Here is a 56,973-nt window from a genome sequence, read left to right on the forward strand (position 1 = left end):
CGGGTCGTGGACCCGGCGCCGACCGGTGCGTGCTCGGCGAGTCCGAGGCAGAGCCGGAAGTCCCGGCACATCAGGGACTGTCGTGACGACCAAGGACTCTGGGTGCCGCGCCTTGGCCGGACCAGCCTGGAGTGACCGGATCAGGCCGAGGAGGTCGGGACATGGACATGCGTTCGGGCAGTGCCGTTCGGAGGTTCGCGCGTCAGCTCTTCGCCTGGCGCAACCCGCTCGCCCGTCCCGGGGACCGGTTGGAGAGCGCGGTGGCCGTCGTCTCGGTGACGATGGCGTTGCTGGGGCTGCCCGTCGCGGCGGCGATCGGCTCGGAGGTCCACGCGCGGCAGGCCGTGGTGTCCTCGGAGGAGTTGCGCACCCGCTATGAGGTCGACGCCGTGCTGCTGGCGGACACGCCCAGCTCCGCGGGCGGCAGCGCGCACACCGCGGCGGTGACGAAGTACGACGTTCCCGCGACGTGGACGCTGCCCGATGGCAGGACACGACAGGGCGAGGTCAAGACCACCAGCGACGTGCTCGCCGGGAGCAAGGTCCGGATCTGGGTCGACGACCGGGGTTCCGTGGTGGACGCGCCGCTGACGGCCGAGGGCGCGGTGTTCACCGCGATGGTGGTCGCGATCGGTTCGTGGGTCGCGCTGGGCTGCGCGATGGCGGTGCTCTACGTGGTGGTCCGGTCGACGCACACCCGGCTGCGTCGGCAGCAGTGGGAACTGGAGTGGGCGGCGGTCGAGCCCGGCTGGCGGAAGCTCGCGTGAGGACGCACCCGCCGGCGTCGCGCCACCGGTCCGACCAACGTCGAACAGGTGGGCGCGCTCGCGGGACACCGTTTCGACCGGTGAACAGGCCGTTCTCACCTCCGGCTGATCGCCACCGGCACGACGACGACGGTGATGTGGACCTCGAGGTCGGCGGTGCCGTCCGGTCCGTGCAGGTGAACCTCGCGCGGCGGGCGGGCGCGCCTGCCGGTGGCCGTGAGCGCGGCCCCGCCCTTTGCGCGCCTCGTGTGCCTGCCCCAAGCGGCCGGGGGATATGCGTGAAGCGTGCGGGCGGTTGGGTCCACCCGGCATCAGGATCGTGCCGACATCAGGTCCACCACGCGGGTGCGGCTGCGCCCACGGACGGCGGTGAAGGCGTGGTTTCGGCGAGTGCCACTTGGTACGTCGTGGTTCGAGGGTCACCTCGTCGGGTGAGCGCGGCGCAGCGCCCAACCTCGTCACCGGGTGGGATCTTCGACCTGCGCCCACGCGGGACGGGACGACTGGAGGTGCGGTCGTGAAGGCACAATCGGGGGACTGGGTGGTTGTCGAGGGTGTCACGCTCGGCGTGCCCACTCGGCGCGGCCAGGTGGTGGAGGTGAGCCACCCCGACGGCTCGCCGCCCTACCTCGTGCACTGGCTGGACACCGGCAAGCAGACGCTCGTGTTCCCCGGCCCGGACGCCCACGTGGTGACGGCCCAGGACGAAGCACGGCGCGTCGCGGCGGCGGTCGGTGAGGCGATGCGGTGAGCTGATGAACTGGATGGGCGTTCACTGCTCGGAGTGGCGCCCGTGCTCGGGATGACGGTGGGGCTTCGGCCACGTGGTGGCGCACAGCGGACGGCGGGGGCGCGACCGTACCGAGGACACGGACGCGGCGGTCGGTGTTCGCTGGTCGGACACATCCGTCCCCGGCGTACCCGCTGGGGCGAACGCGGGCGGCACGGAGCGGGTCGGACGATCGGTCCGGCCGATGTGAAACGGGTCGATCGGGTTGATCACCGTCGGCTGTCTTGGGCGGTGGCGATGCTGGCTCGGCAGCAGCGCACGATCTGGCGGGTGGCGGGGCTGTCGGGCGTTCGCAGGCAGCGTTGGCAGTGGACGGTGACCGTGCCGGTGAGTTCGTCGACGCTGACGGAGGCGGGGCACTCGCAGTCCCGGCACCAGCGGTGGCCGGTCACGGCGATGACGTGTGCCTGGGAGTGCACGCACTGGTGCAGCCAGCGGCGGTGGACGCGACAGGTGATGCGTTCGAGCGGGTCGAACCCGGTCTCCTCGGCGTCGTCCTCGGCGGCCAGCACGGCGGCGAGCTTCGGGTCCCGGACCCCGGCGTAGGTGTCGTGTCGGGCGGTCTGCAGCAGCGTGGACATGGTCGGCTCCGTGGGTTTTCCGTTCAGGAGTCCACTGTCCGTCGCGTCACCGGCTGCCGAACACGGCACGAGGGCATCACCTCGGAAGGTCTTCGGGGCAGCCGTTCGCGCAGGTCGACCCTGCCGCAGACGGGACCAAGGGCCCGTTGGCGCGTCCACTCCGTCCGGCGCGGTTCATTCCGCTCCGGTGTGCCGAACGGCTGCCGCGTCCAAGTCGAAGCGGTCACCGCGCCCGCAGAGCCAAGCGCTGGTGGCGGACCACGCGGCCGACTGCTCGTCGTTCAGCTCCGCGGTTCGACCGCCGTCCACCGCGGCGCTCGGAACACCCCGGACCAAAGTCCCCGTCCAACGGTTCCCGGTGACTCTGTGACCCCGAACGCCGTGGCGGTGGACTGGATCTCGGAGCAAATCCCGGTCAGGAGGGGAGTACCCATGACGACGGTCGAGAGGCGTCATGTCGGCGGACTGATCCCCGAGGTGCTCGGGCTGTTCCAGGGTATCCGTCCGGTGCCGTCGCGCGTCACCCCTGCGGCACGCGGATGACGTCGCACGCCTTCGGCTGCTGCACGTCGATCGGCATGGCCACACCTCTCGTCGTCGGTGTCGGCAGCGCGTGCCGGAGACCTGCGGATGTCCCTCGACCATTGGCACGTCACCCGTTCGGGGACATCGCACAGGCGGGGCCGTCCTTGGACCCTCGTCGCAGAGGACCATCGACCGCTGGCGCGGGCGCGACAGCCGCTTAACGTCGGAATCACCTGCGACGAGGGAGGTGTGCCGTGCGGGCACGAGACATCATGACCAGCCCGGTCATCACCGTGACATCGAACGTGCCGATCCGCGTGGCGGCGGCGCTGATGGTTTCACACGGCTTCACCGCGCTGCCCGTGGTCGACGCCGACCGGCGACTCGTCGGCATCCTCACCGAGGCTGACCTGCTCCGCGGCCGCTACACCGACGGGGAGCCCGGAGACGCGCCGGTGGGTGACGTGCTGACCACACCGGTGTGCGGAGTGGACCCCACCGCACCGGCCGGCCTGCTCGCCAGGGTGATGGTCGACGACGGGATCCGTTGCGTGCCCGTCCTGGACGGCCTGCGGCTGGTCGGCGTGGTGACCAGGCGTGACCTGGTGCGGGCGTTGGCCCGCACCGACCCCTCCATCGAGTCCGACGTGCGGGAACGCCTTGATGCCTACGACCCGAACGGCCGCTGGACGGTGACCGTGCACAACGGGCATGTCGACATCGGGACGACGTTCCCCGACGAACGGTCCTGGAACGTCGCCGTCGCCTTGGCCGAAGCGGTGCCGGGAGTCCTGAGCGCGTACGCGCACCAGACGACAGGCGTGGACGCGCAGCGTTGAGCGGACGTCGGAACAGCCGGCTGCGGCGGCTCAGGAGTCCGCGGTGGGCACGATCACGACTGGGCACGCTGAGAACCGCACGCAGTACGTCGAGACGCTGCCGAGCGCCACGTCGGACAGGCGGCTGTGGCCGTGGCTGCCGATCACGAGCAGGTCGGCTCGTCTCGACTCGAGCGCCAGGGTGGTGCTCGCGTCGCCGACGACGGTGACCTCGGTGACCGGAGGGGCGTTGTCGAGCGTGGCGCGGACCTGCTTGACCGCGTGGTGCAGCCCGTGCCCGAGGTGGAAGTAGCCCGGCGTGTCGGCTTGGGGCTCCCCGCCCGTGGAACGCGCGGGAACCCACTTCACCTCGGAGGGCGTGGCCATGATCGCCCTGACGCTGTTACCGGTGCGCGCCGCGTGCGTCAACGCCCAGCGCAGCGCCTTGCAGCTCGCGGCCGATCCGTTCACACCCACCACCATCATGACGGCCTCCCGATCGCACCTCCGAGCGTCCACCCGTCGTGAGCGTGTCGACAGAGGCTGAAGCCCTGGAGTGAGAGGGCTTCGGCTTCCCTTCGCCTTCGGCTGCGCGTCATCCACCGACGTTCGCGGCGGCGTTCGCAGGGTCGAAGGTCCCAACCCATCAGAGACCGGCGTGACGACCAACGACTCTGTGGACAGACCTCGGAGCGGACGAGCCTGGGAGGTGCCGGAGCGGACGAGGAGGGCGGGACATGGACACGCGGTCGAGCCCTGCAAGACGGGCGCACCGGGCCCACGCCGGGCGCAACCCGCTCGACGAGCGGCTCGGGGGTGCCGTCGCGGTCGCCTGGGTCGCGGTGACGCTGATCGAGCTGCCGATCGTCGTGGCGATCCGGTCGGAGGACCACGCGCCGCGAGCTGCGCGCTCCGAGGAGCCACTGCGCACCCGCTACTCGGGGGAGGCGGTCATGCCGGTCGACGCGCCCGGCTCGCCGAGCAGCGGCACGGCGATCGTCGGCTCCGGGGTGGTCGAAGACGCGGTCGTCATGGCGGCGGCCGTCGCGGTGGGCTCCTGGATCGCGCTCGGCGGCGCGATGGCGCTCGGGTACGTGCTGGTCCGATCGGCGCACACCCGGCTCCGGAGCCGCCTGTGGAGGACCGAGTGGGCTGCTGTCGGGCCCGGCTGGAGGGCGTTGTCATGACCACCTACCCCGTTCGCGTGCACGGCCGGTTCGACCCGGCCCTCAACCGCTGGTTGTGGCTGGTCAAGTGGCTGCTGGTGATCCCGCACTACGTCGTCTTGGCCTTCCTGTGGATGGCGTTCGGCGTGGTGGGGTTGGTCGCGTTCGTCGCGATCCTGGTCACCGGTCGCTACCCGCGGCCCCTGTTCGACTTCGCGCTCGGCGTGCTGCGCTGGACGTGGCGCGTGGCGTACTACTCGTTCGGGGCGCTGGCGACCGACCGGTACCCGCCGTTCAGCCTCGGCGAGGAACCCGACTACCCGGCAACGCTGGACATCGCGTACCCCGAACGGCTCTCGCGCGGTCTGGTGCTGGTGAAGTGGCTGCTGGCCCTCCCGCACCTGGTCGTCGTCGGGATCTTCCTCGGCGGTGGCGGCTACCTGGCCTTCCGGGCCGGTGAGTGGGCCTACAGCCCGGCCGGCGGCCTGGTCGGCCTGCTCGTCCTGATCGCCGGTGTGGTCCTGCTGTTCACCGGCCGCTACCCGCGCGGTGTGTTCGACTTCGTGCTGGGCATGGACCGCTGGGCGCTGCGCGTCGCGGCGTACGTCGGCCTCATGACCGACGCCTACCCGCCGTTCCGGTTCGACACCGGCGGCGACGAACCCGGCGCCGCCACCCTGGACGTGCCACCCCCGCCCGCACCGTCGGGCGGTACCGCGGGCCGTGTCGCCCCGGCGGTGATCGGCGTCCTGCTGCTCCTGACGGGCGCTGGGCTGTCGGCGGCCGGCGCGCTCGGGCTGTGGGCCGACCAGACCCAGCGCGACGCGACCGGCGCGGTCACCGCACCCGCCCAGACCTTGCGCGGCACCGGCTACGCGGTGGAGCTCGGCACCGCCGAGATGAACTGGACCGAGGCGGGCTGGGCGGTCGGCGAGGACTGGCTCGGCGCGATCGGGCTGCGGGTCGACCCGGACGCGTTCGTCGGCATCGGCCCCAGCGCCGACGTCGCCCGCTACCTGGGCGGTGTCGACCGCGACCGCGTGACCGGCTTCGGCGACCAAGCCCTCTACCAGCACAGCACGGGCACCGCGCCCGCCACCCCACCCCACGCCCAGCCGTTCTGGGTGTCGTCGGGCTACGGCTCGCTCACCTGGACCGCGCAGCCCGGCACCTGGACCGCAGTGGTGATGAACGCCGACGGCTCGCGCACGGTCGACACGACCCTCGTGGCCACCGCGACCCTGCCCGCTCTCGCCCCGGCGGCGTGGACGGCGCTCGGCGCCGGCGTGCTGCTGCTGTTCCTCGGCGGCGGTCTGGTGCTCTTCGCCGCGACCCGGCCGACCCGACCCACCGCACCTGTCCAGAACACCGTGGAAGGAGAGACCCATGCGTGAACCCGAGGTTGCCTCGCTGATGACCCGCGAGGTGGTGAAGGTCGACGTCGGCACCCCGTTCAAGGACGTCGCCGCCATTTTGACCGACGGCGCGTTCAGCGCCGTGCCGGTGGTGGACACCGACGACCGGCCGATCGGCGTGGTGTCGGAGGCCGACCTGCTGCCCAAGGAGGAGTACCGGGGCGGCACCGAACCCGGCCCGTCCGTGTTCGCCCGCCGCGACACCAAGCAGCGCTGGCGCCAGGCGAGCGGTACCACCGCGGGTGACGTGATGACCACCCCGGTCGTCACCATCGGCCCGGACGCGCCCGCGAGCGCCGCCGCGCACGAGCTGGCGGTGGAAGGTGTGCGCCGGCTGTTCGTCGTGGACGTCGACGGCAGGCTGCTCGGTGTGCTGTCCCGTCGGGACCTGCTGAAGGTGTTCCTGCGCAGCGACGAGGACCTGCGCCGCACGGTCGTGCACGAGGTCCTGCAACGGACGCTGTGGGTGGAGCCCACCGCGGTCGAGGTCCAGGTGGTCGACGGTGTGGTCACGTTGCGCGGCACCATCGAGCGTCGCAGTGAAGCCGACATCGCCCACCGCCTCACCCTGGCCATGCCCGGCGTGGTCGACGTCCGCAACCACCTGTCCTACGGCTGGGACGACACCGACACCAGTCACCGGATCGGGTGACGACGGTGCTGGACGCGGCGGAGCGCACCACGGGTGGCCTGACCTCGGCCGAGGCCGCCCGGAGGCTGCGCGAGGACGGCCCTAACGTGCTTCCCACCGGCGGCGGGGCGCACCCGGTCGTGCTGCTGCTCAAGCAGTTCGCGCACTTCTTCGCGATCCTGCTGTGGGTGGCCGCCGCACTGGCCTACGTCGCGGGCATGCCCGCGCTGTCGGTCGCGATCGCGCTGGTCGTCGTGCTCAACGGGGTGTTCGCGTTCGCCCAGGAGTACCGGGCCGACCGCGCGGCGCAACGGCTGCGCGACCTGCTGCCCACCCGCGCCACCGTCCGCCGCGACGGCAAGCCGAAGGTGGTGGACGCGGCCGAGCTGGTCGTCGGCGACGAGGTCCTGCTCCAGGGCGGCGACCGCGTCTGCGCCGACACCCGCGTGGCGCAGGTCGCCGCGCTGGCGGTGGACGAGTCGATGCTCAGTGGCGAGAGCGTGCCAGTGCACCCGGCCGCGGACGACGTCGTGCGGGCCGGCACCTACGTCACGGAGGGTGAGGCGACCGTCGTGGTGACGGCCACCGGCTCCCACACCCAGCTCGCCGGCATCGCCTCGCTCACGCGCCACGCGGTCCGGCCGAAGAGCCCTCTCGCCCTGCGGCTGCACCGCGTGGTGACCGTGGTCGGCCTCATCGCGGTCGCTGTGGGCGTGGCGTTCTACGGGGTCGCGATGCTGCTGGGTCTCGATCCGACGGAGGGCTTCCTGTTCGCGGTCGGCGTCACCGTCGCGCTGGTCCCGGAAGGCCTGCTGCCCACCGTGACGCTGTCGCTGGCGCGAGCCGCCCAGACGATGGCGCACCGCAACGCGCTCGTGCGGCGGTTGGACGCGGTGGAGACGCTGGGCGCGACCACCTTCATCTGCACGGACAAGACCGGGACGCTGACCCGCAACGAGATGTCTGCGGTGCGGGTGTGGACTCCGGCCGGCGAGGTCGCGGTGGACGGGCAGGGCTACGCCCCGACCGCCCGCGTGACCGGTGAATCCGACGCCCTCGCCGCCGTGAGGACCCTCGCGGTCAGCGCCCTTCGCTGCTCGCCCACCGCGCACGTCGAGCACCGGGAACACCGGTGGCTGCCGGTTGGCGACCCGATGGAGGTCGCCCTCCACGTCCTGGCGGCACGCGTCGGCGCGGACACCACGACCCCGGCGGCGACCCGCTTCCCGTTCGACCCGCGTCGCCGCCGCTCGTCCGCCGTCGACGGTGACGGCGTGCACGTGACCGGTGCTCCCGATGCGGTGCTGCCGCTGTGCGCGCAGGCGCCGGGCGCGCACGAGGCGATCGACGCCCTCGGCGCGCAGGGGCTGCGCGTGCTCGCGGTGGCGTGGCGACCCGGCGCGGCCACCGGCTGGGAGGACGCCGAACGCGACCTGGTCCTGCTCGGCCTGGTCGCGTTGCAGGACCCACCACGCGACGACGTCACCGACTCCATCGCCCTGTGCCGCAAGGCCGGCATCAAACTCGCCATGATCACCGGCGACCACCCGGCCACCGCCCGCGCGATCGCCGCCCAGGTCGGCCTTCTCGGACCCGACCGGCTGGTGGTCGAGGGCAAGGACCTGCCCGCCGACGACGCCGCCCTCGGCGAACTGCTGGACCGCGACGGCGTCGTCGTCGCCCGCGTCACCCCGGAGGACAAGCTCCGCATCGCCCACGCCCTGCAACACCGCGGTCACGTCGTCGCCATGACCGGTGACGGGGTCAACGACGGGCCGGCGCTGCGGGCGGCCGACATCGGCGTGGCCATGGGCGCCTCCGGCACCGACGTGGCCCGCGAAGCCGCCGACCTCGTGCTGCTCGACGACCACTTCGGCACCATCGTCGGCGCGGTGGAGCTGGGCCGGGCGACGTTCGCGAACATCCGCCGGTTCCTGACCTACCACCTGACCGACAACGTCGCCGAGTTGACGCCGTTCGTGTTCTGGGCGCTGTCCGGCGGCTCGTACCCGCTCGCCCTGAGCGTCCTGCAGGTCCTCGCGCTCGACATCGGCACCGACCTGCTGCCGGCCTTGGCGTTGGGCGCGGAGAAGCCGAACCCGCGCACCATGACCGGCCCCGCGCGGACCGGTTCCCTGATCGACCGCTCGGTGCTGGTCCGCGCCTTCGGCGTGCTGGGCCCGGCCGAGGCGTTGGCGGCGATGGCGGCGTTCACGCTCGTGCTGCTCGCGGGCGGCTGGAACCTGGGCGACCCGGTGCTGCTGGCCACCGCCTCGGGGACCGCGTTCACCGCGATCGTGCTCGGGCAGCTGGCGAACGCGTTCGCGTGCCGCAGCGCCACCAAGCCGGTGAGGAGCCTGCTGGGCAACCGGCTGCTGATCGGCGCGGTGCTCTTCGAGCTGGCCGTGCTGGCCGTGTTCCTGTTCGTGCCGCCGCTGCCGGACCTGCTGGGCGGCAGCGCGCCGACCCCGCTGGGCTGGGCGCTCGCGGCGATGACCATCCCGGTCGTCCTGCTGGTGGACGCCGGGCACAAGTGGATGAGGAGGCGTTTCACATGAGCAAGCCCGTGGTCGTCGGCGTCGATGGTTCTGGGCCCGCGTTCGACGCGGTGCGGTGGGCGGCGCGGGAGGCGAGGACGCGGGACGTGCCGCTGCGGCTGGTGCACGCCGAGCTGCGCCTGCCGGGTGACGTGCTCGACGCCGACGGGCGCACCCGCAAGGCGCTGCACGAGCAGGCGTGGCAGTGGCTGCACGAGGCCGCGGACATCGCCCGTGACGTCGATCCCGACGTGCGGCTGGATGTGCACATCGAGGTCGCCGACCCGGCCCCGCTGCTGGTGGCCGAGTCGGTCGACGCGGAACTGGTCGTGCTGGCCTCGCGAGGGTTGGGCGGGTTCACCTCGATGCTGCTGGGCTCCACGGCCATCGCCGTGACCAGCCGCGGCGCCTGCCCAGTGGTCGTCGTACGCGGTGAAACGCGGCCCGGTCCCGTCGTGTGCGGGGTGGAGGGCGACAGCCCGGCCGTGCTGGCCCAGGCGTTCGACCAGGCCTCGACACGCGGCGTGCCGCTGGTGCTGGTGCACACCTGGCACGCGCCGCCCGAGCCGCTGGCCGACATGGTGGGGATCGAGCTGGCCGAGTACGACGCCGCGCAGGGCGGGGACCTCTCCGCGCTGGTGGCGCCGTGGCGGGAGAAGTACCCCGACGTCCGGCTGGAACTGGTCGTCGCCCGCGGCAACCCGGCACGAGCGCTGATCGACCGCGCCCGGGACGCCGCACTTCTGGTCGTGGGCTGCCGGGGCCGCGGCGCGCTCACCGGGCTGCTGCTGGGCTCCACCAGCCACGCCCTGCTGCACCACGCGCCGTGCCCGGTGCTCGTGGTGCGCGCGACCGTGCAGGACCTGTGATGCCCTTCTCGTTGCGCACCGACGCAACCGACCTGCACGACGACGTCCTTCTCCACGTCGAACCACGGGACCAGGGCATCACTGGGATCGTGCGACCGACCAGGAGCCGATGATGGGTGCGAAGTCCAGGCTGCGTCGCGCGGCCTACGAGGCCGAGTTGCGGCAGTTGCAGGCCGAGTTGGTGAAGGTGCAGGAGTGGGTGCGCGTCGAACGGGCGCGGGTCGTGATCGTGTTCGAGGGGCGTGACGCGGCGGGCAAGGGCAGCACCATCAAGCGGATCACCGAGTACCTCAACCCGCGCATCGCCCGCATCGTGGCGCTGCCGGCGCCCACCGAACGCGAGCGCACGCAGTGGTACTTCCAGCGCTACACCTCCCACCTGCCCGCCGCCGGGGAGATCGTGCTGCTCGACCGCAGCTGGTACAACCGCGCCGGCGTCGAACGGGTCATGGGGTTCTGCACGCCCGAGGAGCACCGCAGGTTCCTGCAGCAGTGCCCGGTGTTCGAGCGGATGCTCGTCGACGACGGGATCCTGCTGCGCAAGTACTGGTTCTCGGTCAGCGACGCCGAGCAGGAGAAGCGGTTCCGACGCCGGTTGGACGACCCGATGCGGCGCTGGAAGCTCTCGCCGGTCGACGTCGACTCGATAGCCAGGTGGGAGGACTACTCCCGCGCCAAGGACGAGATGTTCGTCCACACCGACACCGCCGAGTGCCCCTGGTACGTGGTGGACAGCGACGACAAGCGGCGAGCCCGCGTCAACATGATCGCCCACCTGCTGTCCACCCTGCCGTACTACGAGGTGGAGCCGCCCGCCTTCCGGCTACCACCACGTCCCGCGTCCACCGGCTACCACCGCACCGACCGGCGCCTGCAGACCTACGTCCCCGACCACGCGGCATCGCTGCGCTGAGCCCCGGGTCCCGCGCCACCGCGTCCGAACGTCCCGTCCGGTCGACCTCCTTCGAACCTGCCAGTGCGCCCGCGGAACGCGGAACCTGGACAGCAGAGAGGAGCTGAGTGACGTGGATTACACATCGAGGCACAAGGCGATGCTGAGGGCGGTCGCGCAGGGCAGGGGGCAACTGGTCGGAATCGGGCGTCCGAGCCTGGCGGTCGACGGGCTGTGGTGCGACTTCACCGCCACCAACGACCTCGTGCTCGGCGGCCTCGTCCGGTCGGCGGGCTCGATGGCGGTGCTCACCACCACCGGCGCGGCCGTCCTCGACCGGCTGACGAGGTAGGGACCGAAGACCCCGCGGGACCGGGCCGACCGCCGCTGTGGGCCGTCACGAAGACGCGGGACCGTGGTATCCCGCGACAGACCAGCCAGGAGTTGTGATGGGCAAGCGCTCCGCCGAGCCGACCTCGCTGACCTTCCTCGGTGCCACCGGCACCGTGACCGGCAGCAAGTTCCTGTTCGACACCGGGTCGTCCGGAGTTCTGGTCGACTGCGGCCTGTTCCAGGGACTCGCGCCGTTGCGCCGACGCAACTGGCAGCCGCCCCGACTCGACCTCGACCGCCTCGACGCGGTCGTCCTGACCCACGCCCACCTCGATCACTGCGGCTACCTGCCGGTCCTCGTGCGCAACGGCTGGCGCGGACCCGTCTACACCACGGAGGGCACCGCCGACCTCGCCGCGATCGTGCTCGCCGACAGCGCCCACCTCATGGTCGAGGACGCACGGCAGGCCAACGAGGGCGGCTGGACCAGGCACAACCCGGCATTGCCGCTCTACGACACCGACGACGCCGCCGCGGCCGTCCGGCTGTTCCAGACCATGGACTTCGACGTGCCCTGGCGCATCGCCCGCGGCGTCGACCTGGAGTTCGGCCGCAGCGGGCACATCCTCGGCTCAGCGTGGGCCAACCTCGACCTCGGCGGCCGCACCGCGGTCGTCAGCGGCGACCTCGGCAGGCAGCACCACCGCATCCTGCTGCCGCCCCGGCCACGTCCCGAGTGCGACGCGTTGCTGGTCGAGTCCACCTACGGCGACCGCGCGCACGACGACGAGCGCGCCACCGCGTTGCTGGCCGACACCATCCGCCGCACCGCCGCGCGCGGCGGCAGCGTGCTCATCCCCGCCTTCGCCGTCGACCGCACCGAGGTCGTCCTCATCGAGCTGGCCAAGCTCACCCGCGCCGGCACCATCCCCGAGCTGCCCGTGTTCGTGGACAGCCCGATGGCGCTCGCCTCGCTGCGCGTCTACCGCCAAGCCGTCGCCAAGGCCTGGCCGGAGGTCCGACCCGAACTGCTGCACACCCACGAGGACCCGTTCGACCCCGGCAGGCTGGCCGAGCTGCACACCGCCACGCAATCCATGACCGTCAACAACCCCGCGCAGCCCTCGATCATCATCTCCGCGTCCGGCATGGCCACCGGTGGGCGCGTGCTGCACCACCTCAAGCAGATGCTGCCCGACCCCCGCCACACCGTCCTCGTCGTCGGCTATGCCGCCGCGGGCACCCGGTCCCGGCAACTGGCCACCGGCGCCCGCGAGATCAAGATCCACGGCCGTTACGTGCCGGTCAAGGCCGAGGTCCAGGTCCTCGACGCGTTCAGCGCCCACGCCGACGCCGACGAACTGCTCGCCTGGACGACCGACGGACCAGAACCCGGCACCACTTACCTCGTGCACGGCGAACCCGAGGCGTCGACGGCCCTGGCTGCCCGACTGTCCGCTGAACACGGCTGGAACGCGGTCGTGCCCCGTGACGGCGAGCGGGTCCTGATCTGATCACGCCATAGCGGGCACCACGCAGGGTGACGTTGGCGCGTGCACCATGGGGCGCGGACGAGCAGATAGCCGTCGCGTGCGTCGCGTCGAACTGGCTGAGCGCCCCCTCCGGCCGTCTCCGCCCCGACTTCGCGGCGACCGTGGTCGAGGGCGGTGGTCACTACCTCGACACCTCGCTCCGCCGCACGGCGAGTCGCGGCGGGGGCAAGTCCGTCCTCCGCGAATGCCCGGATGCCGAGTGCTCGTCGGGAAACGCCTCGACGGTGGGAGTGCGTCATCGTCCCGGTCGCCGACAAGCCGTAGCGGCGCGCCGCCGTGGAGCTCGTGCCGTCGAACCCCAACGCCGGCCGATGTCCGTGCGACCGCTTCCGCAGCATCCAAGGCGGGCCGACTTCGACGCTGCCGCACTCGGCAGCCGAACAGCGTTCGTCGGAGGGCGGCACGGCATCCGACTCGGACTCCGACAGGGCCCCGGTCGGAGGGCTCTTCCCAGGCGGTACCAACGGCCGCGTTGAGCGGTTCGGGGCCCGCCTAGCGTTGGGAAGGGGCATGAGGAGCTTGGAGGTGCAGTATGGACGGACCGGTGGTGGTCCGGCACACCGGAACCTCGGACGGGCCGGTCGTCGTGGGAATCGATGGTTCTCCGGTCGGTCACCGCGCCACCGCTTCCGCGTTCGAGGAGTCCGCACCACTGACCACCGTGATCCCTCGCGACGAATTCGTGCAGGACACTGCTGACGGCTCACTTCGACTCGTGGCGGGCTGGGGCGGGGGCCAGGCGGAGGGGCGTCCGGCGCCTGCGGAGCGGCCGGTCGGGTGGCGGGAGACGCACCCGGATGTCGCCGTCGAGCGTGAAGCGGGGCGGGGGCGTCCGACGCGGGCATTGCCAGACGTGGCGCGGCACCGGCTGCTCGTCCTGGGCAGTCGTGGGTACGGCGGCTCCGCCGGAATGCTGCCCGACTCCACCAGCCAGGCGCGGGTCCAGCACGCGCGCTGCCCGCTCGCCGTGGTGTGGCGGACGGAGGCGGAGCGGTGAAAGCCGAGGTCGGGGACTGGGTGGTGATCGAAGGCGTGCCGACTCGGCGTGGACAGGTGGTGGAACTGCGCCATCCCGACGGGTCGCCGCCGTACCTCGTGCACTGGCTCGACACGGGCAAGCGGACACTGGTGTTCCCAGGGCCGGACGGCCGTGTCGTGACCGCCGAGGAGGAGGCGCGGCGTGTCGCCGCGGCGACGGAGGCGTTCGTGCCGTGAGAAGCCTGTCCGGGCTCGTCTTCCCTGTCGTGGTCTTGCCGCCGCCAGCGTGAGCGGGGTGCTGTGGTGGCCGGATCGGACTGCCGCCTCCCCGGTCCACCGCGCCGATCCGGTCGCGGGCCGGTCCGCCGGTACGGGTGTGCGTCGTTCACGTCGTGCGTGCTGTTCGTTGGTGCTGGCGGGGTGCGGACCGTCCGGTGGACCGCCTGCCGGCACCACCTCGTCCGCTCCGACGTCCGCTCCGGTGTCGCGTCCGCTCACGGTGGTGTCCGGCACGGTGAGGGCCAGGGCGAGGCGCGGTGTCTGCTGTTGGACGCGAACGGGAGTCAGTACCTGCTCCTGGCGGCGGCGATAGCCCCTGACGCTGCACGGACCCGGACCACCGGAATCGGCGACGCCCCGGATCGTGGCCCGGTCGAGGGTGGCCGTGCCCGGCGATCAGGCCTGCTCACCGGCTCCACCAGGTCGGCCACGAGGGGCGCGCCGGGAACCCGGCACGGCGTGGGAAGCCACCACCGATGACCTCCGGCCGGTGAAGCGCACCGGATGTCCGCCGTCGCCGGCCGCCGTGACCTAAGTCTCTCGCACCGGGCCCTTCCGGCCCTGAACTCCGTCGCGTCGCCCGCGTCCGCGGCGCCGGTCATCGATGCCGCTTCCGAGATCGGGTCCCAGGACCCGGTCGATTCGGCTTTCCTGGTCGTGCCGAAGTCGAAGGCCGTCCGCAGCGGGAGTTCGGCGTTCGGATGGTTCCCACACCTGGGAGCCGTGGTGGCGGGGCTGAGGTCGGGCGGAGTTTCGACGGTCGGCTCCGGATTCGCTCCATTGATCTTGTAAGACGTGCAAGAAGCCCGGCCTCAAGATCGAGGACCGGGCTTCTGACCTGCATTTATAGATGGTGGACGATACTGGGATTGAACCAGTGACCCCTACCGTGTCAAGGTAGTGCTCTCCCGCTGAGCTAATCGTCCGAGGCGGAGACGGGAATCGAACCCGTGTACAGGGCTTTGCAGGCCCTTGCCTAAGCCACTCGGCCACTCCGCCGTGATTCCTGAAGGCTAGCACCCAGGAGTCAGGCCTGAGCCCAAGGGGCCCTCTGCCGAGCGGATGACGAGACTCGAACTCGCGACCCTCACCTTGGCAAGGTGATGCGCTACCAACTGCGCTACATCCGCATGCCCCGTGGATTACTTGGAACTTTTCCCTTTTGGGGCTTGTCGTTCCGGTCTTCCTCGGTGCGAGAGGAACTTTATTACATGCACCGCAGCGGGATCAAATCGGGGGGTCCTTGACCGCCTCGCGGGCCCGCTACCTGCGCTTTTACGTCAGGTCGTTGGAGATCAGGTGGGTCAGGGCCTCGTCGACGTCGACCCACAGGTGCTCGTTCCCGGGCACGACGACGTCGTAGGTCCGGTCGAGGAAGTCGGCCAGTTCCTGGGCCGAGGCCTCGAACATGGCGTGGCCGGACGGCGAGCTCAGTTCGATCACCACGACCTCGGGGTCGTCGGCGGCCGGGCGGATTCGGACGTCGCCGTCCCCCGCGTCGGCGATCAGGCCGTCGGCGAGCAGGTCGCGGGCGAAGACCCACTCCACCCAGCCGGCACGGCCGGTTCGGAACGCGGCGACTACCGCGTACGGGTCTTTCGTGTCATAGCGAAGCTCCACCTGCACCGGGACGGCCGGGGTCCTCGGCGCCAGCAGGTCGAAGACCGCTGTTGAGCGGAGTGTCACGTGGTCGTTGCGCATCGTCGTTACCCTCTTCTCCCTTCCCGGCCAATGGAACGACCGAGTTCTCTACTTGTGACGTATATGTGGCGAGGAACGCTCGACTCTCGATGGTTTATCACCCGATTGGGGCCATGCAACTCCACTGGGCTACCACCTCGATGCGTTCCGTGTCCACTGGGCCAGGCTGCTCCCATCTTGCTGGGTTTAACCTGAACCCGGTACCGGCTGTTGCGCGAATGTTGGACGTGAGGACCTCTCTGGTGGCTGACTCACCCCCGCCGCGACGCGACCCGGACCTGCGACGTCCCACCGACGTGGAACTCGCCGCGCGGGTGACGGTGGGTGACCGCACGGCGTTCGGTGAACTCTACGACCGGTACGGGAAACCGGCGTATTCGCTCGCCCGGCGGATCTGTGTCGATCCGGGCCTGGCCGAGGACGTCGTCCAAGAGGCGTTCCTGGCCCTCTGGCGCAACCCCGCGGCCTACGACCGCTCACGCGGCGGGTTCGGCACGTGGCTGATGACCGTCGTGCACCACCGCGCGGTTGACGCGGTCCGTCGCGAGAACACCCAGCGTAGACGAAGTGTCCCCTTGGCCGACGAGACCTCTGAGCTCAACGTCACACCGGCGGAAGGCGCGGACCAGGCCGCGTTGACCGCTGTGGTGGGCGCTGAGGTGCGTGAGGCGCTGCAACGGCTTCCCGAAGACCAGAGGCAGGTGCTCGCGCTGGCCTACCTGGGCGGCTACACGCAGGTCGAGGTCGCGGCGTTGACCGGCATACCCCTCGGCACGGTGAAATCGCGCACGTTCGCCGCCATCCGCGGGCTGCGCACGGCACTGCGCTCGCTGTGGGCGGGCGAGACCGGCGGCGACGCGCCGGGCAGGACGACGGGAGCACAACGGTGAACCGGGACGACGACCGGTGCCCTGAGGAGGAGCTCGCGGTCGGCTACGCGATGCACGCGCTCGAGCCGGGCGAGGAAGCGTTGATTCGGGCCCACGTGCCGGGATGCGCGCGGTGTCAGGAGACGATTCGCGCCACACAGGAGGTGACGGCCGCGTTGGGCGGGTCGGTCCGCCAGTACGACCCGCCGGAGCGCCTGCGGACGCGTCTGATGGATGCGATCGAGAACACACCTCAGGTACGCGTGGCGGAGGAGCCGGTTCCGCTCGGATCACGGCGACCTGACCGGCCCGGCGGGTCGGGGCGCAAGCTGCTCCTGGCCGCGGCGGCGTTGGTCGTGGTGGCCGGGATCGGTGTCGCGGGCGTCCGGTTCGGCCAGCTGAACGACCAGGTCGCCCAGCAGGACGTGCGGGCCGGGCAGTTGGAGCGCGCGCTGCGGATCGTGGCCGACCCGGATGCGAGCCGGGCCGTGCTGCAGGACGAGTCGGGTGACGCGGTGGCCGTGCTGCTGTCCGCTGACGACGCCGCCGCGATCGTGCCGACGGATCTGCCGGCCAACGACGTGACGCGGCAGATCTACGTGGTGTGGGGGACCAGCGCGCCGGAGCCTGTGGCGTTGGCCACATTCGACGTCACGGTGAGCGATGCCGACGTGCGACTTCTGGCTTGGTCGCCGGACGCGCACCGGCACAACGGCTTCGGGATCTCGTTGGAAGAAGGCCGCACGGCGCCCGCGCGGCCGTCGAGCGTATTGGCATCGGGCCAGGTAGGCCCCGCGTGAGCGACGAATGAGCGATGATGTGGGCATGAGCACAGAACAGCGCGAAGACACCGACAACGGCGCTCAGCACCTCCGCTGGTTCCGCCGCAACCCCGCGCTGAACATGACCTACCGCATCGGTGTCGGCGTGGTGGGTGGCTTGGTGCTGGTCGCGGGCGTGCTGATGATCCCGTACCCGGGGCCGGGCTGGTTGGTCGTCTTCGCCGGGCTGGCGATCCTGGCCACCGAGTTCGAGTGGGCGGGCCGGGTGCTGAGGTTCGCCAAGCGCTACTACGACGCGTGGGTCGCGTGGTTGCGGCGGCAGAACCTCTTGGTGAAGGGCCTCGTGCTGGCCGGCACCGGCCTCGTGGTGGTCGTGACGTGTTGGCTGCTCGGGGTGTTCGCGCTGGTAGGTGGCTGGTTCGGGCTCGAGTGGGCCTGGTTGGAGAGCCCGATTTTTGGTTCGCGGGGATGATGTTGTAAGCTATGGCCACACCGCGAGAGCGGGTGTGAGAACTGAATACGGGCGTTTAGCTCAGCGGGAGAGCGCTTCGTTCACACCGAAGAGGTCACTGGTTCGATCCCAGTATCGCCCACAGTGTGTTTTACCTGGTCAACGGCCTGCAGACGATCACTGTCTGCAGGCCGTTGATCGTTTAGGGGAGCATCTGGGGAGCAAACGATCTTGACCACAACCGTATTTGCGAAGGTGGTCATAGGTTCGTGCTCCCCGTTTGTTCCCGGGTTTGCTCCCAGCGGTGTTGGAGTGCGGCGAGCATGGCGTCGATCATGGGTTGGGTGACGTGGGAGTAGACGCCCATGACGCCGTAGAACTTGTGGCCGATCCTTTTGTGCTGGAGGACCTCGGGGACGCGGTCTTCGATGAGCCAGGTCTTGTGGGTGTGGCGTAGGTCGTGGAAGTGCATGTCGGGGTTGATCCGCGGTCGGCCGGCGGCGGTGTCCCCACGCAGGGCGGGTAGCCAGACGCGGCGGCGGAAGTTGGAGCGGCGGTGGAAGCCGCCGTCTGTTCCGGTGAACACGAACCGTGCGGCGGGGTGGCGATCGTGGTGGTCCTCGAGCAGGTCGACCAGGAACGGCGGTAGGTGCACGGTGCGGACGCTGGCTGGTGTCTTGGGCGGTCCGAGGGTGAGTTTGCCGCCGACCTCGTGCAGGGCGCCGACCTTGCCGTCGACGCGGATCTCCCGGTTGGCCGTGTCGACCCGTGTCCATTGCAGGCCGGTCAGTTCACCCCAGCGCAGGCCGGTGTAGGCGGCGGTGACGATCAGGGCGGCGTTGTCGGGGGACACGCGGGCGGCCAGGCCGGCGATCTGGGCGGTGGTGGCATGGGGCCGTTCTGGTTGATCGCCAGGGGCGAGGCGGAGTTTGCGGCAGGGGTTGGCACCGATCAGCCCTTCGTCGACGGCTTCGCCCATGATCCGCGACAGCAGATTGACCACATCGGCGACGCTGCGCTCGCCCAACGACCGTCGTAGTTGCTTGGCCCAGATCTTGACCACCATCCGCGACAGGTCGCCCAGCTCGGTGTCGGCGAAGCGGGGCAGGATGTGGTTGCGCAGATGGGAGTCGTAGGTGGCCCAGGTGACCGCGCTGACGTCGTGGGCCTGGACCCACTCGCGCACCCAGTCGCCGAACAGGGTCTGCGCCAGCCGTGGGTCGACGAACCGTCCCCGTCGCTGATCGGACTCCACGTCCTTCGCCCGGTTTTCGGCCTCCTCGCGCGTGTCGAACCCGTTCTCGGTGAACAACGATCCGTCCGGCAACCGGTAGCGCACCCGGTACCCGTCGCCGCGTTTCTCCGCCCAGGCCATGGCAGTCTCCTCTAACTCTTCGTCGTGGGGTGTCGGTCCGTCGTGGACGACGGCCGACGGACAGTGACGCTCCATATCCGTTGCGACGCAACCGAACTGTGTTCACCCCTGCCGACGACGCGAGTACGGACCGCGGGCCTTGGGGCGGGACGTCGCGTCCCGGCGGGCGGCACGGGATCCGCGGTGGATGATCGAGCGCAGGTCGGCGTCGGAGAACCGCAGATGCTTGCCCAGGAAGGTGCACGGGATCTCGCCGCGCCCGGCCATGCGACGCAACCAGGACTCTCGCACCGACAACGCCCGCGCCGCCTGCGCCGGGGTGTGCAACAGCCGCACCCCCTCCGCTGCCTCGGGGAGATCCGGAGCGGCCGCGTCGGAGTCGGTCGTCGCCTGCCCGTCAATGGGGTCGGCGGCGGATCCGACCGCCCGGCCGGGCACTGTGTTCGCCATGAGGACCTCCGATAGGGAAGCGGTGCCGCAGCACGGCGCCGTCAGCACCCCTCAACTCCGCCGAAAGGCATCAAAAGCAACACAGCCGCTCCAAATCTCTTCGCCTTGACCGATCCGGTGACCCGGACGGCCTATGGGGTGCCAGAAGTCGGCCATACCACCTGACCTGCGGTTAGGCTGCTATGGGTTCGTACTCGTTGATCAGGCCGCCGAGGACTGGTCGGCGACGTATCGAGGTGCAGTTCGGCTCTGCCGTCGGGTGGTCCGGTCGTGGTGGGCTGAGTTGTCGGGCTTGGTGTGGTCTGCGGTGGTTGTAGTGGTTCGCGTAGCGCTGCAGCACGGCCTGCAGGTGGTGTTCGTTAAGGATGAGCAGGCGGTCGGTGGCTTCGCGTCTGACGGTGCCGACGAACCGTTCGGCGTGGGCGTTGGCTCGTGGACACCGTGGTGGGGTCTTCACGACCTTGATGCCGGCGTCGGAGAGGACGGCGTCGAATGAGGTGGTGAACTGGCCGGCCCGGTCTCGGATGAGGAACCGGAAGTCGTCCGCCCGGTCGTCGAGGTTCATCAGTAGGTTGCGGGCTTGTTGGGTGGTCCGTGCCCCGTCGGGGTGGGTGGTGGTTCCGAGGATGTGGATGTAGCGGGTGGCGACCTCGATTACGAAGAAGACGTAGACCCGTTTGAGCGTCAGGGCGCAGTCGACGTGGAAGAAGTCGCAGGCCAGCATGCTCGAGGCCTGGGCGCGGAGGAACCGTCGCCAGGAGGTGTCGGTGTCGCGCTGGGGCGCGGGCGGTATCCGCAGGCGCTTGAGCACGCGGCGCACGGTCGACGCGGCTACCCGATGGCCGAGCTTGAGCAGCTCGCCCTGGATCCGGCGGTGACCCCAGCGGGCGTTCTCCCGGGCCATCCGCTCGATCAACGCTAGACGGCGTCGTCGACCGGTGGACGCCCGGTGTGCTTCGGGTAGGTCCACTTCTTCGCGACCAGACGTCGGTGCCATCGCAGGAGGGTGCCCGGTGTCACCAACCGGTGCCCACGCAGCAGCCGTGGCAGTCGGCCCGCCAATGCGGCGAGCACCGCGCGATCGGCCCACTCCCACTGCGGACGGGGGTGGACCCGCCGCAGCAAGGCGACCTCGTGCCGCAGCACCAGCAACTCCACGTCCTTGGCCGCTGATGACCGGCCGAGCAGAACCAACCAGCCGACGACCCGGACGAAGATCAGGTACACCAGTCGTAGCGTCACGTCTCACGATCATGCTCCTACAGCACGTAGTGCGCGATCGCCGCAGCTCAACGCCTCAGAGCAGAGTTCTGGCACCCCACAGGAACGCGGCCGTGCCGTGTCCGGTGTGCGGGACCGCGACGGCGCAGGTGCACGGGTATCACAGTCGGACGCTCAAGGACGTGCCGGTCGACGGCCGTCAGGTGGTCGTGCGCCTGCGCGCCCGGCGGCTGGTCTGCGCGGCCTTGGGCTGCCCGCGGCAGACCTTCCGGGAGCAGGTCCCCGGCCTGGTGGAACGCCATCAGCGTCGCACAGCGCGGCTCGTGCGTCAGATTTCCCAGGTGGCGCGGGAGTTGTGCGGTCGGGCGGCCGCGCGCCTGACCGACCTTCTCGCCATGCCCGCCTCCCGCGGCACGGCGGTGCGCCACCTATGGCGCCTGCCGCTGCCCGAACCGGTGGTTCCGCGGGTGATCGGCGTGGACGACTTCGCCCTGCGCCGCCGCCACCGCTACGCCACGATCGTCATCGACGCCGAGACCGGCCGACGTGTCGCGGTCCTGCCCGGCCGCGACGCGGCCACCCTGGAATCGTGGCTGCGCGGGCATCCCGGTGTCGAGGTCGTGTGCCGGGACGGCTCGGCCACCTACGCCGAAGCGATTCGCCGAGCCCTGCCCGACGCGGTGCAGGTCAGCGACCGATGGCACCTGTGGCGCAATCTCTGCGACAAGGTCCTGCTCGAAGTCCGCGCGCATGCCGGATGCTGGGCCACGGTCAACCCGCCCCGCCCGGGCGGGGTCCACGAGCAGACCGTCCGCGAGCGCTGGAACAAAGTCCACGAGCTGCTCGATCAAGGTGTCGGCCTGCTCGACTGCGCACGGCGCCTGGGCGTGGCCCTCAACACCGTCAAACGCTATACCCGCATGCCCGAACCCCACAGCACGCGCATCGCCCCGACCTACCGTCCGACGCTGGTCGACCCCTACCGCGAGCACCTGCGCGCCCGCCGCGCGGCCGATCCCGCGGTCCCGGCCACCCGCCTGCTCGCCGAGATCCAGGACTTGGGCTACACCGGCAGCGCCAACCTGCTGGTCCGCTACCTCAACCAGGGCCGCGCCGAAGGCGAGCGCCCCGTCACCACCTCCCGCCACGCGAGCTGCCTCCTGCTCACCAGACCCGCGAACCTGCGCCCGAAGGACACGGAGTTGCTGGAGAAGATCACCGCGGCCTGCCCGGAGATGACCGCACTCGCCAGTCTGGTGCGCCGCTTCGCCGCCCTGTTGACACCCGCCGCGGGCAACGACGCGAAACTCACCGAGTGGATCACGGCGGCCCGCGCCGTCGACTTACCGTACTTGCGCAGTCTCACCAACGGCCTCGAGATCGACCGGTCCGCTGTGGACGCCGCCGTGACCCTGCCCTACCACAACGGCCGCACCGAAGGCGTCAACACCCGCACCAAAAGGATCATGAGACAGATGCACGGACGCGCCGGATTCGACCTCCTCCGCCACCGCATCCTCCTCCCCTGACAGACACCCAGCGTCACCACCGACTACGGGTCAGAGCCGCTCGTTTGACAGACCCGCGATGGAGGCGAGTTCGACGCAGGTGAGGGGGATGCCCAGGGTTTAGCCGCCGCGTTCCTCGCGGCCGAAGGAGCTGACGAGTTCGGCCAGGACGCGGGCGACGCGTTCGGCGGCGGAGTGGGACAGGAAGTCGCGGCGGCGTTTGTTGGCCCACCACAGCTGGTCGGCCGCGTCACGTGCGAGTAGACGCCCATGACCCCACGGAACTTGTGCCCGATCCTCTTGTGCTGAAGTACTTCGGGAACGCCGTGTGGGGTGGCAGAAGTCGGTCACACTATCTGATCTGCGGTTAGGCTGCTGTGGGCTCGTACTCGTTGATCAGGCTGCCGAGGACTGGTCGGCGACCTGTCGATGTGCAGCTCGGCTCTGCGATCGGTCGGTCTGGTCGTGGTGGTGCGAGTTGTAGGGCTTGGTGCGGTGTGCGGTGGTTGTAGTGGGCCACGTTGTGGTGCTGCACGCATTGTGCCGGCTCGAACTCCTGCTGGCGGGGGGCGACCTGGTGACGGCCCTGACCGAGGCGCAGACCACCCTGCGGGCAATCGGCGATCGCCGGTTCGGCCCCGTACTCCACCGTCCCCTGCTCGACGTGCACGATCGACGGCTGAGAACACTCGCCTCGCAGCTCGTGACGAGCACGCTCGACCCCTGGCAGGCGTTCGACGTCGCCGAACGGGTTCGAGCCGGCGTGTCCCACCATCCGCCGACCCGCGCCGCGCGTCACCCCGCACTCGCGGACCGGCTCACCCAAATCCGCTTCCTGACCCGCGCCATCGGGATGACCTCACGCGACGACCCCGAGTGGGACTCCCTGCACCGCCAGTTGGAGCAGATGCGACGTGAAGCCGCACTTCTGGGGTGGGTGGAGCAGGCGCAGCCACCGACCGATCCGTGGCCCCTCGCCGAGCGTCTCGGCGCGCGAGCGTTGATCGCCTTCACCGAGGCGTGGGACGGCCTGCTCCTCGTGGTCCTTGTGGACCACGAGGCGTTCGTGACCCGTCTCGGCGATGCCGAACGATGTTTCGAAGGCGTTCGGCAGTTGCACGCCGACCTCGCCGCCGTTGCGCCGGACAACCTGCCCACACCCCTGGCCGACGCCATCTCCACCGCGGTGCAGCGGCGGGCGGCCTGGTTGGACGAAGTGCTGGTGCGACCGCTGGCGGACCGGATCGCCGACCGGGACCTCGTCGTCCTGCCCACCGGCGCTCTCTACCCACTGCCCTGGACCACACTGCCCTCATTGCGAGGACGAGCCGTCGTGGTGTCACCGTCCGCGACCGCCTGGGTGGAACGGCACGACGACAACCGGCAGGAGAACGGCCGAGTGGTCATCGTCGTTGGTCCGCACGCGGCCTCGGACGTGGCGGCACTACCGCGCCATCACTCGCACGCCGACCTGTTCGCGGGCCGGCTGGCTCGTGCCGAAGACGTGCTGTCCGCGATGGAGGGCGCGTCGTTGGTGCACCTGGCCGTGTGGGGCGTGCACCGACCCGAGAACACCGCGTTCTCCGCCGTGCGCCTCCACGACCGCGTGATCTACGCACACGAGGTCGGTGACCTCAAGCAACCACCGGGCGTCGTGCTGCTCGACGGCGAGGACCTCCGACCCGGTGATGCCGGAAGCGGTGAGGAAGTGTTCGGGTTCGCCGGAGGCTTGATCAAGGCGGGAGTGCGCAGCGTCGTGGTGGCAGCCGCCCGGACGGGCGCGCGGACCGGTGCCGATGCAGTGCGCGAATTCCACACCGCCATCGCCCGGGGCGAGTCCCCGGCACGGGCGGTGGCCGCGATCAACGCGCGCAATCCGTTGCGCAGGACCTTTCTCTGCATCGGGTACGGATGACCTGACACCGACCTTGTACCCGAACCTGTGCGCCAGCCGCGCGCGGATTGAAGGTCACTTCGCCGTGGGAGGGACAGGATCTGCAACACGCCAGCTTAGCTGCGAACTTGCTGCCCTGTTGGTGGTGATGTCCTGAGCGCCACAAGGTCGATCGCTAACACCCGTTCGGGTCAGTCGTGGTCGGTTGCCGTGATCGCACAAGAAACATCCCAGGTTCGAGGCGGATACTGGCAGCATGATAAAGATATTGTTTGTCGCCTTCGTGATCGCTGGGATGCTCGTGTCACCTAGCGTAGCCACCGCAGCCGATCCGCCGCCGTATCGAGTCGACCCGACCACGACCGGCGTATATTCCATCTCGGCGAGCCGTGCTTACGGGAACGCTGATCTGCTCGGCGGCGCAATCGGCTCGGCGAAGAAGCGCAAGGTCGATTGGATCCTGAGCAACGCCAACCGCTCGATGGAGGCGTTGTCGTGCCAGACTGGCGATGGAAAAGCAATGCAGCCACTGGCGTCACAGGGCGTCGGAGAGTACGGCTTCTGCTGGCAGTCCGACAACACGACCACATCCGACGACCCCGACACCACCACGTGGATGCCGCAGGGCATCACCACGACGGCAGACGCACTGGGCAGTTATACCTATGACGGTGTTCAGGCGGTCGCCACGACTTGGTACAGCTCCGCTAACAGTTACGTGCGGCTCAGTCTCGCCCCGGCGATGGGCTACGGCGCGGGCAACAACAAGTACCGGCACCTGCTGTTAGTGAACCCCGGCTCCGGAGGAACGTTCACCGCCGTCCGGGACTGCCACGCCGGTGGTGCCATGTGGTACGGAAACATGCTTTATGTCGCGTGCAGTAACCACATCAAGTTATTCAGTTGGGACCACGTTTACAGTGCCGACACCACCTCGTACTGCAGTGATCTCATCGGTCGTTACTCCGACAACGGAGCCTATCGATTCTGTGCCAGCGGGTACGCATACATCATGATGCAGGTCGGCCAGATAACCAATCCGGCTGGCAACGTCCAATTCTCGTCGATTTCGCTCGACCGGGCATCCACGCCGGATCAACTCGTCGTCTCAGAGTACTCGACCGCCAACGGTGGCAAGATCTTCCGGTATCCTCTCGACTATACAACCCGGCTCCCGGCGCAGAATACGCCTTACGACGTGTGGGTGATGCCATGGGACAAGGTACAGGGCGCTGTTGCCCGAGGTAACCGGTTCTGGTTCAACAGCAGCGGGGGCAATGAGTTTTACGGTAAGCTCCGGTTCTGGGACGGCAGCAGTCCGGCGAACCCCGTGAAGGTCTACACTGGCGTACACGGCGCCGAGTCGTTGAGTTATTGGGGATGGGGCGACGGTTCAGGCGGCATGCCGGATATGCTCTACACGTTGAGTGAACATCCTGGCTACCGCGCAGTCATCGCTGTCCGACAGGCGGATTTCAACTGACTCTAGATCCTTGTGGCGGATCCGCTGTGTCGACCGCGCATCCGATGGCGGCGAGGTATTCGTCCGGAAGCGGCACGGCTGCTACACCGGTTACCGCCAGTGCCAACCTGGTCACTTGTGTTCGAGGGTTGTCGCAGGTGCGGTTGAGTGCTGTTACCTGCGGTTTCGTGCCGTTGAGCGCAGTTGGGGACGTCTCTGAGAAATCCTGCTGTGTCAACGTACATCGCTATCCGCCCTGACCTTTGGAAACAAGCCTTCAGCAGGCTGTGTGGGCGCAGTTGACCGTGGTTGGGAGCCGTTCGATGCGGCTGGGGCGCGTCCTGCGGCTCCCAACTCGCTCCCACCGCGCTGCTCCCAAGTGGGCTGGTCGAGCGCGAGCGGTTGACGTCCGCCTCTGCCGATGAGCGTGGTTGGTCCTGCTTAGGAGCGGTGGCTGCGTCGATGGAGGCTCGTTCTCGAAGGTCCTCAGGAAGGGTGCGCTTTTCGCGGCACGGGTAGGTTGCGACTGGATGAGGTGGGGAGGAGACGGGTGACCATGGGTGGCTTCTCGTCGAGGCGGTTGGGGCGGGTCCGGTAGTTGCTGGAGCGTCACGTCGACTCCGGCTTGGTCCCGGGTGCGATGGCCGTTCTCGTCCGTCACGGCGTGGTGCACGTCGAAGCGACGGGCGCCCTCGCGTTCGAGGGCGCGGGTTTGAAGGCGCCGATGGCGGTCGACACGATCTGCCGCATCGGCTCGATGACCAAGCCGGTTGTCACGGCGTGCGCAATGACGCTCGTCGAGGACTGCACCCTGCGCCTGGACGACCCGGTCGACGACCTCCTCCCGGAGCTGGCGGACATAACGGTGCTTGCCGATCCGGACGGGCCACTTGACGACACCGTCCCGGCGGAGCGCCCGATCACGCTGCGGGATCTGCTGACCGGCACCCTCGGCACCGGCATGGTCCCCGCCGAACCGGGAACGGTTCCGATCGCCGACGCGCTGAACGCAGTCGACGCACCGTCGCCGGACGGGTGGTTGCGCCGGCTCGGCACGCTCCCCCTCGTCCATCAGCCGGGCGAGCGCTGGATGTACGACACTGCCGCCGACGTTACGGGCGTGCTCATCGCCTGGGCCACCGGAATGTCCCTCGGGGACGCCCTGTGCGAGCGGATCTGCGATCCGCTCGGGATGAAGGACACCGCCTTTACGGTGCCCGGCGGGAGCAGCGCCCGGTTGGCGACGGCGTACCGGCGCGACAACGCCGCCACCGGCAGCCGGTCGTCGACGACGGCCCCGAGGGGCGGTGGAGCTGGCCGCCGGCGTTCGAATCGGGTGGCGGCGGGCTCCTCTCGACCGCCGAGAATTACCTCGCCTTCGCCTCGGCCCTGTTGGCCGGCGGGTCCCACCGCGGCGAGCGGGTGCTCTCCCGGCCGTCGGTGACGCTGATGACCAGCGACCACCTGAGCCCGGCGCAGAAGGTGTTCTCCGGGTTCCGGCCGGGATACTTCGACAACATGGGCTGGGGTTTCGGGATGTCGGTCCAGACCCGGCGCACCCTGTGCCGCTCGAAAAGTCATCGCTGCTGGTCAGGCAGGATGTCTGTATTCGTTGATGAGGCCGCCGAGGATGCGGGTGCGGAGCGGTCTGTGGGTGTCGAGGTCGTGTACCGCGGTGGGGTGCTGCCGGGCTTCGGGTGGTAGCTGGTCTCGGGCTTGGTGGGGGCGGTGTCGGTTGTAGTGGTTTTCGTAGGTCTTGAGGACTTGTCGTGCGTGGCTCTCGTCGGTGATCAGGATGTGGTCGAGGAGTTCGCGGCGGAGGGTGCCGATGACCCGTTCGCAGTGGGCGTTCATCCGGGGCGCCTGTGGCGTGCTCTTGATGATGCGCAGGTCGTCGGCCAGGAAGCCGGCGTCGAACGCTTGGCCGTACTTGCCGTCGCGGTCGCGGAGCAGGAATCGGAGTGACTCCGTCTGGTGTCCGAGGTCGGCGGCGAGGTTCTTGGCCTGGTGCGTGGTCCATACCTGGGTTGGGTGTGCGGTGACGCCGGTGATGTGCAGGCGTCGGGTGTCGTGTTCGAGGAACGCGAGTGCATACAGGCGTGTGCCGAGCACGGTGTCGAGGTGGAGGACGTCCGCCGCGATGATGCCCTGGGTCTGGGCGGTGAGGAACTCCCGCCAGGTCGGGCCACTGCGGCGGGGTGCCGGGTCGATGCCCGCCCCGTGCAGGATCCGCCAGACCGTCGAGTGGGCGACGCGGTGGCCGAGCCGGGCCATTCGCCCTAGATCCGCCGATGACCCCATCGGGAGTTCTCCTTAGACCGAATCTAATTTGGGGTTGTTGTGGGTCAGCAGATCCAGCTTGTCGGCTCGGCGGTAGCAGATCACCGCGCAGGCCAGTTGGGCGAATGCCGTGAAGTGGGCGGCCTTGCGTTCGTAGCGATGGGCAAGGCGTCGGAACCGGGAAACCCACCCCAGGGTGCGTTTGATGACGTACCGGTGGCGGCCCAGCCGCTTGGCGGACTCGACGCCGCCCCGAGTGGCCCGTGAGCACTTCGGGCACTTGGGCTACGTACGCCTTCTGCCTGCGTAAACGAGGTTACCGGCATGCACAGGGCTCAGGTGGCTGAACGCACCTTCATTCGCTGGCAGCTTGGCAGTCCGCCTGGCCGAATCAGTGCGGTGAGCGGAACGGCAGGCGTGTTGGCCGATCACCAGGACGGCCTCGTCGGCGAGCGCGGAGTTGGTGGGTTTGAGGCCCAACCAGGTGAACAGGTTCACGTCCGCTTCCTCAACAGCGTGGTGATCTCGGCGCCGACGTCTTTGGTGAGGATGCCCTCGCAGGGGATGCCCAGGGCTTCCGCGAGGTGCCTGCCGTGCAGGTCGAAGGTTGATTCGGTGAGTTCCATGAACGCCGCGCCCGCCACCCGTGCTCGCCGCCACGATGTTGCGGCCGCGATGAGCCCGGCGATCGCGGACGGCCACCAGAACGCGCCGACGGCGAGGTAGCCGACGGCCCAGGCCATCAGGCGGGTCGCCGCGGCGAGCTTGGCGCGGAAGGCGCCGATCTCGGTGCGCACGTCTTCGGGGAGAATGAGCCACAAGCGGGGCCACGCCGAGGTGACGTCGAGCCGGTAGGTCTCCCAGATCCGCGTGTCGGTCGCGGCGATCCGGTCGCCCAGCCGGAAGGGGCGTGTGGGCCGCGCGAGGCCGATCCGGTTGCGCCGCGCGTTCAGGTCACGGGCTCGTGCCGCGGTGTCGGCCTCGGCGGGTGTGCCTTCCGCCTTGGCCGCCGCGAGCAGGGCTTCGGCGAACTCGGTCTGCGCGGCGTCCCACCGCCGACGACGCCGGTTCGCCACCCATCGGGGCCGCTGGGCCAGCCACACCCGCTCGACGGCGGCGCCGAGCGCCGTGGCCGCGAGTCCCAGTCCGGCCGAAGCGGTGAGGAGCCCGGCCAGTAGCAGGACCAGCGTGCCGGTGTTGCGCAGCGCGGGCACGGTCGCGAGCTGGTTCAGCTTCGCGAGCAGCAGACCGAGGTCGTTCCAGCGATCGTGGCGGAGCGTCGCGCCGACCGCGGCAACGGTCATCAGGAGCACGCTCGGGACGAGCAGCATGGTGAGCCACCGTTCGGCGAGCTTGCCGCCGAGCGTCTCGAGGAGCTTGGTCACGACCGCAGCCTCGTGGTGACCATCGGCCGGCGGTGCACGAGGCACGGCACCGGATCGGCGTCCGGGGGCTCGACGCGGGTGCAGCTGCGTCCAGGGCACTTCAGGACGGCCAGCACGGCGTGCCCGTCGCCCGCACCGGGCAGCCGGTCGTAGGACCGGACGGAGCTCAACCCGGCCGCGTGCCCGGCATCGAGGAGCCGGTCCTCCAGCGCGTCGAAGTCGTCGGTCAGGTCGTCGAGCGGGACGCCGGCGCGCACGCGCTCGACGATCGTTTCCGCGAGCGCGCGGACGTCGGCGGTGGTTCGCACCGCGTCGGTGCCCTCCGCGAGGCGTTGGCACAGCACAGCCAGTTGATCAGCGGTCACCGAAATGAGGATAGCGTCGAAGGGTGAGCACCCCGACGCCTTTCGACGAGGAGATCGACCGGTTCCGGCGACTGGCCGCCGAGGGGTCGGTGAACGCGATGAACGACCTGGCGATGGCCTTGCGCGACCGGTCCCGGTACACCGGTGACCCGGCGGACCTGGTCGAGGGGGTGGCGCAGCTGCGTGCCGCGATCGGGTACGTCCCGGATCACCCGATCAGGTATCCGCTGCTGGTCGGCCTGAGCGACTTGCTGACCGACCAGTTCCAGGAGACCGGCGACCTGGCGCTGCTGCACGAGGCCATGGCCGGATGCGACGAGGCGATGCCCGCTCTGGACCCGGACAACCGGTCGACGACGGCGATGCTGCGTGCCGAGACGCTGATCCTGCTGGCCAAGCACACCCGTGAACTCCCTATCGCGACTGAGGCGGTCGAGTCCGCCGCGCAGCTGCCACGGTTGCCGCCCGCCCTGTACGTGCACGGCAAGGCCCTGCGCATGCTGTACGAGCTGACCTACGACCACGCGGTGCTCATCGAAGCGGTCGGCCTCCTAAGGGCGAGCCTCGATGCGAGTTCACCCGAGGACCCGAACTACCTCTTACGGCTCAACCAGCTCGGGAACGCTCTGCAGCTGTCGGCGGAGCACACCGGTGACGACGCCGTGCGGCAGGACGCCATCCGGCACCTGCGCAGGGCCGTCGCGCTCTCGCCCGCAGGCTTCCTGACGGACCACCAGGTCGATCTCGCCGCAGCGCTGCGGGACCGCGGCCGCCACACCGGCGACCTGGAGGCTTTGCGCGAGGGTGTGGAACTGCTGCGCGAAGTGCTCGCGGCATCCCCGCCGGACACGTGGCCGTGGGTCAACCGCTGCGAGAACTACCTGGTCGCCGCGTTCGATGTCGTCACCCGAACCGGCGACCTGGGCCTGCTGGACCACGCCGTGGCGACCGGCCAGCAGGCGCGTGGGCGCGGCAAAAGGAAGGCCATGATCCCGCTGCTGCTGGGCCTGCTGCACCTCGAACGGTTCCGCCGGACCGGGCAGGAGACCGACCTGGCGCGAGCGGTGGGGGAGTTCGGCGGCGTCGTGGACTCCGAGCCCTACGGGTCGCCTGACCACGTCGTGGCTTTGGGCAACCTGGGGCGGGTCTGGACCGAGCGGTACCGGTTCAGCGGGGAGGAGGAGGCGTTGCGGCGGGCCGTGACGGCGCTGGGGAGCGCCGCGCGGGCGAGTGCCCTGGACACCTCGCAGCGTGGCGAAGCGCTGGTCAACTACGGCGACGCGCTGGTGGCCCAGTACGAGATCGGCCAGGACCCCGGCGTGCTGGCCGCGGCGGGGTACGCGTTCCGGGAGGCCGCCGAGATCGAAGCCCTGCGGCCGCTCGCTCGGATCAAGGCGGCCCGCGCCTGGGCGCACGGCGAGGCCGAAACCGGGAACTGGCGGCAGGCGAAGGACGCCTACGCGTTCGCCATGGGCATGCTGCCGCTCGTCGTGTCGCGCAGGCTCTCCCGTGTCGACCAGCAGCAGATGCTCGCCGACCTCGGCGGTCTGGCCGCCGACGCGGCCGCGGCCGCGATGGCCGCCGACGACCCAGCCACGGCGGTGGAGCTACTCGAACTCGGGCGCGGGGTTCTCGGTGGACAGGTGCTGCAGAGCCGGAGCGACCTGTCCCGCCTGCACGGGGTTGCACCGGACCTGGCTGTCCGGCTGTCGGCCGCGTTCGATCGACTCGGCGCGTCCGCACCCGTCACGGGGGTGGACGCCGACGAGCGGCACGACGCGGACATCCGGTTGCTGGATCTGCTGCGCCGGGCGCGTGCGCTGCCGGGGTTCGCCGACTTCCTCGCCGCGCCGGACCTCGCGAGCCTCCTGTCGTCCACTGTGGACGGACCGGTGGTGTTCGTCAACGTCAGCGTGTTCCGCTCCGACGCGCTCATCGTCGCGCCGTCAGGGGTGACACCGGTGGCGCTGCCGGGGGTGACGCCGCACGAGGTGGCCGAGCGGGCCGCCGCGTTCGGAGCCGCGCTGGCCGCGTCGATCCGCCCCGGCGGGGGAGAGGTCGACGCCCAGGCCACCATCACGGAGATCCTCGGCTGGCTGTGGGACCACGTCGCCGAGCCGGTGTTGACGCGGCTCGGCCACACCGCACCCCCGTCCGGGCAGTGGCCGAGGGTCTGGTGGTCGCCGGTGGGCAGGCTGGCGCTGCTGCCCATTCACGCCGCGGGGCGGTTCCCGGGCGGGGCGTCGGTCGTCGACCGGGTCGTGTCGTCCTACATCCCGACCCTGCGCGCGTTGCGGCACGCCAGGGAACGGGTACCGCGAGCGGTCGACGACCTCGTGGTGGTCTCGGTCGGGGACGCACCCGGCGCGGCGGCCCTGCCGGGCGCGCACCGGGAGGCGGCCGACATCGCGAAGCGGACGGGGGCCACGAGGCTGGCCGGGGTCGAGGCGACGACCGACGCGGTCCGCGCCGCCCTGACGACCCACACCTCGGCGCACTTCGCGTGCCACGCGGTCAGCGATCCCGACGATCCCTCAGCGGGGTACCTCCTGCTGCGGGACGGCCCGCTGTCGGTGCTCGACGTGTCGGGGCTGGACCTGTCGGGGGTCCGGCTCGCGGTGCTGTCCGCGTGCGAGACCTCGCTCGGCGCCGGGATCCCGGACGAGAGCCTGCACCTGGTGTCGGCGTTCCAGCTCGCGGGGTATCCGCAGGTCGTCGGCACCCTCTGGCAGGTCAACGACCGCGTCGCCCGGCTGGTCGCCGTGGACCTGCACGAGCGCGTCGCCGCGGGGGAGGACGTCGCGGAGGCCCTGCACCACGTGGTGCGGACGTGCCGCGAGCGCTTCGCGCGGACTCCGTCGCTGTGGGCCGCGTACCTCCATTCGGGTCGATGACCGCCGAACCCCGCTCGGCGAGCGGCCCGCTGCGGTAGGGCTTAGGGCGTGGCGTTCTGGAACCGGAAGAAATCGCGGACCAAGCACGTCGTCGGAGACTTCGGCAGTGCCGAGATCACCGTGACCGAGCGGCGGGGGGACGTGCCGCTCGTCAACCTCAAGGTCTCGATGACCCAGGAGTTCGCCAAGGGGCTCGAATTCCAGCGGATCCGGGACGAACTTGGCCTGGAGCACCCCACAACGCTGCACGCGGCGCACGAGTACGCAGTCGCGCTCGGCGAGGTGCCCGAGAGGCGCAGCGACGCGATCGACCTGCTGGAGTGGCTCGTCGGTGTACGCCGCAACGACCTGGAGAACAGGTTGCTGACGCTGAACGACCTGACCCGGCTGCACCAGGACGAGGGCAACCTCGTGGTCGCCGAGAGGTGGCTGCGCGAAGCGCTGTCCGGTTGGGAACGGTTGCGCGGTCCAGACGACCTCCAGACAGTGGGGATCGCGTCGAACCTCGCGAGCGTCCTGCTCGACCTGCGCCGCCCCGAGGAGGCGGAGGGGCTGATGCGCGACACGGTCGCGCGCTCCCTGCGAGCCTTCGGGTCCGCGCACCCGAACACGGTACGCGCCCGGAACAACCTGGCCGGGGCCTTGCGCGGCACTCCAGCGCGACTCTCGGAAGCCGAACGGCTGTACGAGGAGATCCTGGCCGACATCGACGCCGACGGCGAACAAGGGCTGGCCGTGCGGAACAACCTCGCCGCCGTGCTGATCCACCAGGGCAAGCACGCCGAGGCGCTTCACCGGTACCGGGAGCTGGTCGCGGTGCGGACTCGGCAGCAGGGTGGCGAACACCGCGACACCTGGCGGGTCCGGCACAACTACGCCGCGGCGCTGTCCAGGACGGGCGACCTCGCCGGCGCGGAGCGGGAGTTCGCCGAGGTGCTGGAGGGCTACCGGTCGGCGTTCGGGCCCGCGCACACTTCCACGCTGGGGGCACAGGTCAACTTAGCGGCGGTCCTGGCCAACCAGGGGCGCAATGTCGAGGCGATCCCGCTGCTGCGGCAGGCGATCGCGGGTTACCGCGGCACGCACGGGCCCGGACACCCACGAGTTCGTGAGCTCACCACGATCGTCCAGCAGTTGGGCGGGTGAACAACCCTGCGGACGTGAGCCGGGCGTTTCTCGGGTGTGAACACCGATTTTTCAGTTCTCGATGCGACAAAACAGTCATTTGACCCGAATCCGCGAGTAGTTGGCTGAGTTGATCTTCAGGCTTCTGGGGTCGGCTGGTGGGGTGGGTTTCGTGGGTGTGGGCATACCGGCGGTGTGCTTGCCGAGAATGTCATCCGTGCAGGTCAGGCTGCATGGTGGTATTCGTTGAAGATGCCGCCAGTCGTCGGCGGATGTCGAGTCGGGTGGCGGCTGCTTGATTGGTGGCTGGTTGTGGCAGTGGTTGTAGCGGTCGGGCGTTGTCGATGCCTTGGTGGGGCCGGTGGGCGTTGTAGAAGTCCTCGTACTCGCGCAGGCTGCGGAGCAGGTGTTGTTGGTTCCAGATCAGTGTGCGGTCGAGTAGCTCCTGTCGGCAGGTCCGGATCCAGCGTTCCATGACCGCGTTCATCCGCGGGATCCGAATACCGGTGAGGGCGACCTGGATGCCCGCGTCGGCGAGGATGTCGTCGAACAGTGCCGGGTACTTGCCGTCGCGGTCGCGATCAGGAAGCGCACGTGTCGGCCTGCGGCTTCGAGGTCCATGGCGAGGTTCCTGGCGGCTTGGGTGACCCAGCAGGCGGTCGGGTGCGCGGTGGCGCCGAGGACTCTGATCCGGCGGTTGGCGTGCTCGATCACCGCGAGTACGTGGAGGCGGATACCGCTCAGGGTGGTGGTCTCGAAGAAGTCGCAGGCCAGGAGTGCGTCGGCTTGGGAGCGGAGGAAGGCCGACCAGGTTGTCGTGGTGCGTTCGGGTGCCGGGTCGATTCCCGCGTCTTTGAGGACCTGCCAGATGGTGGAGGCTGCGACCTTGATGCCGAGCACGAGGAGTTCGCCGTGGATGCGGCGGTAGCACAGGCAGGATTCTCGCGTGCCAGGCGCAGCACCAGGAGTCGGATCGAGCGGACGGTTCGTGGTCGGCCGGGCCGTTTGGGTCGGGATCTGGCTGCGTGGCGGTGGGCGAGGAGGTCTCGGTGCCACCGGAGCACCGTCTCCGGGCGCACCAGTAGTCGGAGCCGACGAAGCGCATCGGCCGGGAGTCGGTGCAGCAGTGCCGCGAGGAATGCCCGGTCGGCGGGGGAGAACCGTGGGCGGGCGTCTCCGAGTTGGTGTTCCAGGACCATGATCTGGTGCGGCAGCGCCAGGATCTCCGTGTCCTTGTCCCGGTCGCTCAGGGGCAGCAGGCGCAGCAACGCGAACGCGTTGGTCACACTGAGGTAGGCCAGTCGGAGCAGCACGGTCGGTCATCATGCCGTGTCAGCCGAGGACGCTGCGGACCTGCAGTCGCACTCATGAGCGCCTCGGCCCCTCACGCTACGCACGGCTTCAACCTGTATGGATGGAGTTATCGGCAAGCACAACCTCGTATGCGCGTGTTTGCTTGGAACCCGGCGGACACCGAAAGCGCCCAGTCGAACCGACAGTGGCACCCTGGTCTGACGCCGCCGTCCCGACGTCGCGTTCCGACACCGTTGGCGAGGACCCGCGCTGCGGTGCTCGGTCGACTGTCGTCGCAGATGTCAGGTCGTCTTGGCGGGTCTGAACCTGCGTTGTACGGCGGTCGCGACCGGCTCGACGAACCTGGCCGCAAGAGGGCCGAGGATGGCCATGAGTAGGACGTAGGCGGTAGCGAGGGCGGCGAGTTGGTTGTCGACGGCGCCGGCGCTGACGGCGAGTCCGGCGATGACGATGGAGAATTCGCCGCGTGCGACCAGGGCTGCGCCGGTGCGGGCGCGGCCCATGCGCGCTATGCCTTGGCGTTTGGCGGCCCACCAGCCGGTGGCGATCTTGGTCAGGGTGGTGACCAGTGCCAGCAGGACGGCGACGCCGAGTACCGGTGGAATGGTGGCGGGGTCGGTGTTGAGGCCGAACACGACGAAGAACATCGCGGCGAACAGGTCGCGCAGGGGTTCGAGCATCTTGGTGGCATTCTCCGCGGTGGACCCGGAGATGGCGATGCCGAGCAGGAACGCGCCGACGGCGGCGGAGACCTGCAGTTGGGAGGCGATGCCGGCGACGAGCAGTGCCGCGCCGAGGACGCGCAGCAGGAACACCTCGGGTTCGGGGCTGTCGACGATCATCGACACGTAGCGGCCGAACTTGAGGGCGATCACGAGCACGACGGTGATCACGACGAGCGAGATGCCGACGGCGGTGAAGCCGCCCAGCAGGGTCGCGCCGGCCAGGAGTGCGGTGAGGATCGGTAGGTAGACGGCCATCGCGAGGTCCTCGAAGACGAGGATGGACAGGATGACCGGGGTCTCGCGGTTGCCGAGCCGGCCGAGGTCGCCGAGGACTTTGGCGATGATGCCGGAGGAGGAGATGTAGGTGACGCCCGCCATGGTGATGGCTCCGACCGGGCCCCAGCCCAGCATGAGCGCGACGGCGGCGCCGGGCAGGGCGTTGAGGACGATGTCGAGCAGGCCGGCGGTCCAGGATCGTTTGAGGCCGGTGACGAGTTCGGCTGCCGAGTACTCCAGGCCGAGCAGGAGCAGCAGCAGGATGACACCGATCTCGCTGGCGAGGTGGGCGAACTCCTCGATGCCGTGCAGCGGGATCAGGCCGCCCGAGCCGAAGGCGAGGCCGCCGACGAGGTACAGCGGGATCGGCGAGATGCCGATGCGCCAGGCGAGTCTGCCGAGCAGGCCGAGGCCGAAGAACACGGCCCCCAGTTCGATGAGGGAGATGGCGGTGTTGTGCATGCTGCCGGGCTCAGCCGTTCTCGAGCACGTCGGCGGCCTTGGCGAGGCCCTTCGCGGTGCCCACCGCCACGAGCAGGTCACCGCCGCCGAGCACGAAGTCCGGGCCGGGTGAGGGGTGCACGGCTCCCGCGCGGACGACCGCGACGACCGACACGGTGGTGCGGGTGCGCAACGCGGTGTCGCCCAGTGGTCTGCCGTCGTAGGGCGAGCCGGGGAGCAACGGCAGTTGCCGGCTGTCCACGCCGTCGAGGTCGCGGTGCTGCTTCTCCAGTTGGGCCACCAGTTGCGGCGCGCCGAGCAGGGCGGCCAGCACACCGGACTCCTCGTTCGTCAACGGGATGGACGCGGCGGAGGAGTCGGGGTCGTCCTGCTTGTAGATGACGAGGTCGAAGTGTCCGTCCCGGTGGGTGATCACTCCAACCCGCCGTCCGGAACGGATGACGAAGTCCTGACGTGTGCCTATCCCGGGCAGCGGGGTCACCTCGACGTTCACCAGCGACACATTACAAGGGTGATGTCCGGTTCGTCCCCTCTCTGGTTCGGCCGTGGTGTTGGCAGGGGTCACACGAAGTAGCGCAGCCAGACGTAGACCCAGGCCATCACGGTGCTCAGCACGGTCACGACGATGCCGTACTTGGTGAACTGCCAGAAGCTGATGTGGTTGCCGGTGCGCGCGGAGATGCCGATGGCGACGACGTTGGCGCTGGCCGCGACCGCGGTGCCGTTGCCGCTGAAGTCCGCGCCGAGGGCGAAGGACCACCACAGCGCCTGCCCGGTCGCGGGGTCGGGGACCTCGGCGACGATGCCCTCCACGATCGGGCTCATGGTGGCGGCGTAGGGGATGTTGTCGAAGAAGGCGCCGAGCACGCTGGAGCCGAACAGCAGTGCGGTGGCCGCGAGGAAGTAGTTGTCACCGACCCCTTGCACGGCCCAGCTGCCGATCGTCTCGATGACGCCGGTTTGCACGAGGCCGGCGACCATGACGAACAGGCCCATGAAGAAGGCCAGGGTATGCCATTCGACCTCGCGCAGGACGTCGCCGGGATCGGCGCCGGTGGCCAGCATCATCAGCCCGGCGCCCAGCAGGGCGACGATGGCGGGGTCGAGGTGGAGCACGGAGTGCAGGCTGAACCCGACGACCACCACGGCGAACACGGCCAGGCACCGGCGCAGCATCCTGGCGTCGGTGATGGCCCGGCGTTCGTTGAGCGCCATCACGGCGGCGACGTGGTCGGGGTTGTACTGGAAAGACTTGCGGAACAGCACGCGGGTCAGCAGCACGAACATCGCGAAGATGACGACCACGATGGGCGCCATGTGCATCAGGAAGTCGGTGAAGGTCAGTCCGGCGCGGCTGCCGATGATGATGTTGGGCGGGTCGCCGATGAGCGTCGCCGCGCCGCCGATGTTGGACGCCAGCACCTCGGCGATGACGTAGGGCTGGGGTGCGATGCGCAGCCGGTTGCACACCACGATGGTCACCGGGACGACGAGCATGATCGTGGTGACGTTGTCGAGGAACGGCGACGCCACGGCGGTGATGGCCATCAGCATCACCATGAGGCGGTACGGCTTGCCCCTGGCCTTCTTGGCCGCCCAGATGGCGAGGTAGTCGAAGATCCCGGTCTGCTTGACGATCCCGACGATGACCATCATGCCGAACAGCAGGAAGATGACGTTCCAGTCGATGCCGGCGTGCTCGGAGAAGAACACCTCGGCGCCGGGGATCAGGCCCAGGACGGCCATCACGCCCGACGCGATGAGCACCACCTTGAGCTTGTCCGCCTTCTCGGTGGCGATGAAGAAGAACGCCACCAGGAAGATCGCGAGAGCGAGGACGGCGCTCATCGGTCACGACCCGGGAGGCCGGTCCGGCCGTCGGCGTGGCCCGAGCACGCGGCGGGTTCGCGGCCGGGTGGTCGTGTGGTCGCGGCACTCGGGCACACGCAGGACACTCTCCTCACAGGACATGGCGCAGCGCACCCGCGAGCGGGCGCGGGTGCGGATGGGAATAGTGGGCGGCGTCAGCTGTCGCTCGGCGTGGCGCCGAACACCGCCAGACTGGTGATCAGGCGCTCCAACGTGACGGCGCCGAGGAGCACTCCGTCCTCGTCGACCACCGCGATGAGGGGGCTGTGCAGGCGCGCCATGAGCGCGGCGATCTCCAGCAGGGTCGCGTCGGCTCGCACGGTGACGGGTTTCACCGGCCGGCGTGGCGCGCAGTCACCGACCGTCAGGTCACCCAGCTCCAGCCAGAAGCGGTCCGCGTGGGCCTCGTCGACGGCGCGCGCGAGTGCCGAGTCCTCCTGGTAGGCGCTGGGCACCGCCAGGCGCAACACCTGGGTCCCGGGCAGCACCATCTCAGGTCGGGACCGCTCGTCGACGACGATGAGGCCCGGCAGGCGGCTCACCGCCATCACCCGAACGGCCTGCGCGACCGGATCGTGGACGGTGACCGTCGGCACGTTCACCGCGATATCGCTGGCGTGCATGAAATCAACCTGTTCGGCGTAGCGGTGGAAGTGCGCCTGCAGTGTCACGGCCGCATCACGGGTGATCGGGAGCGCCGGCGGCGGTGCCAGCGTGGGAGGTTTCGATCCGAACACGGCTGTCACCTCGTTCCTTCCGGCGTGGCGAACCGTCCGCACCAGTCTGTGAGGCGTCCGGCGGCGACACAATCGGGGTCAACACCCATTCGTGGGCGGTACCGGCATGTAGGTGGCGAATGGGCGCCGCCCCGGATGGACAGGGTCCGGATCTCCCGGCAGCCTGGAACCGGAGGAGGCCGTGACCGTGTCGCTGTTCTGGCGGATCTTCCTGCTCAACGCCGTGGTCCTGGTGGTGGCCGTGGCGGCGCTGCTGCTCGGGCCGGTGACGGTGTCCACTCCGGTCTTGTTGACCGAAGTGGTGATCCTGTCAGGAGGGTTGGTGGTGATGTTGGTCGCCAACGCCTTGCTGCTGCGGTTGGGTCTGGCCCCGTTGGAGCGGCTCACCCGTGCGATGACCACGACGGACCTGCTGCGCCCCGGTCCGCGCCCCGCACCGACCGGTCACGGCGAGATCGCGGGTCTCATCAGGACCTTCAACACCATGCTCGACAGGTTGGAGGCCGAGCGTGGCGACAGCACCGCCCGCGCCCTGTCCGCGCAGGAGGCCGAGCGCAGCCGCATCGCCCGGGAACTGCACGACGAGGTCGGCCAGACCCTCACCGCCGTCCTGCTCGAACTCAAACGGGTGGCCGACCACGCACCGCCCACCGTGCGTGACGAGCTGCGCCAAGTGCAGGAGACCACCCGCGGCGGCCTCGACGAGATCCGGCGGATCGCCCGCCGGCTGCGCCCCGGCGTGCTGGAGGAACTCGGGCTGGTCAGCGCGCTCAAGGCGCTGACCACCGAGGTTGCCGACCACAGCGGGCTGTCGGTGCGCCACCGGTTCGACGGCAACCTCCCCGATCTCGGCACCGAGGTCGAACTGGTCGTCTACCGGGTCGCGCAGGAAGCCATCACCAACACCGCCCGCCACGCACACGCCCGCCACCTCGACCTCACCCTCACCCACGACCGCAACGGTGTGGACCTGCGCATCCGCGACGACGGCCGCGGGCTCGGCCGCGCACCCGAGGGCTCCGGCATCCGAGGCATGCGTGAACGAGCCCTGCTCATCGGCGCCGGACTCACCGTCGACTCCGATCCCGGCGGCGGCACCGAGGTGCGACTGCGCGTACCCACCCCCACCCGGAGCAGCTGACCATGTCGAAGCCGATGGCCCGCGTCCTGCTCGCCGACGACCACGCGCTGGTCCGTCGGGGCGTCCGGCTGATCCTGGACGGCGAGCCGGACCTGACCGTGGTCGCCGAGGCCGGCGACGGCGCCGAGGCCATCGAGAAAGCCCGCGCCGAGCGTCCCGACCTGGCCATCCTCGACATCGCCATGCCCCGGCTGACCGGCCTGCAGGCCGCCCGGGAACTGTCCCGCCTCCAACCGGACCTGCGCATCCTCATCCTGACCATGTACGACAACGAGCAGTACTTCTTCGAAGCGCTCAAGGCCGGCGCCTCCGGCTACGTCCTCAAGTCGGTCGCCGACCGCGACCTGGTCGAAGCCTGCCGGGCCTCGATGCGCGGCGAGCCGTTCCTCTACCCCGGCGCGGTCACCGCGCTCATCCGCAACTACCTCGACCGCGTACGCGACGGCGCCGACATCCCCGACAAGGCCATCACCGACCGCGAAGAGGAAATCCTCAAACTCGTCGCCGAAGGCCACTCCTCCAAGGACATCGCCGGCCTGCTCGTCATCAGCGTCAAGACCGTCGAGCGACACCGGGCCAACCTGCTGCAGAAGCTCGGGCTCAAAGACCGGCTGGAACTCACCCGCTACGCGATCCGCGCCGGACTCATCGAACCGTGAACAGAGGTGGCTCATGGACGACTGGCTCATCTGGCTGATCTTCGCCGCCGTGCTGGGGGTCGCCGAAATCTTCAGCTTGACCGCCGCGCTGGGCATCCTCGGCGGCGCCGCCCTCGTCACGGCGGGACCCGCCGCACTTGGGCTGCCCCTGCCACTCCAACTGCTGGTGTTCGCCGCCGTGTCCACCGTCGGAGTCGCGCTCGTCCGTCCCATCGCCCTGCGACACGTGCAGCAACCCCAACTCACCCGGTTCGGGGTGGACGCGCTCATCGGCGCACCCGCCCACGTCATCCGGGACGTGACCGGACTCGACGGCCGGGTACGCATCGGCGGCGAGGAGTGGACCGCCCGCGCCTACGACAACACCCTCGTCATCCCCGCCGGCGCGGTCGTCGACGTCATGGAGATCCAGGGCAGCACCGCCCTCGTATACCCCCGGGAGGAACCGTGGAATTCACCACCGCGCTGATCGCCACCCTGGTCATCGCCCTGCTCGCCGTCTTCACCGTGCTGCGGGCGGTGCGCATCGTGCCCCAGGCCCGCGCCCGCAACGTCGAACGGCTCGGTCGCTATCACCGCACCCTGCAGCCCGGCCTCAACTTCGTCATCCCCTACGTCGACCGCGTCCACCCCAAGATCGACCTGCGCGAGCAGGTCGTCTCGTTCCAGCCGCAACCGGTCATCACCGAGGACAACCTGGTGGTGGAGATCGACACCGTGCTGTACTTCCAGGTTACCGACCCCCGCGCCGCCGCCTACGAGATCGCCAGCTACCTGCAGGCCGTCGAACAGCTCACCGTCACCACCCTGCGCAACGTCGTCGGCTCCATGGACCTGGAGAAAACGCTCACCTCTCGCGACACCATCAACAGCCAACTGCGCGGCGTGCTCGACGACGCCACCGGCAAATGGGGCCTGCGGGTCAACCGCGTCGAGATCAAAGCCATCGACCCACCCGCCACCATCAAAGACGCCATGGAGAAGCAGATGCGCGCCGAACGGGCCAAGCGCGCCGCCATCCTCGCCGCCGAAGGCCAACGGCAATCACAGATCCTCACTGCCGAAGGCGACAAACAAGCCGCCGTCCTGCGCGCCGAAGGCAACCGCGCCGCCGAAATCCTCAAAGCAGAAGGTCAGGCACGCGCCATCGACCAAGTCTTCCAAGCCGTCCACCGCAACGACCCCGACCCCAAACTGCTCGCCTACCACTACCTCCAGACCCTGCCCAAACTCGCCGAAGGACCCGGCAACACCCTCTTCGTCATCCCCAGCGAAGTCACCACCGCGCTGAGCAGCGTGTCACAGGCTTTCGCCGAAACCCTGCCAAAGTCCCCGGCCACCCGTCACACCGCTGTCCCCGACGATCTCGCGGACCGTGCGGCCGACCATGCGGCGCAGGCGGCAGCGGCAGCGGTCGCCGACGCCGCCCAGGCCGAAACGAGCACCTCACAGCCGTCGCCGACCACGATCCACGTACCGACACCCGGCGATGACGACCGAAAGTCGCACGCCGACAGGACCGCCAGCAACCACCACGCGCACCTAATCGCACCGCCGCGCTCGTGACCTCCCACACCGCAGCCAACCCTCGACGCCGACGACCACGAGGCTGACCGCGAAGTGGCGCCGCCGGCACGACCTGCGGTTCTGGCGATCCGGCTTCTGAAGCAGGTAGGCGTCCCAGGATCTTGCCGCACTCGACGGCAGTCCGGCCGGTCCGTCGCGTGGACCGGACTGCCGCCACACTGGCTTGTCGAGCCGGTGGCGTTGCCGGATCGACAACGCCACCGGGGCACCTTGGCGCTAGGCCACGGCCATGTGCGCGAGCGCCAGCAGGCTACCCGGGCCGGTCAGGACACCGAGCGCCACAGCGCCGTAGAACGGTTCGTCCTTGACGAACATCCTCACCATCAGGCCACCCGCGGCCAAGACCATGACGGCGAGCAGAGCGAGCACGACAATTTGCATGTACGGGTCCTCACGGAAGTTGCGGTCATGCCGGGCACCGACCGCCGACCACCGCCACCACGACCACTCTGGCGTCGGCACGTGACGTACCCGGCACAGGAGAAGAACACGATGTCGACGCCCACAAGCGGTCCACCGCGCCACCCTCAGCCGGGGGCGCACGCGGCAGGCTTGTCAGAGCGGCTTCAGGTCCGGCTCGTCCGGTTCACGCGAACGGGGGTGCCCGGCTCGACTGCGGTGTCGGCTCCGCGTTGACCGTGCCGGTGCCACCGACCTCGCCGAAAATCCACCGGCCCTGCGAGGCGCACCCGCCGGTCGCGCGAGGGCACACGGCCCACCAGGTCTCGGGCACCGCCGTGGCCGGCGCACACCGCGCCGCCATCGACAGCCGCAACCAGTCGTGGAGGTCGTCGTTCATCGACGGCGCGACCGACACCGATTCTCCGAGCACGGGTGTCCCATGCCGCGCTGCCTGATGCGGCCCGCCATGTCCGTTGCCTGCGCCCGTAGCTACGACCGCGCTCACGCCGAGAAGCACAAGCAGGAGGGCGAGCAGCAGTCCGAGCCGGCCCGTCCTCTCCGCTGCCCGCACCCGCTCGACCCTTCCTTGCGGCATCAACGCACTCTTCCAAGGTGCGCACAGCCTACGTGTCGCGGCCGGCGGCACAATGCCTCCGGGGCGCTCTGCGTGCCGATGCCTGTTCGGTTGTGGCCGGCGATGACAGAGGGTCCGTGCCGACATGCCGACACGGACCCGCCCATCGGTTCACGATCAGACCACCGCGCCGTCGCCGCGCCTGGGGATGCGAGCGCGGCGTGTGCGTACGGCGCCGGGGTGGCGGCGGTCGAGCAGGATGGCCACCGGTCCTGCGGTGATGATGGTGGAGGCGGTGCCGGTGTTCAGTCCGAGGAGAAGGGCGAGGGCGAAGTCGGCCAGCGAGCCGTCACCGAGCGCCAGCAGGGTGCCGAGCACGAACAGGACGCCGATGCCGGTGTTGACGGTGCGGGGCGGGGTTTGCAGCACCGCTGTGCCGATGATGCGCGCGAAGGACTCCCGCGGGTCGCGTCGGCGGAGTTCGCGGACGCGGTCGAAGACGACGACGGTGTCGTTGACCGAGTAGCCGATGACGGTCAACAGCGCGGCCAGGAACACCCCGTCGAAGGTCTTGCCGAGCCAGGCGAAGATGCCCACGACGAGGAGGACGTCCTGGGCCATCGCGATGACCGTGGCCAGGGCGAGGCGCCAGTCGAACCGCACGGCGAGGTAGGCCAGTTGGGCCACCACGGCCAGTCCGAGCGCGATGAGCGCTTTGGTGCGCAGCTCCGCGCCCAGGCTCGGGCCGATCTTCTGGTCGCGGACCGGACTCGTTCGACGTCCACGCTGGCGGGTGTGGTGTATTCGAGTACCCGTCCGCCGGTGAACTCCACGCCGAGGGTCGGCCCGATGACCACCAGCCCGGCCAGGGCCACACCCATCGCGACCGCGGCACCGGTGAGCCAGCGGCCGGGTCGGGACAGGAAGTCGGGGTCGCGGCGGTTGACCCATCGCCGGACCCGTCCTTCATGGGTCAGGCCGCTCAGCCGGGCGTGCCGGGACAGCCCGGTCCGTGCGGCTGCCTACAGCAGTACGCGGGTGAGCACCAGGGAGGTGAACATCGAGGCCAGCACGCCGATGGTGAGCGTGACGCCGAAGCCGCGGACCGGGCCGGAGGCCAGCCAGAACAGCAGTCCGGCGGCGAGCAGGGTGGTGACGTTGGAGTCGACGATCGCCGACAGCGCGCCCCGGAAGCCTCGGTCGACGGCTCTGGGCAACAGGGTGCCCGGTGTGGCGGCGTGTTCTTCGCGGGCGCGTTCGAACCCCAGCACGGTGGCGTCCACCGCCATGCCGATGGCCAGCACGAACCCGGCCAGGCCGGGCAGGGTGAGGGTGGCGCCGATGGCCAGCAGCGCGGCGTAGGAGACGGCGGCGTAGCACAGCAGCGCCAGCACCGCGATCGCACCGGCCAGCCAGTACACCACCACCAGGAACAACGCGGTGAGCGCGAGCCCGATCACCGCGGCGCGGGCGCTGGCGTCGATCGCGGCGGCGCCGAGCGTGGGACCGACGGTGCGCTGCTCGATGATCTCCACCGGGACGGGGAGTGAACCGGCGTTGATGAGTAGTGCGAGGTCGTTGGCTTCCGCCTGGGAGAACCGGCCCGTGATCTGGGTCGAGCCGCCGACAATGCCCGCCCGGCACCCGACGGACGGGTCGACCTGCGGGGACGAGACGACCTCGTCGTCGAGCACGATGGCGATGCGCCGACGGGGTCGCCGGGTGCGGCGCAAGCCGCGTCGGCGGTCAGTTTCCGCCACGACTCCGCGGCGGCGTTGCGGAAGTCGACACAGACCAGCCAGCCTGCTCCCTGCGAGTTGGGTGTGGACAGCGCCTTGTCGACGCCGTCGCCGGTGAGCGCGGCGGGTCCCAGCCGCAGGTGCTCGCCGGACTCGTCGGTCAGGACCAGGCTGCCATTGGGGTCCGCCGGCGTCGGTGTTCCGCCGGGTGGTTCGACCGCCAGGACCGGGTGGAACGTCAGTTGGGCGGTGCGGCCGATGACCTCGATGGCCTCGGCCGGGTCCTGCAGGCCGGGCAGTTCCACGATGATGCGGTTGTCGCCGGAGCGGGCCAGCATCGGCTCGGCCACCCCGAGGGCGTCGACCCTGCGGCGCAGCACCTCCAGTGTGCGGTCGGTGGCCTGGGCGTCGGCCTCGGCAGTGGGTGAATCGTGCGTTTCCAGCACGATCTGGGTACCGCCGCGCAGATCCAGCCCCAGGCGCGGCGCGGTGGTCAACAACAGGTAGGCGGATAGGGCCAGGACGATCAGCGACAGCAAAGCCCGCCCGATCAGTCCTCGCCGCTCGCCGGGACGCGACACGGTGGAACGCGACACGATGGGAGTTCTCCTTCACGACTGTTCCCCGGCCTCACACCCACCGAGGGGGTGACCGGGATGGCAGGGCACGTCACCGCGACGTGCCGGGCAGGGGCGGGCGTCAGCGGGAAGGAGGAGCCCGATCGCCCGCGCGCGGCGCCTGCCTCGTACGCGGCTTCGGCGCGCCGGCACCCGGCAGGAGGCCCGATCGCGTGAGAGAGGACGGGTGGATCGTGCTCGGCGCCGCACCGCAGGGCGGGACGTCGGCGTGGCTGAGGGTCCGCAGCAGTGACGGCTCGGCGAGCAGACGGCCGGCCGGGTGGGGACGACTCCGGCGACGCCGACCTCGTGGGTAGTGACGGCTGCGTCCTGGGGCGGCGGACCCGCAGCAGGATCGTGGTGCCTGCGGGTCTCCGAATATTCGCTGGCCGCCTGGTGGCGGACCTACGGGCGGGACGGTCGCGACGGCCTGGCGACCCGCAAAGGACGTCCCGGCCCCGTAATCGCTGCTCGTCAGCGGCGGCGCGCCGCCAGTAGTGACCATTTCTCAAAATGGCTCCCTGTGTGTGATGGTGGCAACAAGCCAGAAGAGTGCCGTACAGTTGCCCGGATGTATGGACCTGGAAACTGCGACAGGAGTCGATCCAATCGGGCAAATATCTCCACCTCGTGTACCCCGCAAAAGATGGTGACGCGAGTTCATTCGATGGTTCCGGAGAGTATCTCCCGATGGATTTTTCTTACCTCCGAGCCGGGGACGATGCCGAGTTCGCGATCGAGTCGGTGATACAGAGTGTGGTAGTGGGCGAGTGCTTCGGCGCGCCGTCCGCAGTGGGTCAAGGCGAGCATGAGGCTTCCGGCGAGGTGTTCGTCGAGTGGATGGTCGGTTGCGAGGGCGGCGAGGTCGGGTAGCAGCGTCAGGTGCATGCCGAGGCGCAGTCCGGCGTCGATGCGGTGTCGTTCGGCGGCCATGCGCTCGTATTCCAAGGCAGTGCGCATATGGTCTGCCCATGGGCTGGTCAGGTCGGTTAGCGCTTCGCCGCGCCACAGCGCCAGCGCGCTGTCGAGCAACGGCAGGGCCGTCTCGTCTGTGGACCTGCGTGCTGATGAGACCAGGGACCTGAATCGGTAGAGGTCGATGGTGGTTTCGTCGACGTTCAGGACGTAACCGCTGTCGCGGCGGGTGATGTGGACTTTGGGCATGGGGGTGAGGATGTGTCGCAAACGGGAGAGGTAGCTGTAGAGAGTCGCCTTGGCGGCACGCGTCGCACGCTCTCCCCACACTCTTTCCACCAGACGGTCGACGGGATGCGGTCGATTGGGTTCGACGAGCAGCACGTTCATGACCGACCGCTGCATGGCATGCCCGAGCAGGATGGTGTGCGCCTGTGCTAGGACGACGGTTTCCCCCAGCACACCGAACTCGAGTGGCATCATTCTCCTCACCATTGGTCGTCTTGACGGCTTCGAGATCACCACCGCCGCAGCGGTCGATGACGACGAAGAGGCGGGGTGACCTGCAGTTCCTACTGGTAACAGCTGTTCGTTGTCCGGCGCCGGAGCGTCAACAGACCGGACAATGCGCGAGCGCGGTGACCAGGTGTTCATCAGGGAGAGTCATGCCACGAGCCGAACGACCACTGGACCCGGACGGGGGTCCGTTAACGGCGTTCGCCGCAGCTCTGCGGGCTTTGCGTCAGGAGGCGGGTGGGTCGACCTATCGCGAACTGGCCCGCCGGACGGGTTATTCCACGACGACGCTCTCCGACGCAGCGTCCGGTCGGGCGTTGCCGAGTCTGGCGGTGACGTTGGCCTACGTCCGGGTCTGCGACGGAGATGTGGAGGAGTGGCAGCGGCGCTGGCATGAACTGGCCGCGAACCAAGCCGCCGTCGAAGCCGTAACGCCGAACGTCGCCGAAACGGCGGTGGACGACGATGGACCGGCCCCGTACTTCGGCCTGTCCGCTTTCGGTCCAGAGGACGGCGACTGGTTCTTCGGTCGGGAACGGCTCACCGACGACCTGGCGACGCGGGTCGCGAACCGACGTTTCCTAGCGGTGTTCGGCGCGTCAGGAGTGGGTAAGTCCTCCCTGCTCCGGGCAGGGCTCCTGCCACGTCTGTCATCCGGAGGAGGCCACGTACTGCTGTTGACCCCCGGCATGCATCCGATGGATGCGATCGCCACCGGTCTCGCCTCACTCCTGGGCATCCCCTCGGATGAGGTTCTCGCCGATTTGCGCGCCGGCCGCCGGGGTCTGAACGAGATCGCGACGCGCGCGTTGCAAGACACGTCCCCCTCGGCCGACCTGATCATCGTAGTGGACCAGTTCGAGGAGGTCTTCACGCTGTGCAGCGACCAGGATGAACGCGACACCTTCATTACGACTCTGACCTACGCAGCCTGTTCCCAGGACAGTCGTGTTCGGGTCGTGCTGGGTATCAGGGCGGACTTCCTCGCCCACTGCAGTGTGCACGGCGCGTTGGTCGAGGCGATGAGAGATGCCCAGTTCACCGTCGGCCCGATGACCGTCGAGGAGTTACGTCGGGCGATCACCCATCCGGCCAATCGTGCCCAGTGCGCGGTGGAGAGCAGCCTGCTGACCCACCTGGTCTCCCATACCCACTCCCGTGCAGGTGCGCTACCCCTGCTGTCGCACGCGCTGAGAGAGACGTGGCGACGTCGCAAGGGCAACACCCTCACGCTGGCCGGTTTCCACGCCACCGGTGGTATCCAGGGCGCACTGTCGACAACCGCCGAGGCGCTGTACGCCGACCTGGACGACGCGGGCCGACGCCTGGCGCGTGACCTGTTCACCCGGCTCACCGCCCTCGGCGACGGGCACGAGGACACCAAGAGACGGGTCACGATCACCGAGCTGGATGCGGGCCCCGAGCTCGACGTCCTGCTGGACCGCTTCGCGCGCGCCCGGCTGATCACCCTCGACCACGACACCGTCGAGTTCAGCCACGAGATTCTGGTCAACGCCTGGCCGCGGCTGCGCACCTGGCTGGACGACGACCGCGACGCACTGCGTCTGCACCACGCGCTTAGCGAGGCAGCGCGGCAGTGGGAGGAGTTGGACAACGATCCCGGCGCGCTCTACCGCGGCGCCCGCCTGACCGCAGCCCAGGAGTGGGCCACGTCCGGCAACCGCGTGCTCACCAGGGCCGAGTCCTCGTTCCTCGACGCCAGCACCGCGGCCGAACGACACCTGGTCCGTGCGGCTCGACGCAGGACACGTCGTCTCCGGCAGTTCGTCGCGCTCCTGTCGACGCTGCTGCTCCTCACCGCGACCGCACTCGTCTACGCGGTACGCGCCCAGCGCACGGCCACCGAGCAGCGCAACATCGCCCTGGTTCACAAGGCACTCGTCGATGCCGAGGCCATCCGCGACTCCGATCCCGCGCTCTCCCTCCAGCTGACCCTGGCTGCACACCGGCTCGCTCCCATACCCGAGAGCCGCAACGCCCTGTTCGGCGCTTTCACCAAGCCTGTCGAGGCTCGGGTGGCCGCTGCGGGAGTCGCGGCGACAGCCACGGGGGACTTGCTGGCGAGCATTCGCCCCGAATCGGACGGAACGATCGAGCTGTGGGACGTTTCCGACCCCGCCCATGTGACCAAGACGGCGAGTCTGCCCAAGCCGGACCACCCTGAGAACCGGTTGGACGGAATGGGTCCACGAACGGTGGAGTTCAGCCCGGACGGCCGAACACTGGCCGCGAGCGGCTCTACCGGATTGGTGTACCTCTGGGATGTCACCGACCCGAGGAAGCCGACACTTGCGGTTGTGGTGAACACGCTCGTCGTCGTCGGCACCTCACCGGTAGCCAGGAGCGTCGCGTTCGATTCGACCTCCCGGCTGCTGGCGGTGAACCACGGGTGGAGCTCCGACCTTGAAGCAACGGTATCGCTCTGGGACCTCTCGCGTCTCGACACCCCCGTCCCCGTCGGATCAGTTCAGGTTCCCCGCCGCAGTCAACTCGAACCTTTGATCGAAGTAGTAGATGTCGAGTTCGCGATGAGCACCGACCGCAAAGTAGTCCTGGTGACAGGCGGCGGCCACGACCTGCACCTGTGGGACGTGGCCGAACCCCGACAACCCGTCGAGTTGAAGGACTGGCGGGTCGAAGACAAGATCACCGCTGTTGCGTTCAGCCCGGACGGCCGCGCACTGGCGACGGCGACCGACTCCGCGCGAACCCTCCAGCTCACCGACATCGGCCCCGATGCGGAATTCCAACTTCGCGCCACGACGACTGGCCACACCGGGACGATCGAGGCGATCGCATTCTCCCCGGACGGTCAGACCCTCGCCACGGCCGGAGCCGACAAGACCGTACGCCTCGTCGACCTGTCCGATCCTGACCACCCGCAGGACGCGTTCACCTTCGACGGCCACACCGACACCATCACCGAGCTCGCCTTCGCCCGAAGTGGGGACGCCCTCGTCAGCGGCTCCAGCGACAATACCGCCCGCCTGGTCGACCTCGTCGGTACCCCGACCTCCGGCCACCGGGTGCAGGCGCGATCGATCGCGTCAGGAGGTGATGGCAAGACAGTCCGGACGGTTGTCGAACTGGTCAACGGAAGTATCGAGGTCTTCGTGGGAAAACCGCATAGGCGCATGCACAGGGTCTCGAAGCTGGGGCCTGTGGGCACCGGCCAGCAGGTCACTCTGAGCCCGGATGGAAAACTGCTCGGTGTCGTCACGGATGACCTGGAGGAAAACGCGGAGATCTGGGACATCACGAGTCGTCCGGAGTTGGCTTTCCGTGGATTTTCCACGTTGATAGGATTCAGTTCGGACAATAAGTATGTCGTCACCTATGGTGGGCCTGACAGTCGTCTGGAAATAAGAGAAAGGGGCAGTTTCCGGGTGGTCGGGCGTGACGTTACACCTCGACAGGACTTCACTCTCGGGCCTGGTCGTCGAGTGATCCTCGACAACTCGTTGCGCCGCATCGTCCTGCTCGACTCATATGGAATAGATGTGTTTTCCTTGGATTACTCGGTGGAAAACCCGAAGGTTGCGCAATTAGCCCTGGTTCCACCCTTCACGACGTCTTCGTCCTTCGGGAGGGGGAAGCCTGTCGGAACGTTCGACGGCCGGGGAAACCTGATAACCGTAGACGGGACGGATTCGGCACACATATGGCCGATCGGTGATGAGTACGAGCAGTTGGAACCAGCCGATGCGATCAAACTCGGAAGTCTCGTGGCCGCAGCGGTGGCCGTGGACGAGGGGACGCAACGAGTCCTCGTAGGCGGAGAGGACGGCACGCTCCAACTGTGGAATGCAGAGAATCTGCGCGCGCCGGTGGAGGTGGCCGCGTTCCGGGCCCACGATGGCACGATCAACGACATCGCGTTCACTCCCGACCGCCGCGGTGCGGTGACCGTCGGCAACGACTACACGATCAGGTTCTGGGACCTCGACCTGGACAGCATCGCCGACCGGATCTGCCGGCTCGCCCACCCGCGGCTGACCGCCCAGGATTGGGACGTCCACTTCCCCGGCGTACCTTTCGACGCTCCCTGTCCGGGTTGATGGCGCTCTGCGAAATGGCGCGCTTACCGAATCACGACCGCTGCGAAGATCGACTCCGGGATGGACGGAGCCGGGAGGCGTGTGCGCTGGGTCGCACCGCCTCGACCGGCTCCGTCGCCGCCGGACGGTAACCCCCGCTCCGTTCCGGCTCTCAAAGGGTGCGCTTATGACCTTGGGTGAACCTTGGACCCTATTTGAACCGAAAGTGTTCGGTTGCCTACATGAAGGCGTAGCGGACGTGCGGTGCCTGGAAGTAGCCGCGGACGATGTGCGGCTGGCGTCGGCGGCGATGCAGGAATCGGCTGTGGGGTGTCAAAAGTGGGCCACGTGCTCTGACCTGCGATTAGGCTGCTGTGGGTTCGTACTCGTTGATCAGGCCGCTGAGGACTGGTCGGCGACGTATCGAGGTGTAGCCCGGCTCTGCGATCGGCAGGTCTGGTCGCGGTGGTACGAGTTGTAGGGCTTGGTGTGGGCGGCGGTGGTTGTAGTGGGCCGCGTAGCGGTCCAGCACCGTCCGTAGGTGGTGTTCGTTGATGATAAGCAGTCGGTCGGTGGCTTCGCGTCTGACGGTGCCGACGAACCGTTCGGCGTAAGCGTTGGCTTGCGGGCACCGTGGTGGGATCTTGACGACCTGGATGCCTGCATCGGAGAAGACGGCGTCGAACGATACGGTGAACTGTCCGGCCCGGTCTCGGATCACGAACCGGAAGTCGTCGGCCCGGTTGCCGAGGTCCATGAGCAGGTTGCGGGCTTGTTGCGTGGTCCAGGGGCCGTCCGGGTTCGTGGTGGTGCCGAGGATGTGCACGTAACGCGTGGCGACCTCCATTACGAAGAACACGTAGACGCGCTTGAGGGTGACGGCGCAGTCGACGTGGAAGAAGTCGCAGGCCAACAGGCTGGCTGCCTGGGCGCGCAGGAATCTGCGCCATGACATGTCGGTGTCACGCTGAGGCGCGGGCGGTACCCGCAGGCGCTTGAGCACACGGCGAACCGTTGACGCGGCTACCCGGTGGCCGAGTTTGAGCAGCTCGCCCTGGATCCGGCGGTAGCCCCAGCCGGGGTTCTCCCGCGCCATTCGCTCGATCAACGCCACGACGGCGTCGTCGACCGGTGGGCGGCCGGTGCGGTGGGGGTAGGTCCACTTCTTCGCGACCAGGCGTCGGTGCCAGCGTAGGAGGGTGCCCGGTGTCACCAACCGGTGTTCCAGTAACCAGCCGGGCAGGCGTCGCACCAACGCGGCGAGCACCGCACGATCGGCCCAGTCCAACCGCGGGCGAGGGTTGGTTCGGCGCAGCACGGCGACCTCGTGCCGTAGTACCAGCAACCCCACGTCCTTGGCCGCTGAGGACCGGCCGAGCAGAACCAGCCAGTCACCGAGTCGGACGAAGATCAGGTACAGCAGTCGTAACGCCACACCCCACGATCATGCCCTGGAGGTCCAGCACGCGCGATCGTCGCAGGTCAGCATCCCAGTGCAGAGTTCTGACACCCCACAGGGTGGGTGGCCGGTTCGCCCTGCACGTGACCGGCGTGGGCCTGGTCCTGCTCGCCCACGCGCCGGTCGAGGTGCAGGAGGCGGCGCGGGGCATCTCGCGTGCGTTGCGCACGGCCCGCGGTCATCCCACCGGGGCTCCCTGATCAGTTCACGCCGTGGCGCGATCACCGACCTCGTCGCGGAAGTCCAAGCGCGCCAAACCTTCCTTCCACGCGATGCCGATGAGCGCCAGCAGGGCTGCGTATACGACCGCCGGAACGGCGACCCACCCCGAGAGGTGTCGAGCGGCCTTCCACAGCATGAGCACGGCGTAGCCGACGTGGACGACCCCGACGCCGCCGTAGGCGATGAGGATCGCAACACGCTGGTACGCCGCCGCGGTGTGGATGTTGGTGTGCGACTCGGTCGCCGTGGCCCCGACCACGGCGCGCTCCAGGGACGTGTCGACGCTGTCGAGCAGGTGGCGTTCCAGGTGCAGGATGGATCGCGCCCGCACGGCCGCGAGGTTGACCAGCATCGTGTGGAAGGCCGCGACGCAGATCAATGGGAACGGCAGCAGCGAGATGACCCACCCGAGCAAGTCCAGCTTGTCGTAGAAGGCGACCGTTCCGACGAGGTAGGTCACTGCGGCGGCCATCGTCGCGAGGCTGACGTTGAAAGTCGTGGCGCGATCGGCACGATCGGCCTGGTAGATGGTGCTGAGCACTTGGAGGCGATCCGGCAAGGGCTTTATCTCCTGGACTGCGATCAGGGGGAGCGGTTTCACCGCGCGGCGCGGGACGACGCGGAAGCCGTTCTCCGAGCGGTCACCACCATGTGTCCGATCGCCGCGTCGACGTCGTGCTCCACCACTTCCCACCCGGTCCCGCGCAGCACTTCGCGAACACCTGCCGGACGGAAGCGCCTGGACCTGAAGCAGCGCAACTTCTCACCTCGGGACAGGGGTACCCCCAGCGGACGGACGTCCCGGTTCAGTCGCGCGTTCACGACGACCTCGTCGTCGACGAACCGGGACGTGAACGTCACGTCCGAGTCGTCGAGACCGGCCGCCCGCAGCGGTTCCATGATCATGTCGCGGATTGGTTCCGCCGAGTAGTAGACGGGCAGCTCGTCGGTGCCCTCCGGCGGGGCGACGTACAGGCCGAGCACCAGCACATCCCCCTCCCGGCAGCTGTCGAACACGTTCCGCAGCGTGTCGACGGGGTCCTCGACGTTGCCGAGCGTGTTCCCCACCAGGAGCACGAGGGCGGTCCCGGGACCGCGCCACGCCTCGATCCGGTCGGTCGGTCGCCGCTCCATGTCCCAGGTGCCGAAGGCGGCTGCCTCCGGCAGTCGCGGTGCCAGCCGCGACCGGGCCACGTCGACCAGTCGGGCGCTGAAGTCCAGGCCGAGGTAGCGGCTGACGAGGTGCCGCTCGCCGCTCAACCTGTGGGGTGTCAGAAGTCGGCCACGCGGTCTGAACTGCGCTTACGCCGCGCGCCTGTTCGAGTGGGCGCGGCAGTTGCTGTGTCCGGAGCTGTTCGAGCGGGTGGAGCGCAACGCCGACGCGCTGGGCGTAGCTGGTCAGGTGCGCGCCAACGCTCTGGTGGTGTTGTCGAAGATGGTCCTGCACACCGGACGCGACCTGGACCGGCTCACCGCCGAGGACTTCTTCGCGTACCGTGCCTGGACCCAGCGCGCCTACGGCGTGGTCAACGATGGCCGCGCCCGGCCCAACCTGGCCTGGGAGCTGCTGGCGGGCATCGCCGATCTGGGCGGGCATGCCACGCTGCGCGACGCCCTGCGCCGAGGCCGCTCTTCCTGCGCAGCTGGTCGACCCCTACCAGCTGCGTCGCGCCCGCAGGCGAGCCGTGCGGTGATGACCCGTACTACACGTGGACGATGCGACTGTCGAAGGACCAAGCCGTTGAGGGGCGCCTGCGGTCCAGGCGAGGGACCTGATGAAGGCGTCCCGGACGTCGCTCAAGCCGGTCATGGTCGCTGTGGATGTGCTCGATGTCGACGATGTGGTGGCGGAGGAGCTGCTGGGCCGATTCCTCGAGGCCAGCTACCTGGAGATCACCGACCGCGCGACGCGGACGGCGACAACTGGTGCTTCACCACCGTGCGGCAACGCATTGGGCGGCGGCGAGCTTCGGGTCGCGTGACCGGTTGCCACAAGCCTGCTGAAAGTCACAGAACCGACACGAAGCACGGCCAGCCAGCGTCGGGTTAGTGGCCGCTCGAACTGGAACGGGGCACTATAGGACCGTGGATTACGACTTGTCGCGACTCGGCGGCCGAGAGTTCGAGCATCTGTCGCAAGCTCTTGCGATCCGTGTGCTCGGTCCCGGTGTGACGGTGTTCGGCAGCGGCCCAGACGGAGGTCGCGAGGCCACGTTTGACGGCCTTGTCGATTACCCCGGCCCGTCTCCGACAGGTACTTGGAGGGGATTTGGTGTCGTACAGGCGAAGTTCAGAGAGCGGCTGACCGACACTACCGAGGACAACCGATGGATAGTGAGGGAGATCAAGAAAGAGCTCGAAAAGTGGAAAAATCCGTCATCTAACAGGTCGAAGAGTCGGGTTCCGGACTATGTTATCTTCACAACCAACGTCTGGCTCTCGAGTGTGCCCGAGTCTGGGGGGATCGACGCTGTTAACACTCTGATCGGGTCGTTCGCCGACGCACTCGGTCTGCAGGGCTGGGCCGTTTGGGGCGGAGATCAAATCTGTCGCTATCTGGATAACTTCACCGATATTCGGCACGCGTTCGGCGGCTTCATCACACCTGGCGATGTGTTGGAGCGTCTGCATCATTTGTTGTCCGAGGAGGTCGTTGAGGTTGGCGTGGCGGCCGGCCGGCACGCATCCTCCGAGCTCTTTGCGAGCCAGTGGGTTCGTCTTAACCAAGCTGGGAGCCCGGAAAACGAGAAGCTCAAGCTATCCGAAATCGGTGTGGACCTGCCTGGAGTGACCGCGAGCCGTGACGATGTGCTAGTGGTACGTGACGCGATTAGTCGAGGCGACTCGATTATGCGTCCGAGTGCTCGCCGGGGCACGATTTCGCATCTGGCGTTGGTCGGAGGCCCTGGACAAGGGAAATCGACTTTAACTCAGTTGCTAGCCCAGGCGTATCGCGCAGCCTTGCTTGCGGACCGTCCACCACATCGCCTTGGCCCGTCAGGGCCAGTGCTTGGCGCTGTGCGCGATCGGCTCCGTGAACTGGGGCTGCCAGAGCCGCGTTGCCGGCGATGGCCGATCGCTATCAACCTCAACGACTACGGCGAAGCTGTCTCGCGCGATCGCGAGCTGACCCTTCTTGGTTTCATTGCTCAGCGAGTGAGCAAACGACTGGATCATTATGTCGGCCCACACCACATGCGTTCGTGGCTTGGATCGTGGCCGTGGCTGTTGATCCTGGACGGACTTGATGAGGTCGCTGCTCCAAGTGCTCGAGATGCCGTCGAGCAGCGCACCAACGAGTTTCTCATCGCTGCTGCGGACGTCGATGCCGATCTGTTCGTCGTTGGGACGACTAGACCTCAGGGCTACAACGATGAGTTCTCCGTGCATCAGTTCGAGCACGTGACCCTCCGCGCTTTGGAGGTCACGGAGGCTATCGAATATGGCCTCCACCTATCTGAAGTCAGGCATCGTGACGACCCCGATCTGGCGGAACAGGTGGCATCGCGTCTGGGCCAAGCGGCGAAGGAGCACATTACCGCGCGGCTTATGCGAACGCCGCTGCAGGTGACGATCATGACGCTCCTGCTCGAACGACAGGCACGCGTCCCCGATAGTCGCTACAGCCTGTTCGAGTCATACTACGACACAATCTACACCCGCGAAGTGTCCAAGGGAGGCCCGACCGCGAGCCTCCTGGAGCAACACCGCAACGACATCAACGCTCTTCATCAACAGGTGGGCCTACTCCTACACGCTCGAAGCGAGCAGAACCCAGACCGCGACTCGCTTGTTTCGCTAGCGG

Annotated in this window: 53 protein-coding genes, 4 tRNA genes and 4 pseudogenes (1 of these 61 only partly in view); 31 read left to right on the forward strand and 30 right to left on the reverse strand. The window is 69.0% G+C overall.

Features of this window, described 5'->3' with window-relative positions; translation table 11 throughout:
* Positions 1–161 precede the first annotated feature (161 nt).
* Positions 162–767, forward strand: a complete 606-nt coding sequence (locus ABTZ99_RS11355; protein WP_498781115.1) for an Rv1733c family protein — start codon at positions 162–164, stop codon at positions 765–767.
* Between the two features lie 517 nt (positions 768–1,284).
* Entirely contained in the window at positions 1,285–1,518 is a 234-nt protein-coding gene (locus ABTZ99_RS11360) for a DUF1918 domain-containing protein (protein WP_498781113.1), read from the forward strand.
* Positions 1,519–1,766: 248 nt separating this feature from the next.
* Here the strand turns inward: ABTZ99_RS11360 and ABTZ99_RS11365 are convergent, their stop codons facing one another.
* Positions 1,767–2,138 (reverse strand): hypothetical protein, encoded by a 372-nt coding sequence (locus ABTZ99_RS11365; RefSeq protein WP_498781111.1) that lies wholly within the window; start codon positions 2,136–2,138, stop codon positions 1,767–1,769.
* A gap of 779 nt (positions 2,139–2,917) precedes the next feature.
* On the opposite strand from ABTZ99_RS11365, the gene ABTZ99_RS11370 reads away from it, so the two are divergent.
* Positions 2,918–3,502, forward strand: a complete 585-nt coding sequence (locus tag ABTZ99_RS11370; RefSeq protein ID WP_498781110.1) for a CBS domain-containing protein — start codon at positions 2,918–2,920, stop codon at positions 3,500–3,502.
* 30 nt (positions 3,503–3,532) lie between these two features.
* Here the strand turns inward: ABTZ99_RS11370 and ABTZ99_RS11375 are convergent, their stop codons facing one another.
* Positions 3,533–3,952 carry a universal stress protein gene (locus ABTZ99_RS11375; RefSeq protein ID WP_498781109.1) on the reverse strand — a complete coding sequence of 140 codons (420 nt, stop codon included), beginning with the start codon at positions 3,950–3,952 and terminating at the stop codon, positions 3,533–3,535.
* A 266-nt stretch (positions 3,953–4,218) separates the two neighbouring features.
* Between ABTZ99_RS11375 and ABTZ99_RS11380 the strand changes: the two genes are divergently transcribed.
* From ABTZ99_RS11380 to ABTZ99_RS11425, 10 genes are all read left to right on the forward strand, one after another.
* Positions 4,219–4,668 (forward strand): hypothetical protein, encoded by a 450-nt coding sequence (locus ABTZ99_RS11380; RefSeq protein WP_499610522.1) that lies wholly within the window; start codon positions 4,219–4,221, stop codon positions 4,666–4,668.
* A complete protein-coding gene (locus ABTZ99_RS11385; RefSeq protein ID WP_499610525.1) occupies positions 4,665–6,041 on the forward strand; it encodes a DUF4389 domain-containing protein in 1,377 nt (458 codons plus the stop codon). Before ABTZ99_RS11380 ends, ABTZ99_RS11385 begins: the two co-directional genes overlap by 4 nt.
* Positions 6,034–6,714 carry a CBS domain-containing protein gene (locus ABTZ99_RS11390; protein WP_499610528.1) on the forward strand — a complete coding sequence of 227 codons (681 nt, stop codon included), beginning with the start codon at positions 6,034–6,036 and terminating at the stop codon, positions 6,712–6,714. The genes ABTZ99_RS11385 and ABTZ99_RS11390 overlap by 8 nt, the downstream gene beginning before the upstream one ends.
* A complete protein-coding gene (locus ABTZ99_RS11395) occupies positions 6,711–9,251 on the forward strand; it encodes a cation-translocating P-type ATPase (protein WP_499610530.1) in 2,541 nt (846 codons plus the stop codon). The genes ABTZ99_RS11390 and ABTZ99_RS11395 overlap by 4 nt, the downstream gene beginning before the upstream one ends.
* Entirely contained in the window at positions 9,248–10,099 is an 852-nt protein-coding gene (locus ABTZ99_RS11400; protein WP_498781101.1) for a universal stress protein, read from the forward strand. Before ABTZ99_RS11395 ends, ABTZ99_RS11400 begins: the two co-directional genes overlap by 4 nt.
* 109 nt (positions 10,100–10,208) lie before the next feature.
* Positions 10,209–11,012, forward strand: coding sequence for a polyphosphate kinase 2 (ppk2, locus tag ABTZ99_RS11405; protein ID WP_498781100.1), 804 nt, complete (start codon positions 10,209–10,211; stop codon positions 11,010–11,012).
* A 112-nt stretch (positions 11,013–11,124) separates the two neighbouring features.
* Positions 11,125–11,343, forward strand: coding sequence for a hypothetical protein (locus ABTZ99_RS11410; protein WP_498781098.1), 219 nt, complete (start codon positions 11,125–11,127; stop codon positions 11,341–11,343).
* A gap of 97 nt (positions 11,344–11,440) precedes the next feature.
* Positions 11,441–12,838: an MBL fold metallo-hydrolase RNA specificity domain-containing protein gene (locus ABTZ99_RS11415; RefSeq protein WP_499610535.1), complete on the forward strand. Its 1,398-nt coding sequence runs from the start codon at positions 11,441–11,443 to the stop codon at positions 12,836–12,838.
* 571 nt (positions 12,839–13,409) lie between these two features.
* Positions 13,410–13,874, forward strand: a complete 465-nt coding sequence (locus ABTZ99_RS11420; RefSeq protein WP_498781094.1) for a universal stress protein — start codon at positions 13,410–13,412, stop codon at positions 13,872–13,874.
* The gene (locus ABTZ99_RS11425; protein WP_499610538.1) at positions 13,871–14,092 is read left to right on the forward strand and encodes a DUF1918 domain-containing protein; all 222 of its coding nucleotides are present in this window, start codon (positions 13,871–13,873) and stop codon (positions 14,090–14,092) included. Before ABTZ99_RS11420 ends, ABTZ99_RS11425 begins: the two co-directional genes overlap by 4 nt.
* A gap of 893 nt (positions 14,093–14,985) precedes the next feature.
* Here the strand turns inward: ABTZ99_RS11425 and ABTZ99_RS11430 are convergent.
* From ABTZ99_RS11430 to ABTZ99_RS11445, 4 genes are all read right to left on the reverse strand, one after another.
* A tRNA-Val gene (locus ABTZ99_RS11430) sits at positions 14,986–15,060 on the reverse strand.
* 1 nt (position 15,061) lies between these two features.
* Positions 15,062–15,133: transfer RNA gene (locus ABTZ99_RS11435), tRNA-Cys, on the reverse strand.
* 58 nt (positions 15,134–15,191) lie between these two features.
* Positions 15,192–15,264, reverse strand: a tRNA-Gly gene (locus ABTZ99_RS11440).
* A 145-nt stretch (positions 15,265–15,409) separates the two neighbouring features.
* Entirely contained in the window at positions 15,410–15,835 is a 426-nt protein-coding gene (locus ABTZ99_RS11445; protein ID WP_073893954.1) for an SsgA family sporulation/cell division regulator, read from the reverse strand.
* 242 nt (positions 15,836–16,077) lie between these two features.
* On the opposite strand from ABTZ99_RS11445, the gene ABTZ99_RS11450 reads away from it, so the two are divergent.
* The 4 genes from ABTZ99_RS11450 to ABTZ99_RS11465 all read left to right on the forward strand — a co-directional run bounded on the left by ABTZ99_RS11450 (position 16,078) and on the right by ABTZ99_RS11465 (position 18,079).
* The gene (locus tag ABTZ99_RS11450) at positions 16,078–16,725 is read left to right on the forward strand and encodes an RNA polymerase sigma factor (protein ID WP_499610541.1); all 648 of its coding nucleotides are present in this window, start codon (positions 16,078–16,080) and stop codon (positions 16,723–16,725) included.
* Positions 16,722–17,504, forward strand: a complete 783-nt coding sequence (locus ABTZ99_RS11455) for an anti-sigma factor (RefSeq protein ID WP_499610544.1) — start codon at positions 16,722–16,724, stop codon at positions 17,502–17,504. Before ABTZ99_RS11450 ends, ABTZ99_RS11455 begins: the two co-directional genes overlap by 4 nt.
* Positions 17,505–17,529: 25 nt before the next feature.
* Positions 17,530–17,958 (forward strand): TIGR02611 family protein, encoded by a 429-nt coding sequence (locus ABTZ99_RS11460; RefSeq protein WP_499610547.1) that lies wholly within the window; start codon positions 17,530–17,532, stop codon positions 17,956–17,958.
* 49 nt (positions 17,959–18,007) lie between these two features.
* Positions 18,008–18,079: transfer RNA gene (locus ABTZ99_RS11465), tRNA-Val, on the forward strand.
* 117 nt (positions 18,080–18,196) lie between these two features.
* Here the strand turns inward: ABTZ99_RS11465 and ABTZ99_RS11470 are convergent.
* From ABTZ99_RS11470 to ABTZ99_RS11485, 4 genes are all read right to left on the reverse strand, one after another.
* Positions 18,197–19,312 carry a site-specific integrase gene (locus tag ABTZ99_RS11470; RefSeq protein WP_499610550.1) on the reverse strand — a complete coding sequence of 372 codons (1,116 nt, stop codon included), beginning with the start codon at positions 19,310–19,312 and terminating at the stop codon, positions 18,197–18,199.
* Between the two features lie 102 nt (positions 19,313–19,414).
* A complete protein-coding gene (locus tag ABTZ99_RS11475; RefSeq protein WP_499610553.1) occupies positions 19,415–19,762 on the reverse strand; it encodes a helix-turn-helix domain-containing protein in 348 nt (115 codons plus the stop codon).
* Positions 19,763–19,934: 172 nt separating this feature from the next.
* A complete protein-coding gene (locus tag ABTZ99_RS11480; RefSeq protein ID WP_499610555.1) occupies positions 19,935–20,582 on the reverse strand; it encodes an integrase core domain-containing protein in 648 nt (215 codons plus the stop codon).
* A gap of 98 nt (positions 20,583–20,680) precedes the next feature.
* Positions 20,681–21,004, reverse strand: a complete 324-nt coding sequence (locus tag ABTZ99_RS11485; protein WP_499610817.1) for an integrase — start codon at positions 21,002–21,004, stop codon at positions 20,681–20,683.
* Between ABTZ99_RS11485 and ABTZ99_RS11490 the strand changes: the two genes are divergently transcribed.
* From ABTZ99_RS11490 to ABTZ99_RS11505, 4 genes are all read left to right on the forward strand, one after another.
* A complete protein-coding gene (locus tag ABTZ99_RS11490; RefSeq protein ID WP_499610558.1) occupies positions 20,935–22,512 on the forward strand; it encodes an ISL3 family transposase in 1,578 nt (525 codons plus the stop codon). The genes ABTZ99_RS11485 and ABTZ99_RS11490 overlap by 70 nt on opposite strands.
* A 490-nt stretch (positions 22,513–23,002) precedes the next feature.
* Positions 23,003–24,406 carry a CHAT domain-containing protein gene (locus tag ABTZ99_RS11495; RefSeq protein ID WP_499610561.1) on the forward strand — a complete coding sequence of 468 codons (1,404 nt, stop codon included), beginning with the start codon at positions 23,003–23,005 and terminating at the stop codon, positions 24,404–24,406.
* A 235-nt stretch (positions 24,407–24,641) separates the two neighbouring features.
* A complete protein-coding gene (locus ABTZ99_RS11500) occupies positions 24,642–25,868 on the forward strand; it encodes a hypothetical protein (protein ID WP_499610563.1) in 1,227 nt (408 codons plus the stop codon).
* A 577-nt stretch (positions 25,869–26,445) separates the two neighbouring features.
* Entirely contained in the window at positions 26,446–27,291 is an 846-nt protein-coding gene (locus tag ABTZ99_RS11505) for a serine hydrolase domain-containing protein (RefSeq protein ID WP_499610567.1), read from the forward strand.
* Between the two features lie 146 nt (positions 27,292–27,437).
* Here ABTZ99_RS11505 and ABTZ99_RS11510 read toward each other — a convergent pair whose 3' ends face one another.
* The 4 genes and pseudogenes from ABTZ99_RS11510 to ABTZ99_RS11525 all read right to left on the reverse strand — a co-directional run bounded on the left by ABTZ99_RS11510 (position 27,438) and on the right by ABTZ99_RS11525 (position 29,877).
* Complete coding sequence (locus ABTZ99_RS11510; RefSeq protein WP_499610571.1) at positions 27,438–28,148, reverse strand: integrase core domain-containing protein; 711 nt, start codon at positions 28,146–28,148, stop codon at positions 27,438–27,440.
* Between the two features lie 12 nt (positions 28,149–28,160).
* Positions 28,161–28,391: pseudogene (locus ABTZ99_RS11515) on the reverse strand (hypothetical protein); the annotation flags it as partial.
* Positions 28,392–28,621: 230 nt separating this feature from the next.
* Positions 28,622–29,512: a hypothetical protein gene (locus ABTZ99_RS11520; RefSeq protein ID WP_499610574.1), complete on the reverse strand. Its 891-nt coding sequence runs from the start codon at positions 29,510–29,512 to the stop codon at positions 28,622–28,624.
* On the reverse strand, positions 29,509–29,877 hold the full coding sequence (locus ABTZ99_RS11525; protein ID WP_499610576.1) for a hypothetical protein: 369 nt from the start codon (positions 29,875–29,877) through the stop codon (positions 29,509–29,511). Before ABTZ99_RS11525 ends, ABTZ99_RS11520 begins: the two co-directional genes overlap by 4 nt.
* A gap of 23 nt (positions 29,878–29,900) precedes the next feature.
* On the opposite strand from ABTZ99_RS11525, the gene ABTZ99_RS11530 reads away from it, so the two are divergent.
* Positions 29,901–32,771 (forward strand): CHAT domain-containing protein, encoded by a 2,871-nt coding sequence (locus tag ABTZ99_RS11530; RefSeq protein ID WP_499610579.1) that lies wholly within the window; start codon positions 29,901–29,903, stop codon positions 32,769–32,771.
* A gap of 48 nt (positions 32,772–32,819) precedes the next feature.
* A complete protein-coding gene (locus tag ABTZ99_RS11535) occupies positions 32,820–33,917 on the forward strand; it encodes a tetratricopeptide repeat protein (protein WP_499610582.1) in 1,098 nt (365 codons plus the stop codon).
* Between the two features lie 190 nt (positions 33,918–34,107).
* Here ABTZ99_RS11535 and ABTZ99_RS11540 read toward each other — a convergent pair whose 3' ends face one another.
* The 6 genes from ABTZ99_RS11540 to ABTZ99_RS11565 all read right to left on the reverse strand — a co-directional run bounded on the left by ABTZ99_RS11540 (position 34,108) and on the right by ABTZ99_RS11565 (position 39,279).
* Positions 34,108–34,383, reverse strand: coding sequence for an integrase core domain-containing protein (locus tag ABTZ99_RS11540; RefSeq protein ID WP_499610585.1), 276 nt, complete (start codon positions 34,381–34,383; stop codon positions 34,108–34,110).
* Positions 34,380–34,796 carry a hypothetical protein gene (locus ABTZ99_RS11545; RefSeq protein WP_499610587.1) on the reverse strand — a complete coding sequence of 139 codons (417 nt, stop codon included), beginning with the start codon at positions 34,794–34,796 and terminating at the stop codon, positions 34,380–34,382. The genes ABTZ99_RS11540 and ABTZ99_RS11545 overlap by 4 nt, the downstream gene beginning before the upstream one ends.
* A gap of 695 nt (positions 34,797–35,491) precedes the next feature.
* On the reverse strand, positions 35,492–36,673 hold the full coding sequence (locus ABTZ99_RS11550) for a cation:proton antiporter (RefSeq protein WP_499610590.1): 1,182 nt from the start codon (positions 36,671–36,673) through the stop codon (positions 35,492–35,494).
* Positions 36,674–36,683: 10 nt separating this feature from the next.
* Positions 36,684–37,166, reverse strand: coding sequence for a cation:proton antiporter regulatory subunit (locus ABTZ99_RS11555; protein WP_499610593.1), 483 nt, complete (start codon positions 37,164–37,166; stop codon positions 36,684–36,686).
* Between the two features lie 68 nt (positions 37,167–37,234).
* Positions 37,235–38,521 (reverse strand): ArsB/NhaD family transporter, encoded by a 1,287-nt coding sequence (locus ABTZ99_RS11560; protein ID WP_499610596.1) that lies wholly within the window; start codon positions 38,519–38,521, stop codon positions 37,235–37,237.
* Between the two features lie 176 nt (positions 38,522–38,697).
* Positions 38,698–39,279, reverse strand: a complete 582-nt coding sequence (locus tag ABTZ99_RS11565) for a CBS domain-containing protein (RefSeq protein WP_499610599.1) — start codon at positions 39,277–39,279, stop codon at positions 38,698–38,700.
* A 181-nt stretch (positions 39,280–39,460) separates the two neighbouring features.
* Here ABTZ99_RS11565 and ABTZ99_RS11570 point away from each other — a divergent pair, with 181 nt between their 5' ends.
* Genes ABTZ99_RS11570 through ABTZ99_RS11585 form a run of 4 tightly spaced genes read left to right on the forward strand, consistent with a single transcriptional unit; the run spans position 39,461 to position 42,645 of the window.
* Entirely contained in the window at positions 39,461–40,420 is a 960-nt protein-coding gene (locus tag ABTZ99_RS11570) for a HAMP domain-containing sensor histidine kinase (protein ID WP_499610602.1), read from the forward strand.
* Positions 40,421–40,422: 2 nt separating this feature from the next.
* Positions 40,423–41,079 carry a response regulator gene (locus ABTZ99_RS11575; RefSeq protein WP_499610605.1) on the forward strand — a complete coding sequence of 219 codons (657 nt, stop codon included), beginning with the start codon at positions 40,423–40,425 and terminating at the stop codon, positions 41,077–41,079.
* Positions 41,080–41,092: 13 nt separating this feature from the next.
* Entirely contained in the window at positions 41,093–41,548 is a 456-nt protein-coding gene (locus ABTZ99_RS11580; protein ID WP_499610607.1) for an NfeD family protein, read from the forward strand.
* Positions 41,527–42,645: an SPFH domain-containing protein gene (locus ABTZ99_RS11585; protein ID WP_499610609.1), complete on the forward strand. Its 1,119-nt coding sequence runs from the start codon at positions 41,527–41,529 to the stop codon at positions 42,643–42,645. Before ABTZ99_RS11580 ends, ABTZ99_RS11585 begins: the two co-directional genes overlap by 22 nt.
* A 237-nt stretch (positions 42,646–42,882) precedes the next feature.
* Here the strand turns inward: ABTZ99_RS11585 and ABTZ99_RS11590 are convergent, their stop codons facing one another.
* The 7 genes and pseudogenes from ABTZ99_RS11590 to ABTZ99_RS11620 all read right to left on the reverse strand — a co-directional run bounded on the left by ABTZ99_RS11590 (position 42,883) and on the right by ABTZ99_RS11620 (position 47,393).
* Complete coding sequence (locus ABTZ99_RS11590; protein WP_499610611.1) at positions 42,883–43,047, reverse strand: hypothetical protein; 165 nt, start codon at positions 43,045–43,047, stop codon at positions 42,883–42,885.
* Between the two features lie 205 nt (positions 43,048–43,252).
* Positions 43,253–43,498 carry a hypothetical protein gene (locus ABTZ99_RS11595; protein ID WP_499610614.1) on the reverse strand — a complete coding sequence of 82 codons (246 nt, stop codon included), beginning with the start codon at positions 43,496–43,498 and terminating at the stop codon, positions 43,253–43,255.
* 321 nt (positions 43,499–43,819) lie between these two features.
* Complete coding sequence (gene secF / locus ABTZ99_RS11600; protein WP_499610801.1) at positions 43,820–44,446, reverse strand: protein translocase subunit SecF; 627 nt, start codon at positions 44,444–44,446, stop codon at positions 43,820–43,822.
* Between the two features lie 20 nt (positions 44,447–44,466).
* Positions 44,467–44,523: pseudogene (locus ABTZ99_RS11605) on the reverse strand (hypothetical protein); the annotation flags it as partial.
* 141 nt (positions 44,524–44,664) lie between these two features.
* Complete coding sequence (secD, locus tag ABTZ99_RS11610; RefSeq protein ID WP_499610616.1) at positions 44,665–45,402, reverse strand: protein translocase subunit SecD; 738 nt, start codon at positions 45,400–45,402, stop codon at positions 44,665–44,667.
* 263 nt (positions 45,403–45,665) lie between these two features.
* Positions 45,666–45,977, reverse strand: a pseudogene (locus ABTZ99_RS11615) (protein translocase subunit SecD); the annotation flags it as partial.
* Positions 45,978–46,658: 681 nt separating this feature from the next.
* On the reverse strand, positions 46,659–47,393 hold the full coding sequence (locus ABTZ99_RS11620; protein ID WP_499610619.1) for an AfsR/SARP family transcriptional regulator: 735 nt from the start codon (positions 47,391–47,393) through the stop codon (positions 46,659–46,661).
* 185 nt (positions 47,394–47,578) lie between these two features.
* On the opposite strand from ABTZ99_RS11620, the gene ABTZ99_RS11625 reads away from it, so the two are divergent.
* The gene (locus ABTZ99_RS11625; RefSeq protein WP_499610621.1) at positions 47,579–51,508 is read left to right on the forward strand and encodes an nSTAND1 domain-containing NTPase; all 3,930 of its coding nucleotides are present in this window, start codon (positions 47,579–47,581) and stop codon (positions 51,506–51,508) included.
* A gap of 343 nt (positions 51,509–51,851) precedes the next feature.
* Here the strand turns inward: ABTZ99_RS11625 and ABTZ99_RS11630 are convergent, their stop codons facing one another.
* Positions 51,852–52,922 carry an integrase core domain-containing protein gene (locus ABTZ99_RS11630; protein ID WP_499610624.1) on the reverse strand — a complete coding sequence of 357 codons (1,071 nt, stop codon included), beginning with the start codon at positions 52,920–52,922 and terminating at the stop codon, positions 51,852–51,854.
* Between the two features lie 80 nt (positions 52,923–53,002).
* On the opposite strand from ABTZ99_RS11630, the pseudogene ABTZ99_RS11635 reads away from it, so the two are divergent.
* Positions 53,003–53,083, forward strand: a pseudogene (locus ABTZ99_RS11635) (IclR family transcriptional regulator); the annotation flags it as partial.
* 68 nt (positions 53,084–53,151) lie between these two features.
* Here ABTZ99_RS11635 and ABTZ99_RS11640 read toward each other — a convergent pair.
* Both ABTZ99_RS11640 and ABTZ99_RS11645 read right to left on the reverse strand, forming a co-directional pair.
* Positions 53,152–53,769, reverse strand: a complete 618-nt coding sequence (locus ABTZ99_RS11640; protein WP_499610627.1) for a hypothetical protein — start codon at positions 53,767–53,769, stop codon at positions 53,152–53,154.
* On the reverse strand, positions 53,766–54,428 hold the full coding sequence (locus tag ABTZ99_RS11645) for a class I SAM-dependent methyltransferase (protein ID WP_499610629.1): 663 nt from the start codon (positions 54,426–54,428) through the stop codon (positions 53,766–53,768). Before ABTZ99_RS11645 ends, ABTZ99_RS11640 begins: the two co-directional genes overlap by 4 nt.
* A 515-nt stretch (positions 54,429–54,943) precedes the next feature.
* Between ABTZ99_RS11645 and ABTZ99_RS11650 the strand changes: the two genes are divergently transcribed.
* Complete coding sequence (locus tag ABTZ99_RS11650) at positions 54,944–55,150, forward strand: hypothetical protein (RefSeq protein ID WP_499610632.1); 207 nt, start codon at positions 54,944–54,946, stop codon at positions 55,148–55,150.
* A gap of 103 nt (positions 55,151–55,253) precedes the next feature.
* A protein-coding gene (locus ABTZ99_RS11655) for an NACHT domain-containing protein (protein WP_499610634.1) crosses the window boundary here: on the forward strand, positions 55,254–56,973 show its 5' portion. Its footprint extends 1,172 nt past the window's final position; only the first 1,720 of its 2,892 coding nucleotides appear in the window; it begins with the start codon at positions 55,254–55,256; its stop codon lies off the right edge, out of view.

This window comes from Actinosynnema sp. NPDC002837 (assembly GCF_040295345.1).
GTDB lineage: Bacteria > Actinomycetota > Actinomycetes > Mycobacteriales > Pseudonocardiaceae > Actinosynnema.

Bases quoted from the DNA above. Each gene is read 5' to 3' on its own strand.
- ABTZ99_RS11415 (WP_499610535.1), top strand. From the start codon at position 11,441: ATGGGCAAGCGCTCCGCCGAGCCGACCTCGCTGACCTTCCTCGGTGCC.
- ABTZ99_RS11490 (WP_499610558.1), top strand. From the start codon at position 20,935: ATGACCGGCCGAGCAGAACCAACCAGCCGACGACCCGGACGAAGATCA.
- ABTZ99_RS11580 (WP_499610607.1), top strand. From the start codon at position 41,093: ATGGACGACTGGCTCATCTGGCTGATCTTCGCCGCCGTGCTGGGGGTC.
- ABTZ99_RS11550 (WP_499610590.1), bottom strand. From the start codon at position 36,673: ATGCACAACACCGCCATCTCCCTCATCGAACTGGGGGCCGTGTTCTTC.
- ABTZ99_RS11365 (WP_498781111.1), bottom strand. From the start codon at position 2,138: ATGTCCACGCTGCTGCAGACCGCCCGACACGACACCTACGCCGGGGTC.
- ABTZ99_RS11560 (WP_499610596.1), bottom strand. From the start codon at position 38,521: ATGAGCGCCGTCCTCGCTCTCGCGATCTTCCTGGTGGCGTTCTTCTTC.
- ABTZ99_RS11420 (WP_498781094.1), top strand. From the start codon at position 13,410: ATGGACGGACCGGTGGTGGTCCGGCACACCGGAACCTCGGACGGGCCG.
- ABTZ99_RS11620 (WP_499610619.1), bottom strand. From the start codon at position 47,393: ATGCCACTCGAGTTCGGTGTGCTGGGGGAAACCGTCGTCCTAGCACAG.
- ABTZ99_RS11590 (WP_499610611.1), bottom strand. From the start codon at position 43,047: ATGCAAATTGTCGTGCTCGCTCTGCTCGCCGTCATGGTCTTGGCCGCG.
- ABTZ99_RS11575 (WP_499610605.1), top strand. From the start codon at position 40,423: ATGTCGAAGCCGATGGCCCGCGTCCTGCTCGCCGACGACCACGCGCTG.
- ABTZ99_RS11400 (WP_498781101.1), top strand. From the start codon at position 9,248: ATGAGCAAGCCCGTGGTCGTCGGCGTCGATGGTTCTGGGCCCGCGTTC.
- ABTZ99_RS11380 (WP_499610522.1), top strand. From the start codon at position 4,219: ATGGACACGCGGTCGAGCCCTGCAAGACGGGCGCACCGGGCCCACGCC.
- ABTZ99_RS11475 (WP_499610553.1), bottom strand. From the start codon at position 19,762: ATGGCGAACACAGTGCCCGGCCGGGCGGTCGGATCCGCCGCCGACCCC.
- ABTZ99_RS11540 (WP_499610585.1), bottom strand. From the start codon at position 34,383: ATGAACGCGGTCATGGAACGCTGGATCCGGACCTGCCGACAGGAGCTA.
- ppk2 (WP_498781100.1), top strand. From the start codon at position 10,209: ATGATGGGTGCGAAGTCCAGGCTGCGTCGCGCGGCCTACGAGGCCGAG.
- ABTZ99_RS11510 (WP_499610571.1), bottom strand. From the start codon at position 28,148: ATGGGGTCATCGGCGGATCTAGGGCGAATGGCCCGGCTCGGCCACCGC.
- ABTZ99_RS11385 (WP_499610525.1), top strand. From the start codon at position 4,665: ATGACCACCTACCCCGTTCGCGTGCACGGCCGGTTCGACCCGGCCCTC.
- ABTZ99_RS11470 (WP_499610550.1), bottom strand. From the start codon at position 19,312: ATGGCCTGGGCGGAGAAACGCGGCGACGGGTACCGGGTGCGCTACCGG.
- ABTZ99_RS11500 (WP_499610563.1), top strand. From the start codon at position 24,642: ATGATAAAGATATTGTTTGTCGCCTTCGTGATCGCTGGGATGCTCGTG.
- ABTZ99_RS11445 (WP_073893954.1), bottom strand. From the start codon at position 15,835: ATGCGCAACGACCACGTGACACTCCGCTCAACAGCGGTCTTCGACCTG.
- ABTZ99_RS11460 (WP_499610547.1), top strand. From the start codon at position 17,530: ATGAGCACAGAACAGCGCGAAGACACCGACAACGGCGCTCAGCACCTC.
- ABTZ99_RS11650 (WP_499610632.1), top strand. From the start codon at position 54,944: ATGAAGGCGTCCCGGACGTCGCTCAAGCCGGTCATGGTCGCTGTGGAT.
- ABTZ99_RS11625 (WP_499610621.1), top strand. From the start codon at position 47,579: ATGCCACGAGCCGAACGACCACTGGACCCGGACGGGGGTCCGTTAACG.
- ABTZ99_RS11390 (WP_499610528.1), top strand. From the start codon at position 6,034: ATGCGTGAACCCGAGGTTGCCTCGCTGATGACCCGCGAGGTGGTGAAG.
- ABTZ99_RS11355 (WP_498781115.1), top strand. From the start codon at position 162: ATGGACATGCGTTCGGGCAGTGCCGTTCGGAGGTTCGCGCGTCAGCTC.